Source organism: Priestia taiwanensis (assembly GCF_014638355.1).
GTDB lineage: Bacteria > Bacillota > Bacilli > Bacillales > Bacillaceae_G > Priestia_D > Priestia_D taiwanensis.
Genome location: NZ_BMFK01000001.1, coordinates 1356331 through 1414001, shown reverse-complemented (window position 1 = coordinate 1414001; position 57671 = coordinate 1356331). Strand labels below are relative to the sequence as shown.

Below are 57671 nucleotides of genomic sequence, written 5' to 3'. Positions count from 1 at the left end.
TCCGCGCGGGTGCAATTGACCAGCTTGAAGTATGGGGCGAGCGTGTAGGCGTAGAAGTGATTAAGCAGGGAGAAGGTTCGGATCCTGCGGCGGTTATGTATGATGCTGTACAAGCAGCGAAAGCACGTAAAGTAGACGTATTATTATGTGATACAGCGGGTCGCTTGCAAAATAAAGTTAACTTAATGAATGAACTTGAGAAGGTAAAGCGTGTTATTGAACGTGAAATTCCAGGAGCACCGCATGAAGTATTACAAGTTATCGATGCGACAACAGGACAAAATGGCTTACAGCAAGCGAAGACATTTGGCGAAGTAACGGACGTAACAGGTATTGTGTTAACGAAGTTAGATGGTACTGCTAAAGGTGGTATCGTGATTGCAATTCGTAAAGAACTGAATGTACCAGTGAAGTTCGTTGGACTTGGTGAGAAAATGGATGACTTACAAGAATTCGATGCATCGCAGTTTGTATATGGTTTATTTGGAGACGTGTTAGAAGGAACAGAGGAATAACTAGTGGAAGCTGCTAGACGTAATGTCTAGTAGCTTTTTTGTGTTGCATGCATGTAACAGACAACATCCATGCGGAGTACGGTGCATATGCTCTTTGTTTTTTATGAAGAACCATAAAAGTAAAAAAAAAGTCCCTATCAACTAAAAATACTTGACAGTTCTTTTGAATATTAGTATTCTATATTTTGTAAAGGTAATTAACTTAACAAGGGGTGGAGTAATGAATTTAGACAAGACAATGCGAATGAATTATTTGTATGACTTTTATCAATCGTTATTAACCCCAAAGCAACGCAGCTATATGTCTCTATATTATTTAGAGGATTATTCTCTTGGTGAAATTGCCGAAGAGTTCGATGTAAGTCGTCAAGCTGTGTATGATAACATAAAGCGAACAGAAACGATGCTTGAGCAGTATGAGGAGAAATTACTTTTACTGAAAAAGTTTCAAGAACGCCAACAACTTGTGTTACAATTAAAGTCGATACTTGATGAAACACAAGCAAGTGATGAAATAAAGCAAATAGTTGATACAATCGAGAAATTAGATTAGGAGGCGGTAGCGATGGCATTTGAAGGATTAGCCAGCCGACTTCAGCAAACGATGCAAAAGATTCGCGGAAAAGGTGTTGTAAACGAAGCTGATGTAAAAGAAATGATGCGTGAAGTTCGTCTTGCTCTTTTAGAAGCGGATGTTAACTTCAAAGTCGTGAAAGACTTTGTTAAGCGCGTGAATGAGCGTGCAGTGGGACAAGAAGTATTAAAAAGCTTAACACCAGGTCAACAAGTTATTAAAGTGGTACAGGAAGAACTAACAGCTTTAATGGGTGGAGAACAAAGTAAGATTGCGGTAAGTAATCGCCCTCCGACTGTTATTATGATGGTAGGTCTTCAAGGGGCAGGTAAAACGACAACAACAGGTAAGCTTGCAAATTTACTTCGTAAAAAGTATAATCGTAAGCCATTATTAGTTGCAGCGGATATTTACCGTCCAGCAGCCATCAAACAGCTTGAGACGCTTGGGAAGCAGTTAAATATGCCTGTGTTTTCATTAGGCGATCAAGTAAGCCCTGTTGAAATTGCGAAGCAAGCAATTGCGAAGGCAAAGGAAGAACATCTTGATTATGTATTAATTGATACAGCAGGTCGTTTACATATTGATGAAGCGTTAATGGACGAGCTACAACAAGTCAAAGAAATCGCAAAGCCAGATGAGATTTTCCTTGTGGTAGACGCTATGACCGGTCAAGATGCTGTAAACGTAGCAGATAGTTTCCATCAGCAATTAGGTTTAACTGGAGCTGTATTGACAAAGCTAGATGGTGATACACGTGGTGGAGCTGCGTTATCTATTCGAGCTGTGACAAATACACCAATTAAATTTGTTGGTATGGGTGAAAAGTTAGATGCGCTTGAGCCGTTCCATCCAGAACGTATGGCATCTCGTATTTTAGGTATGGGTGATGTTTTAACGTTAATTGAAAAGGCTCAAATGGCTGTAGATGAAGACAAAGCAAGAGAATTAGAACAAAAAATGCGCTCTATGTCCTTTACGTTCGAAGATTTCTTAGATCAATTAGGACAAGTTCGTAAGTTAGGCCCACTTGATGAAATTCTTGGTATGTTACCAGGAGCAAATAAGATTAAAGGTCTAAAAGACATGAAGGTTGATGAAAAGCAGATCAAACATGTTGAAGCGATTATTCAATCCATGACAAAAGAAGAAAAAATCCACCCTGAAATCATTAGCGCTAGTCGTAAGAAGCGTATTGCTAAAGGTAGTGGACGAAATGTGCAAGAGGTGAATCGTCTTCTCAAGCAATTTGAAGATATGAAGAAGATGATGAAACAAATGTCAGGAATGACAGCAAAAGGTAAGAAAAAAGGTGGGTTTAAATTCCCATTTATGTAAAAAAGATTAAGGAAATAAAGTATTTTTCACCTGTTAAGAAAAAATACTTTACAAACACATTAGATATTGATATTATTATATCCTGTGTGAAACAAATTCGGAGGTGCTTTATAAAATGGCAGTTAAAATTCGTTTAAAAAGAATGGGACAAAAGAAGTCTCCTTTCTATCGTGTAGTAGTAGCAGACGCTCGTTCACCACGTGACGGTCGTTGCATCGAGGAAATTGGATACTACAATCCAGTTGCTCAACCAACAGCTGAAGTGAAAATCGATGAAGAGAAAGCTTTAAAATGGTTACAAACAGGTGCTAAACCATCTGATACAGTTCGTAACTTATTCTCAAAAGCTGGTATCATGGAAAAATTCCACAACGCTAAAAACGCGAAGTAATGGATTCAGCATAATATGAAAAGCTTAATCGAAACGATTGTCAAACCGTTAGTTGATTTTCCAGAAGATGTGACGATTACGGAAACATCAACGAATGCAGAAGTGAAATATCATTTAACTGTACATCCAGATGATGTTGGGAAAGTGATTGGCAAACAAGGTCGCGTTGCGAAAGCAATTCGAACAGTTGTCTACGCTGCAGGACATCAACAAGGTAAACGTATCTACTTAGATATTCAATGATCGATTATGTTTTACAAAAAAAGGGTGGGGGTTTTACCTCCTCCTTTTTTTGTATTATGAGAAACTAATTGGTGTATGTTACTATCGTGAAATAATGATATATATAGATGAGTACAATATAGAGAAGAGAATTATAACTTGAGGTGAGAAACAATGATGAAATGGTTTAACGTAGGTAAAATTGTGAATACACATGGTATTAAGGGAGAAATACGTGTTATTTCAACTACAGATTTCGCAGAAGAGCGCTATGAAATTGGCAACAAGTTACATATCTTTATGCCAAATGACAAAGCACCAATACCAGTTGTTGTAGCGGCGCATCGTGTACATAAAAACTTTGATTTATTGTCATTTGAAGGGTACTTTAATGTGAATGACGTGGAGAAGTTTAAGGGTGGCATGATCAAAGTAACAGGTGATCAGTTAGGTGAGCTAGAGGAAAATGAATATTATTACCATGAAATCATTGGATGCACAGTATATGCAGAAGACGGAGATGAGATTGGTACAATTAAAGAAATTATTAACACAGGTGCAAATGATGTATGGGTTATTGCTCGTAAGGGACAAAAAGATGCACTTATTCCATATATTAAAGATATCGTGCTAGACATTGATGTAGAAGAGAAAAAAGTAATTATTCATATAATGGAAGGATTACTATAATGAAAGTCGATATATTGACACTGTTTCCTGAAATGTTCACAGGTGTGTTCGGTTCTTCTATTTTGAAGAAAGCACAGGAGAAGGATGCAGTCAATCTTAATGTCGTTAATTTCCGTGATTTCTCTTCTAATAAGCATAATACGGTGGATGATTATCCATATGGTGGTGGGGCAGGTATGGTACTTATGCCACAGCCATTCTTTGATGCGGTAGAGATGTTAACGAAAGAGACAGAGAAGAAGCCTCGTATTATTTTAATGTGTCCACAAGGAGAACGTTTTTCGCAGGAGAAGGCAGAGGAACTTGCCAAGGAGGAACATTTAATTTTCTTATGTGGTCATTATGAAGGGTACGATGAGCGTGTTCGTGAGCATCTTGTAACGGATGAAATCTCAATTGGTGATTATGTGTTAACGGGTGGCGAGTTAGGGGCGATGGTTGTAACAGATAGTGTCGTTCGCTTATTACCAGATGTGTTAGGAAAAGCGGAATCGCATATTCAAGACTCGTTTAGTACAGGTCTCCTAGAACACCCTCATTACACGCGTCCTGCGGAGTTTAGAGGGATGAAGGTACCGGACGTCTTACTATCAGGAAATCACGCTAAAATTGAAGAGTGGCGCAAAAAAGAGTCGTTACGCCGCACGTATATGAGGCGTCCTGATCTTCTTGAAGGATATGAGTTAACAAAGAAAGAACAAGCATGGTTAGAGGAATTTAAGGATTAACAATTTTTGTTGCATAAGTAATGTGATTATGCTATGATAATTTTCGTGACTTATGTACAACATAGGTCCTTAAAACTGATGTTCCGCTGTAAGTGGATTCACTGCAAGAGCATCTGTGGAAGGAGAGAAAATATCTATGCAAAAATTAATCGCAGATATTACAAAAGAACAATTAAGAACTGACTTACCAGCTTTCCGTCCTGGTGACACTGTACGTGTACACGTGAAAGTTGTAGAGGGTACTCGTGAGCGTATCCAGCTTTTTGAAGGTGTTGTAATCAAGCGTCGCGGTGGCGGCATCAGCGAAACATTTACAGTACGTAAAGTTTCTTACGGTGTTGGTGTTGAGCGTGCGTTCCCAGTACACACTCCAAAAATTGCTAAGTTAGAAGTAATTCGTCGCGGTAAAGTGCGTCGTGCTAAGTTATACTACTTACGCGAGTTACGCGGTAAAGCTGCACGTATTAAAGAAATTCGATAATAACGAAATGGGAGCTTGTATTTTGCAAGCTCCTTTTTTTTACTAAGGATATTTTTTTCATCATTTTCTATTGGTTGCGTTGTTTGTATACATACTACGAGTGCATAAAGTCGTGTAGAATATATGGAGGAGATGGATTATGTCGAAAATGTGGGAGTGGATAAAGGTGGCTATTATTGCCTTTCTTACCGTTGTCCTTATTCGCACCTTTTTGTGGGCACCTATTTTAGTCGATGGTGTGTCGATGATGCCAACCTTGCATAATGAAAATCGAGTGATTGTGGACAAACTGAGCTATCAATTCGGTGAACCAAATCGGTTTGATATTATTGTTTTTCGAGCAACGGAGAACAAAAATTATATTAAACGAGTAATTGGGTTGCCGGGAGATCATATCGCATATAAGAGTGATACGCTCTATCTCAACGGAGAGCCGTGTGACGAGCCGTATTTAGCTGAATATAAAAAGAAGCAAAGCAATGGATCATTTACATCTGATTTCACGTTAGAACACTTACCTGGAGGATACAAAGTTGTACCGGAAGGGCATTTGTTCGTATTAGGGGATAACCGTCGCTTTAGCAAAGATAGTCGTACAATTGGGGTTATTCCGATGGATGTGGTAATTGGCGGGGTAGATGTTATTTATTGGCCTTTAGATGAAGTAGGTATTGTAAAATAAAGAAAGAAAAAGAAGGTGACAACATGGCAATTCAATGGTTTCCTGGTCATATGGCCAAGGCGAGACGTCAAGTAACGGAAAAATTAAAATTAATCGATGTTGTAATCGAGTTAATTGATGCACGTTTACCTGCATCTTCACGTAACCCGATGATTGATGAGATTATTTCACATAAACCAAGGTTAATGTTGCTGAATAAGGCTGATTTAGCAGATGATAAAGTAACGAAAGAATGGATTGCATACTTTGAGGCACAAGGTCACAAAGTACTAGCAATTGATGCGCAGTCTGGGAAAGGAATGAAAGAAATTATTAACGCTTGTCAAGAGCTTGTGAAAGAAAAGTTTGACAAGATGAGAGCGAAAGGCATTAAGCCTCGTGCTGTTCGTGCGTTAATCGTAGGTATTCCAAACGTAGGGAAATCAACGTTAATCAACAAATTAGCGAAGAAAAATATCGCACAAACAGGAGATCGTCCTGGTGTAACGAAAGCACAGCAATGGATTAAAGTTGGAAAAGAAATCGAATTGTTAGATACGCCGGGTATTTTATGGCCTAAATTTGAGGACGAGCTTGTTGGTTTACGTCTAGCGACAACTGGGGCAATTAAAGATTCAATTATGAATTTACAAGATATCACGGTATATGCACTTCGTTTCTTAGGTGAACGCTATCCGAAGCGCCTAGAAGAACGTTACGGTATTACAGCTATTACAGATGATATTGTAGAAGCATTTGATGCGATTGGAAAGCTTCGTGGTTGCTTAATGGGCGGCGGGGATGTTGATTATGATAAAGTATCGGATTTAGTATTACGAGAGCTTCGTGGTGGTAGATTAGGACGATTAACATTTGAGCGACCAATCGATTTAGAAGTATCAACAGAAGGTGCACCTGAATAAGGTGGACCTTTGTTTTTTGTGGAAATACGCCGGTATTAACAAAGTATAGATATATCCGATAATAAAGATAGAGAAGGAGCGTTTAGGGATGAAGCAATCTATTAAAGAGATACAGCAGTTTTTACAGAGCGAAGATATAACGATAGAAGAAGTAGAAACGTTACGTCAAGACGAACGTAAAGGTGTTCATAAAGCCATTTTACAATGGGAGAAGCGTCAAGAAGAGAAAGAGAAACAGAGACAGCTTTTTATTCATATGTCTTCATATGAGAAGGAGTTACGCGAACAAGGAGTTCAACACATCGCTGGTGTGGATGAAGTTGGACGAGGGCCGTTAGCGGGTCCTGTTGTATGTGCAGCAGTTGTTTTACCAGAAGATTTCTATTTAGCAGGGCTTAATGATTCAAAGAAGCTAAGTGAGAAGAAACGTGATGAATACTACAATTATATTATAGAGCACGCGATTAGTATTGGCGTAGGAGTTATCTCAAGTGATGAAATTGATGCTATTAATATATATGAATCGACAAAGAAGGGCATGCTGATAGCGATTGAGCAGCTTGATGTGAAGCCTGAGCATTTACTAATTGATGCAATGAAGTTAGAGTGTGACATCTCTCAAACATCAATTATTAAAGGGGATGCAAATAGCGTGTCGATTGCAGCTAGTTCAGTTATTGCTAAGGTAACACGTGATCGTATGATGAAAGAACTAGGCAAGAAGCATCCGCAATATGGATTTGAAAAGCATATGGGATATGGGACGAAGGAGCACATTGAGGCTGTAAAGGCGCATGGAGTGTTGCCTGAGCATCGTAAGTCATTTGCACCAATTAAAGATTTCGTGAAGTAATAAGAGGAGGGAGAACTCATGCTTCAGCGCTTATTAAACAGTGTCCAAGCGTCGTCAGCTGTTCAGGCAAAAGAAACGGTGTTACGGCCCGGACAAGTCGTACAAGGCACTATTATGGAGAAGTTACCAGGAGATATGGCTGTTGTACAAATTAATAATACGAAAATGCTTGCCAAAATTGAAGCACCACTTGAAGAAAATGGGCGATACGTTTTACAAGTGAAACAATCTGAAAATGGTCAGTTAGTGCTAAAAGTGATGCAACCGGGAAATACTTTATCAATGGATGAACGAGTCTCACTCCTTCTAAAACAAGTAGGAGTTAGTGGTACCTTAGAGATGAAGCAATTAGCAACTATGTTATTAAACAATAATATTCCCCTTACACAAGCAAAGCTTCAGCAACTTGCGAATGTATTAGCAAAGATGCCTTTAGGTGAAGAAGAGTTGCAAGCCATTCGTTTGCTTATTCAGAAAGATCTTCCGTTAACAGAGACAACAATCAAAAGCGTCACCACATATGAGAAAAATCCTTCTCTTCAACAAGGTATAACGAATGTATTGAGTGCTCTGATGAATGAGGAAGAATTGCCAAAAGCCGCCGGTCAACTGAAAGAATTTCTAACAACGACGTATCAAGGGAAACAGCAAGATGCACTTATCCGTCTATTAACAGAGGGGATAGTAGGGAAAGAAAATCGCGTTGTCGAATCTCTTTTGCAAAAAATGAACATTAGTAATACAAAAGTACCTGTAGAACAAGTGAATGTAAGCAACGGTACGCTACCTATGGCAGAGGTTAGTCGAAATGAACAGGTGAAGAACATGACACCAGAACAGTTCATATCGTTTGTGAAAGAATTACCTAGTAAGCAAGAACAAGTACACCAATTGCTTTCGTATTTTAGCAAAGATACATTACCCTCTACAGCGGTACAACAATTTGCAATGTTATCCGAGAAAATGCCGCAATTAACGAAGCAAGAGCAACAAGTCTTGACAAAGGTTATGAATGATGTTTTCGCAATGCCGGCTGGGAAAGAACTAGCATCTCATATGAAGATGGTTATAGAGTCATTAGGTCTTGAATGGGAGCAATCGCTTACAGGAAGACAACAGAAACAAGAACATATGAATACATTAAAGCCACTTCTATTACAAACATTAGAAGAACCATTAACATCACAAACAAAAAGCCAAATAGAGGTGCTTGTTCATCGGATAACTGGCCAACAATTGTTATCTCAAGAGACAGTAGGCCCTATGTTGCATGTGGTAACGCACATTCCAATGACGATGGCTGGTGTATTAAGAGATGTACAAATAGAGTGGAGTGGAAAAGAAACGAAAGACGGTCAAATTGATACGGATTTTTGTCGTATTTTCTTCTATCTACAATTAGAAGCATTGCAAGATACAGGAATAGATGTACATATTCAAAATCGAATTGTTCAGATTACTGTGTTGAATAATACAGATGGATTAGAGCGTATTATTCCTATGTATCAGGAGTCATTAAGACAGCATTTACAAGGGTTAAATTATGAGTTGTCGGCTATTAAAGTACGACCTTTTGGAGAAGAGAAAGTAGAGAGAATCCAAGGGCAATCTTACTACTCGAAGACGTATAGTGGAGTTGATTTACACGTATGATGGAGAAGCGCAGAGAAGTTGTTGCTCTAAAATATGACCAATTTAAACAAGATGCCCCTTATGTTGTAGCAAAGGGAAGAGGTCTTGTTGCGGATGAAATACTTGCTAAAGCAAAGGAGCATGATATTCCGGTTCAAGAAGATCCTTCGTTACTAGAGGTGCTAAGTAAGCTCGAAATTAATGAATCAATTCCAGAAGAATTGTATCAAGTTGTTGCGGAAGTATTTGCGTTTATTTATAGAGTGGATAAGCATTACAAGGGATAAGGAAGCTATCAAATTTGATAGCTTTTTTTCTTTTTCGATAATTCGACACGTCACCGTTGCCTATTTGTGGACAGATGAGAAATCGTTATATAAAATATAGTAGAAGTATATTTTATTTTCTGAAAACACGAGGAGGATGGGCGATGAATATCCATGAATACCAAGGAAAGGAACTCCTTAGAAGTTATGGAGTTAGCGTACCAAACGGGAAAGTAGCATTCACAGCAGAAGAGGCAGTAGAAGCAGCAAAGGGACTTAACAGCGAAGTGTATGTTGTAAAAGCACAAATTCACGCAGGTGGCCGCGGTAAAGCTGGTGGCGTAAAAATTGCGAAAAATGTAGATGAAGTATATACATATGCAAATGAATTATTAGGTAAAACACTTGTAACGCATCAAACTGGTCCAGAGGGTAAAGAGATTAAGCGCTTACTTATTGAAGAAGGCTGCAACATTGCGAAAGAATACTATATTGGACTTGTGTTAGATCGTGCAACTTCTCAAGTTGTGTTAATGGCTTCAGAAGAAGGCGGAACAGAAATTGAAGAAGTAGCAGAAAAAACTCCTGAGAAGATTTTTAAAGAATTTATCGACCCAGCTGTAGGCTTACAAGGCTTCCAAGCGCGTCGTATTGCATTTAATATTAATATTCCAAAAGCATTAGTAAATAAAGCGGTTAAATTTATGATGGGGTTATACACGGCGTTTATTGAGAAAGATTGCTCAATCGCTGAAATTAACCCATTAGTTGTAACTGGAGAAGGTAATGTAATGGCATTAGACGCGAAGTTAAACTTCGACTCAAATGCGTTATATCGTCACGCTGACGTATTAGCATTACGTGACTTAGACGAAGAAGACGAGAAAGAAATTGAAGCGTCTAAATATGACTTAAACTACATTCCATTAGATGGAAACATCGGTTGTATGGTAAACGGTGCAGGCCTTGCAATGGCAACGATGGATATTATCAAGCATTATGGCGGAGACCCGGCTAACTTCCTTGATGTAGGAGGCGGTGCGACGACAGAAAAGGTAACAGAAGCATTCAAAATCATTCTTTCTGACCAAAGTGTAAAAGGTATTTTCGTTAACATTTTCGGCGGTATTATGAAGTGTGACGTTATTGCAACAGGTGTTGTAGAAGCGACGAAACAAGTAGGTTTACAATTACCACTTGTTGTCCGTCTTGAAGGTACAAATGTAGACTTAGGTAAGAAAATTTTAGAAGAATCAGGCTTAAATATTACAGCGGCAGAGTCAATGGCTGATGGGGCGAAAAAAATCGTGAGCTTAGTAGGTTAATAGAGAGGGAGGCGAGCAGAATGAGCGTATTCATTAACAAAGATACAAAAGTAATTGTACAAGGTATTACAGGTTCTCAAGGTTTGTTCCATACGAAGCAAATGGTTGAGTACGGTACGAAAATTGTTGGAGGTGTAACACCGGGGAAAGGTGGTACAGAAATCGAAGGTATTCCTGTATTTGATACAGTGGCAGATGCAGTAAGAGAAACAGGCGCTAACGCTTCTGTTATCTATGTTCCACCAGCATTTGCAGCAGATGCTATTATGGAAGCAGTTGATGCAGAAATCGACTTAGCAATCTGTATTACAGAAGGTATTCCTGTTCTTGATATGGTGAATGTAAAGCGCTATATGGAAGGGAAGAAAACACGTCTTGTTGGACCGAACTGTCCAGGCGTTATTACACCGGACGAGTGCAAAATTGGAATTATGCCAGGTTACATTCACCGTAAAGGTCATGTAGGTATTGTGTCGCGTTCTGGGACGTTAACGTACGAAGCAGTTCATCAATTAACGCAAGCTGGTATTGGCCAATCTACTGCAGTAGGTATCGGCGGAGACCCTGTGAATGGAACGGATTTCATTGATGTATTAAAAGCGTTCAATGAAGACCCAGAAACATTCGCAGTAATTATGCTTGGAGAAATTGGTGGAACAGCGGAAGAAGAAGCAGCTGAGTGGGTAGCGGCAAACATGACGAAGCCAGTAGTTGGCTTCATCGGTGGTCAAACAGCGCCTCCTGGAAAGCGTATGGGCCATGCAGGAGCAATTATCTCAGGTGGTAAAGGCACTGCAGAAGAAAAAATTAAAACAATGAACGCGTGCGGTATTGAAGTAGCTGAAACTCCAGCTGTAATCGGAGATACGCTAATTCGTGTAATTAAAGAAAAAGGCGTATATGAGAAGTGCGTAACGCACCAAATGTCTTAATAATATGAAGAAACTACTAGTGAAGGTTATAATAACCTTCACTAGTAGTTCTATTAACTATGATTAAATAAGGGTGGTTATTAATGAGTACAATACGAGAACGTTTACTCCATTTGCACTATTTATATGGAGATAACTATGCGATGATACAGAAATTGTTATCTGTCGATCCAACATTAGCGAAAATTTACGACATGTCTTTACTCGAATTAGAACTATACACTCCGTTATCCCCTTCGAAAGCCTCTAAGTTACATCATTATCTGCAAACAACTTCTATTTCAGCACTCCAGTCGCATCTTCACTACCATCACATTACGTATATAACGATTTATGATGAAGAATACCCACCGTTATTGAAAGAAATTCCAGATCCACCACATGTTCTTTATCTCCAAGGAAACTCTTCTCTTTTATGTCATCCACGCACGTTGAGCGTTGTTGGAACAAGAAGCCCTACACAGTATGCATATAACGGTTTGGAAACGCTCATTAAACAGCTCGAACCTGAGAAATGGGTGATTGTAAGTGGATTAGCAGTTGGGGTAGATACATTTGCTCATACGTTAGCAGTCAAACATGGTCATGCAACAATAGCTGTTTTAGGTTCAGGGTTTGAACACATTTACCCGGCAGCGAACCGTTCATTAGCTACATATATCCGTCAACATCATCTTTTAGTAAGTGAATATCCCCCGTATTGTCCCCCGAAGAGGTGGTATTTTCCAAAGCGTAACCGCATTATAAGCGGACTATCACGAGGTACGTTAATTGTAGAAGCCAAAGCGAGAAGTGGTTCGCTTATTACAGCGGATTGTGCCTTGGATCAAGGTAGAGAAGTATTTGCACTACCGGGGCCAATTACATCACCTTATTCATGTGGAACCCACTATTTAATTCAACAAGGTGCAAAATTGGTACATAGTGTAGATGATATTACGAGTGAATTTTCTTTATCATGATGAACTGTTCTATCGGTAAATAGATAATGATGAAAAATGTCAAAATAGCTCGAATTATGGGCTATTTTGTTTTTTTTAAGGTGAGGTGTTGACAAATCCCTAATAGGGTGTGGTATTTTATATTCATTCTTGATTGACAAATAGGATGAGTATATTTAATAATAATGAAGATTTAATAATAAAAATAAACAAAGATTGTATTTACCTCTTAGAAGGAGGAAAGGTAGATGTCCGAGTTTCTAGTAATTGTAGAATCGCCGTCAAAGGCAAAGACGATAGAAAAATATTTAGGAAAAAAATATAAAGTAGTAGCATCCATGGGACATGTTCGTGACTTACCAAAAAGTCAAATGGGCATTGACGTAACGAATAATTATGAACCAAAGTATATAACGATTCGTGGCAAAGGTCCTGTACTAAAAGATTTACGAGCAGCTGCGAAAAAAGCAAAGAAAATCTATCTTGCAGCCGATCCCGACAGAGAAGGGGAAGCAATTGCTTGGCATTTAGCACATATGTTAAACGTTGATATTACTTCTCCGTGTCGTGTTGTATTTAATGAAATAACGAAGGATGCAGTGAAAGAGTCATTTAAGCATCCAAGACCAATCAATATGAATTTAGTAGATGCTCAACAAACACGAAGAATGTTAGACAGATTAGTAGGGTATAATATTAGTCCTTTATTATGGAAGAAAGTGAAAAAAGGATTAAGCGCAGGACGTGTTCAATCCGTTGCAGTTCGTTTAATTATGGAGCGAGAAGCAGAAATTAAATTATTTGTTCCAGAAGAGTTCTGGACAGTGAAAGGTGATTTCGCTAAAGGAACAGAGAACTTTGAGGCAAACCTCCATGCTGTAAATGGAAAAAAAGTAGATTTACGTAACGAAGAACAAGTGAAAGAAATTATAGGGAAACTAACAACGAATGCTTTTACAGTAGATGACGTGACGAAGAAAGAGCGAAAAAGAAATCCAGCTGTTCCATTTACAACTTCCTTGTTACAACAAGAAGCAGCGCGTAAGTTAAATATGAGAGCCAAGAAGACGATGTCCCTTGCACAGCAGTTGTACGAGGGAATTGATTTAGGAAAAGAAGGAACAGTCGGTTTGATTACATACATGCGTACAGACTCGACCCGTATTTCTGAAACAGCCCAGAAAGAAGCGAAAGAGTATATCGAAACGAAGTTTGGGCAAGAGTATGTAGCTGTAGAGAAGAAGAAAGATACAAATAAAGGGAAGACACAAGATGCCCATGAAGCGATTCGTCCAACCGGGACAATGCGTACTCCGGATACGATGAAACAATTCTTATCACGTGACCAATATCGCTTGTACAAACTAATTTGGGAGCGATTTGTAGCAAGTCAAATGGCATCAGCTATTTTAGACACAGTAAAGGTGAGTGTGACGTGTGAAGGTGTTACATTCCGCGCTAATGGGTCGGTTGTGAAGTTCCCGGGCTTTATGAAAGTGTATGTAGAAAGCAATGACGAAGGTGTGGAAGAGAAGGATCGTTTGCTTCCAGAAATGAGTGTTGGTGAAGTGGTTTACTCAAAAGACATTACACCGAAGCAGCATTTCACACAACCACCTCCTCGTTACACAGAGGCGCGTTTAATCAAAACATTAGAAGAGTTGGGAATAGGACGTCCATCAACTTATGTACCAACACTTGAAACAATTCAAAAGCGTGGTTACGTTGCTTTAGATAATAAACGTTTCGTATCAACGGAGCTTGGAGAAATTGTAATTGAACTTATCTTAGAGTTCTTCCCAGATATTATGAATATCCAATTTACAGCGAATATGGAAGGTTCCCTTGATAAGGTAGAAGAGGGAATTGAGAATTGGGTGAAAGTAATTGATAACTTCTATATAGGTTTCGAGAAGCATTTAGAGAAAGCAGAAAAAGAAATGCGCGAGATCGAAATTAAAGATGAGCCAGCCGGAGAAGACTGTGAAGAATGTGGAAATCCAATGGTCTTCAAAATGGGCCGATACGGAAAATTCATGGCATGTTCAAATTTCCCAGATTGCCGAAATACAAAAGCTATCGTGAAAGAAATCGGTGTTGCTTGTCCAAAATGTAAAGAAGGACAAATTATTGAGCGTAAGAGTAAGAAGAAACGTCTGTTCTATGGTTGTGATCACTTCCCTGGATGTGATTTCGTATCATGGGATAAGCCAATTGCTAGAACGTGTCCGAAATGTGATGATATGCTAGTAGAGAAGAAATTGAAAAAGGGCGTTCAAGTTCAATGTGTTTCATGTGATTATCATGAGGAACAACAGATGTGAGCAACTTAGCTCACATCTTTTTCGTGACAACAACATCTTAAGAATAAATAAAAGGAACGGTGAAATGTATGGAGAAAGTAGTAAATGTCATTGGTGCAGGATTGGCAGGAAGTGAAGCTGCATACCAGCTTGCGAAACGTGGTGTGAAAGTTAATTTATATGAAATGCGTCCAGTTAAGCAAACGCCAGCTCACCACACAGATAAGTTTGCAGAGTTAGTATGCAGTAACTCTCTTCGCGGTAATTCTTTAGCAAATGCGGTTGGTGTCTTAAAAGAAGAAATGCGCCGTTTAGATTCTGTTATTATTAAAGCTGCTGACGAATGTGCGGTACCAGCAGGAGGAGCATTGGCGGTAGATCGTCATGAGTTCGCAGCGAAAGTAACGGACTATGTAAAGAACCACCCAAATGTAACGGTATTTACAGAAGAAATGGGAGAAATTCCAGCAGGCCCGACAATTATTGCGACAGGCCCATTAACATCTCCTGCGTTATCAGAGCAATTAAAAGCGTTAACGGGAGAAGATTATTTTTATTTTTATGACGCAGCAGCGCCAATTATTGAAAAAGACAGCATAGATATGAATAAGGTGTATTTGAAATCTCGCTATGACAAAGGAGAAGCAGCTTACTTAAACTGTCCGATGACAGAAGAGGAATTCAATACATTCTATGAAGCTTTAATTTCAGCTGAAGTAGTACCGTTAAAAGAATTCGAAAAAGAAATCTTCTTCGAAGGATGTATGCCAATTGAAGTATTAGCAAAGCGTGGACACAAAACGATGACATTTGGTCCAATGAAGCCAGTAGGATTAGAAGATCCGAAGACAGGAAAGAAACCGTACGCGGTTGTTCAATTACGTCAAGATGATGCAGCAGGAACACTTTATAATATCGTTGGATTCCAAACACATTTAAAATGGGGTGCACAAAAAGAAGTATTCCGTTTAATTCCTGGCTTAGAGAATGCAGAAATCGTTCGTTACGGTGTTATGCACCGCAATACATTCATTAACTCACCGAAGTTATTGAAACCAACATATCAATATCGCGGTCGCGATGACTTGTTCTTTGCAGGACAAATGACAGGTGTAGAAGGATATGTTGAATCAGCAGCATCTGGTTTAATGGCAGGCATTAACGCAGCTCGCTTAGTATTAGGAGAAGAGCTTGTTGTATTACCAGCTGAAACGGCAATCGGTAGCATGGCGCATTATATTACATCAACAAATGCAAAGACATTCCAACCAATGAATGCAAACTTTGGCTTATTCCCACCACTTGAAACACGAGTGAAGAAAAAAGCAGAACGTTATGAAATTTATGCAAATCGCGCATTAGAAACGCTTCAAAACTTTCTAAACATTTAATGAAAAACACATTGCAAGGGCTATTGAATTGTGTTACTATTTAATAGCCCTTGTGAGGTGAAAATACTTTGAATCTAACACAAATGTGTCATTTTTATTTCGAGTACCTACAAATAGAACGGAACTATTCAAGATATACAATTGAAAGTTATCAATTTGTAATTGAACATTTTATGAATTTCATGCAGGAAGAACGTATTAGCTCGTTTAGAGATGTCTCTTACCCAGCTGTGCGTTTGTATTTAACGCAATTGCATAAAGAGCAGCTATCTAGGCGAACAGTAGCTCGTAAGGTTTCAACATTAAGAAGTTTTTTTCGCTTTTTAATGAGAGAAGAGTATGTGAAGGAAAATCCATTTATGCTAGCTTCTCTTCCGAAAAAGGAACTAACAATTCCGAAGTTTTTATATGAAGAAGAATTGGAGAAGTTATTTCACGTATCGGATTTGAATACACCGCTCGGGCAACGGAATCAGGCATTATTAGAGTTGTTATATGCAACGGGAATTCGTGTTAGTGAATGTTGTCGTTTAACGATGAATGACATTGATTTCACAATAGGAACTATTTTAGTACATGGAAAGGGAAAGAAGCAGCGTTATGTACCCTTTGGTAGTTTTGCCCATGATGCTCTAGATACATATATTCAAAATGGTAGGAAGACTTTATTAGGCAAAGCGAATGATGCTTGCAATGTTCTCTTTTTAAATAGTAGAGGTAAAGCTTTAACTACTAGAGGTGTAAGATATATTTTATCTGAAATGATAGAAAAAGCTGCACTCTCCATCCATATTAGTCCCCATAAACTAAGACACTCGTTTGCTACGCATATGCTAGATCAAGGAGCGGATTTACGCGTTGTACAAGAATTACTTGGTCATGAGCATCTCTCTACAACTCAAATATACACCCATGTTTCAAAAGAAAAATTACGATCTGTTTATATGACAAATCATCCACGAGCACATTAGCATTTTAGATGCTTTTTTTCAGTTTTAGTACCTACTGGAAACTCGTTTTTAAAACAAGGAGGTATGAGAATGGGAAATTTTCATGCAACAACAATATTCGCTATTCATCATAATGGTGAGTGTGCTATGTCCGGAGACGGTCAAGTAACATTCGGAAATTCTGTCGTGATGAAGCATACAGCGCGCAAAGTGAGAAGACTATTCAATGGTAAAGTACTGGCCGGTTTTGCTGGGTCAGTTGCAGATGCTTTTACTTTGTTTGAAATGTTCGAGGGAAAGCTCGAAGAATTTAATGGCAACATTCAGCGTGCAGCTGTAGAGCTTGCAAAGCAATGGCGTGGGGATAAAGTGTTGAAACAATTAGAGGCAATGCTAATTGTTATGGACACAAAACACCTATTACTTGTTTCAGGTACAGGTGAAGTAATTGAACCAGACGATGGTATTTTATCAATTGGCTCTGGTGGGAATTATGCGATGTCGGCTGGTCGTGCGTTAAAGAAACATGCTGGAGAGCACCTTTCTGCGAAAGAAATAGCGAAAGCGAGCTTAGAAATAGCAAGTGATATTTGCGTATATACGAATAACAATATCATTTTAGAAGAGTTATAGGGGGAGAGCGAGAATGAAGGCAAATTTAACTCCGCGTCAAATTGTTGAAAGATTAGATCAGTATATCGTTGGTCAAAAAAGCGCAAAGAAAGCGGTGGCTATAGCCTTACGAAATCGTTACCGTCGAAGTTTGTTAAAAGAAACAATTCGTGATGAAATTTCTCCTAAAAACATTTTAATGATAGGGCCGACTGGTGTTGGAAAAACGGAAATCGCAAGAAGGATGGCAAAGATCGTAGGAGCACCGTTCATTAAAGTAGAGGCGACTAAGTTTACAGAAGTAGGGTATGTTGGTCGTGATGTGGAATCGATGATTCGTGATTTAATGGAAACATCAGTACGCTTGGTGAAAGAAGAGAAGATGATTAGTGTTCAAGCGAAAGCTGAAGAGCAAGCAAATTATCGCCTCGTCGAATTATTAGTGCCAAGTACAAAGAAACAATCAACATACAAAAATCCACTTGAAATGTTGTTCGGTGGGGGATCTGAAGAACCGTCTCAAGACGATTTGAAAGAAGATACTGAGCTTTCGCATAAGCGGAAGATAATAGAACAAAAATTAGCGTTAGGCGAATTAGAAAATGAACTAGTGATGGTTGAAATAGAAGAACAACAAATGTCGATGTTTGACATGTTACAAGGTTCAGGAATGGAACAAATGGGCATGAACGTACAAGATGCGCTAGGAAGCTTCTTACCAAAGAAGAAGAAAAAGCGCAAATTACCCGTAAGTGATGCTCGTAAAGTATTAACGAATGAAGAAGCTAGTAAGTTAATCGATATGGATGAAGTAACACAAGATGCTATTTATCGTGCGGAGCAGCTTGGTATTATTTTTATCGATGAAATTGATAAGATTGCTGGAAAAGGGAGTGCATCTGCTGATGTATCTCGTGAAGGTGTACAACGTGATATTCTACCAATTGTGGAAGGATCGACTGTTGTAACAAAGTATGGGGCAATTAAGACGGACCATATCCTCTTCATTGCTGCTGGAGCATTTCATATGTCAAAGCCTTCTGATTTAATTCCAGAACTTCAAGGGAGATTCCCGATTCGTGTTGAATTAACAAAGTTATCGGCTGAAGATTTCGTGAATATTTTAATTGAACCAGATTTCGCTTTAACAAAACAATATATCGCATTATTACAGACGGAAGGTATAGAAATTGAATTTTCTGACGAAGCTATTCGTAAAATAGCAGAAATTGCCTTTGATGTAAATCAACAAACGGATAACATTGGAGCAAGAAGGCTACATACAATCATGGAAAAGCTGTTAGAAGATTTATCATTTGAAGCTTCCGAAATTACATTAGAGAAAATAACGATTACACCACAGTATGTAGAAGAAAAGTTACAAACGATTGCAAAGAACAAGGACGTAAGTCAATTTATTTTGTAAAGCATGTAGGAGGATTTTAATAATGGAATTGTTAGAAAGAACGAGAAAGATTAATAAGTTATTACAACAGTCAGCTGGTAAGCCAGTTAACTTCAAAGAAATGGCTGATACATTAACGGAAGTTATCGAAGCAAACGTATTTATCGTAAGCCGTCGTGGGAAAATTTTAGGTTACGGTATTACGCAAAAAATTGAAAACGAACGTATGAAAGGTATGCTTGAAGAGCGCCGTTTCCCAGAAGAATACACAAATAGCTTATTAAATCTTGCTGAAACATCTTCAAACTTAGATATTAACGATGAGCACACTGCATTCCCAGTAGAAAACAAAGAATTATTCCAAGCTGGTTTAACGACAGTTGTACCAATTATTGGTGGCGGTGAGCGTCTTGGTACACTAGTTCTTGCGCGTGTAGGTGTACCATTCGAGAATGACGATTTAGTATTAGGTGAGTACGGTGCAACAGTAGTAGGAATGGAAATGTTACGTGAAAAAGCTTCTGAGATTGAAGAAGAAGCACGTAGCAAAGCTGTTGTTCAAATGGCAATTAGCTCATTATCATACAGTGAGTTAGAAGCAATCGAGCATATCTTTGAAGAATTAAGTGGACACGAAGGATTACTTGTAGCTAGTAAAATTGCAGATCGTGTTGGAATTACACGTTCAGTAATCGTTAATGCACTACGTAAGTTAGAAAGTGCTGGAGTTATCGAATCGCGTTCTTTAGGTATGAAAGGAACATACATTAAAGTATTAAACGATAAATTCTTACTTGAGCTTGAAAAACTAAAAACTAACTAATTAACGAAAACCCCTCATAACGAAACGATCGTTATGAGGGGTTTTTTATTTATATATAGATATATACAAAAAAAGGGAATTAATCCAACAATTATCGTATCGATAGCGAACAAAAAGCCATTTTTAGTACTAAAGACATGGTATTGTAGGTAAAAAGACCCATTTTTAATTCATGTCGAAAACGTGTAGAAAGACGTGAGAAAAAGTCGAATAATATTGATATAATGTAGAATAGTGACGAATATTAGATTATATTAAGTGGATTTGTATGTATAGCACACATTATGGCATAAAGGGGACGAAAATGGATTTATTTGGTGGAACGATAAGTAAATTAGAAAAAGGTATTTCATATTCAGCAATTAAACAAAAGACAATTTCTCAAAATATCTCAAATGCAGACACTCCGAATTATAAAGCGAGCGATGTATCGTTTAAAGATGAGTTTACGAATGCAATATCTTCTATGAAAGCAAATAAGTCATCTATAAAGCACCTAGATTTTTCAACAAGTAGTGGGAATCCGTATGAACTAACAGAACGAAAAGGTACATATAATCATAACGGAAATAATGTAGATATAGATAAGGAAATGGCAATGCTTGCACAAAACCAGATTTATAATCAGGCATTGGTAGATCGCTTGAATGGAAAGTTCAGATCGTTACAAACTGTTATTAAAGGTGGGAAATAAGCATGTCAATATTTCATAGTTTAAACATCTCTTCATCAGCTTTAACGGCACAACGTTTGAGAATGGATGTTGTTTCATCAAATATGGCAAATGCAGATACAACGAGAGCAGAATTTGTAAATGGTGAGTGGCAACCGTATCGCAGAAAATTAGTGCAAATGGCGCCACAACAATCTTCGTTTTCATCTATCTTTCAGCAAGAATTGAAAGGTAGCAATGCGAAAGTGGGACATGGTGTAAATGTAACACGTATCGCAGAAGACCAAACACCGTTTAAACAAGTGTTTAATCCACAACATCCAGATGCGAATGCGGAAGGTTATGTACAATTACCTAACGTGGATCCTTTAAAAGAAATGGTAGATTTAATGAGTGCAAGTCGCTCATATGAAGCAAATGTAACGGTATTCAATGCATCAAAAGGAATGCTTATGAAAGCGCTAGAAATTGGGAAATAACAGAGTACTATAATTTTGAATGAGGAGGAGAAAAAAGAATGCCGAATTACATAAATGGTATAACAGGTATACAATCAGTAACAACACCTGTCGGTGATGTGAGAGTTGAACAAAAGAATACAACAAGCTTCTCAACTGTATTAAAAGATGCGATTAATCAAGTAAATGAGGCACAACTTGCTTCAGATAAAGCCACGAACCTTTTAATAAAGGGCGGAGATATCGAACTTCATGATGTAATGATTGCAGCAGAAAAATCAAGTGTCATGTTACAAACAACGATAGAAGTACGTAATAAAGTAGTCGAAGCATATCAAGAAGTTATGCGTATGAGTATGTAGTCAATATAAATGGAATGAATGAACAACCGGGGGAATTTCATGAACGAGAAGATAAAAGGTCAGATGGGTCAATATAAAGAGTATTGGTCCAATCGGACGAAGAAGCAGAAAGGTTTTATTATAGGGACTCTCGTTGCGGTATTGTTAGTAGCGGCAGGTTCTGTTTACTTTTTAACAAAGCAGACATTAGTTCCTTTATACAGTAATTTATCTGCAGCAGAAGCTGGTCAGATTAAGGAAGAATTAGATGCGAAAGGCGTTGTATCTCAGATTACGAACAATGGTAATACCATTTTAGTTCCAGATACAGCCGCAGATGCATTGAAAGTAGAATTAGCATCAAAAGGAATACCAAATTCAGGAGTTATTGATTATTCTTTCTTTGGTCAAAAGAGTAGTTTAAGTATGACGGATAATGAGTTTAATGTTGTAAAGCTAGAAGCGATGCAAAATGAACTTGTTAAATTAATGAAAGGCATTGAAGGAATTGAAGATGCAAAGGTCATGATTACATTACCAAAAGAAAGTATATGGGTAAGTGACAAATCTGAAGCTGCATCTGCATCTATCGTATTGCAAACAAAGCCTGGCTATAATCCGGATGAGAAGCAAGTGAAATCATTATATCATCTAGTATCAAAAAGCGTTCCGAATTTACCAGCTGAAAATATTGTTATCATGAATCAAAACTTCGAGTATTATGATTTAGATTCAACAAATTCTACAAGCGGTAACGCAAACTTTGCGATGCAACGCAATATGAAGAAAGAAGTAGAGCGTGATATTCAACGCCAAGTACAGCAATTATTAAGCACAATGATGGGCGCTGATAAAGTAGCAGTTGTTGTGTCAGCAGATTTAGACTTCACACAAGAAAATCGTACAGAAGAGTTAGTAGAGCCTGTAGATAAAGAAAATATGCAAGGTATTGCTATTAGTGCGGAGAAAATTAAAGAAACATATACAGGGAACTCGGAAAATGAAGGTGGTACAGTTGGCACAGGAGAGGACGAGCCAGCTGGCACGGGTTATGCAGCAGGAGCGAATAATAACCAGAATTCTGAATCCAATAAAAACCATGAACGCATTAATTATGAAGTAAATCGTATTAAGAAAGAAATCGTTGAAAGTCCTTATAAAGTGAAAGACTTAGGTATTCAAGTAGCGGTGGAACCACCAACTCCAGGTGAACCAGCATCGTTACCACAACGTACAGTAGATGATATTGAAAAAATGTTATCTTCTATCGTGAAAACATCTATTTCAAAAAATGATGAAACACCATTAACAGATGAAGAAATTACGAATAAAATTTCTGTTACGGTAAGTGATTTGAAAGGAAAAGCAGAAGCTACTACAAATCAAGCAACAGCTATTCCGATGTGGGTTTACATTGTTGGAGGAGTATTACTTCTAGCGATTATCCTTTTAGTTGTTATGCTAGTACGTAAAAAGAGAGCCGATTCTGAAGAAATCGAAGAAGAATTTATGGAACCAATTCGTATTGAAGATATTAATAATGAAATTGAGACAGAAGAAATTATTCGTCGAAAGCAATTAGAGAAGTTGGCGAAAGAGAAACCAGAAGAATTCACAAAAGTTATTCGTACTTGGTTATCGGAAGATTAGGAGGATAAAGAAATGGCTAATCAAAGTATAAAGAAAGCACTAACTGGTAAGCAAAAAGCCGCGATACTCCTTATTTCACTAGGTCCAGATGTTTCGGCATCTGTATATAAAAACTTATCTGAAGAAGAAATTGAAAAATTAACATTAGAAATTTCAGGTATGAAGAAAGTAACTTCTGATGAGAAGGATGGAATTATTGAAGAATTTCATCAAATGGCCCTTGCGCAAGATTATATTGCGCAAGGAGGGATTGGATATGCTAAGTCGGTGCTAGAGAAGGCCTTAGGAGAGGATAGAGCGCTTCAAATTATCAATCGATTAACTTCGTCTTTACAAGTTAAGCCATTTGACTTTGCTAGAAAGGCCGATCCAAATCAAATTTTACACTTTATCCAAAATGAACATCCGCAAACAATTGCACTAGTGTTATCTTACTTAGATCCAAATCAAGCTGGACAAATCTTGTCTGCGCTTGCACCAGAATTACAAGCAGAAGTTGCAAAACGTATTGCGTTAATGGATAGTACGTCACCGGAGATTATTAGCGAAGTAGAACAAATACTAGAACGAAAGCTATCAACAACAGTGACGCAAGATTATACGCAAACTGGTGGCGTTGAAGCTGTTGTGGATGTGCTAAATGGTGTAGATAGAAGCACAGAAAAGACTATTTTAGATGCACTTAGCATGCAAGATCCAGAATTAGCAGAAGAGATTAAGAAGCGCATGTTTGTATTCGAAGATATTGTAACTCTAGATACGAAAGCTATTCAACGTGTAATACGTGAAGTTGAAAATGAAGATTTAATGCTATCACTGAAAATAGCGAGTGATGAAGTGAAAAATGTTCTGTTTGGAAATATGTCTCAACGTATGGTGGAAACATTTAAAGATGAAATGGAATTCATGGGTCCAGTACGTTTGAAAGATGTAGAAGAAGCTCAAACACGTATTGTGAATGTTATCCGTAAGTTAGAGGATGCTGGTGTTATTGTTGTGGCAAGAGGCGGAGGAGATGAAATCGTTGTCTAGAATTATCAAATCCTATCAAGTGTTAGATGAGTCCAACGATCAATATTGTATTCAATTAAATAATATTCGCTTAACTTCTGGTGAGAAGCACGACGTAGATGAAGTAGAGCATCATGAGAAACGTATTCTTTTATTGGAAGAGAAAGAAAGACAAGCAATCCAACAGAAACATGATTTTGAACAATACGTTAGTGAGATGAACATGCAGTTGGCGCAAGAACGCGAGCAGTGGTTACAAGAAAAGGAGATGCTTATCCGACAAGCAAAGGATGAAGGATATGCTGTTGGAATAGAAGAGGGAAGAGAGTATGGACATAGCGAGTACCATGACCTCTTGAAAGAAGCACATAATATTGTGGAACAGTCGCGGGAAGAATACAATCGTCACCTTGACTCTAGCGATAAAACGATTTTAAAAATAGGGCTGAAGGTAGCAGAGCGTATTCTTGATAGTATGTTAACTGATATGCCAGAACAATTTATGCCGTTAGTAAAGAAAGCAGTAAAAGAAGTACAGGAACATCAAGACGTACATATTCGTATTCATCCAGAAAAGTATCCATTGCTCCTTTCGTTTAAAGAAGAGTTATGTGAATTGTTACAGAGAGATGTAGATATGTATATATACCCTGATGAAGAATTACAAGTGAATGATTGTATTATTGATTCTTCGTTTGGGAGAATTGATGCAAGTATTGATACACAATTAGCGGAAATGAAAGAGAAACTCCTCGAACTAATGGAGGGGGAACGAGATGAATAGTGAAGAAATCTTTCAACATATTCATACAGTAGATACATATAAGCGTTATGGGAAGGTTACTAAAGTAGTAGGATTAATGATTGAATCAAAAGGTCCGGAATCTTCCATTGGTGACGTGTGTTATATACATGTTGGTGGAAAAAGTGAAAAGAAAGTATATGCAGAAGTTGTCGGGTTCCGAGGGGAGCATGTCGTATTAATGCCATTTACAAATGTACAGGATATTTCTCCTGGATGTATGGTAGAGGCAACGAGAATGCCACTGCAAGTGAAAGTTGGCCATGCGTTGCTTGGACAAGTCCTTGATCCGCTTGGTAATCCGCTAGATGGTTCTAAGTTGCCTAAAGGATTGCTTCCTGTTACAACAGAGAACGATCCGCCAAATCCAATGAAAAGACCACCTATTCATGAGACAGTAGAAGTTGGCGTCAAAATGATTGATAGTTTATTAACAGTAGGAAAAGGTCAAAGGATTGGTATTTTCGCAGGTAGTGGTGTTGGGAAAAGTACGTTAATGGGTATGATTGCACGGAATACAAATGCGGATATCAACGTTATCGCATTAATTGGAGAGCGTGGTCGTGAAGTACGAGAGTTTATTGAAAAAGACTTAGGACCAGAAGGGTTGAAGAAGTCAATTGTAATTGTAGCGACGTCTGACCAACCTGCTTTAATGAGGTTAAAAGGAGCGTATACTGCAACATCGATAGCAGAGTACTTCCGAGATCAAGGGATGAATGTCATGTTTATGATGGACTCTGTTACGCGTGTTGCGATGGCACAACGAGAGATTGGCTTAGCAGTAGGGGAGCCTCCAACTACAAAAGGATATACGCCATCTGTATTTGCTATTTTACCGAAATTGTTAGAGCGAACAGGTACGAGTGAGCATGGTACTATATCTGCATTTTATACAGTACTTGTGGACGGAGATGACATGAATGAGCCGATAGCAGACACAGTTCGGGGGATTTTAGATGGACATTTAGTATTAGACCGTGCATTAGCGAATAAAGGACAATTCCCTGCTGTTCATGTCTTAAAAAGTGTAAGTCGTGTGATGAATCAAATTGTCACGAAAGAACATAGACAAGCAGCTGAAAAAGTGAGATCGCTACTAGCGACGTATATCAATGCGGAAGATTTAATTAACATCGGAGCATATAAACGGGGTTCTTCTGCTGAAATTGATGAGGCAATTCATTTCTATCCAAAAATCATTGAATTTTTAAAGCAAGATGTACATGAGTCTGTGACACAAGAGGAAAGTTTGAACATGTTGTTCCAGTTAATACATAAAGGTGGCTTATAATAATGTACACATACAAATTCGGAAAGATATTGTCAATTAAGGAAAAAGAGAAAGAAGAAAAACAATCTCAGTATGAACAATCTGTAATGGAATTTGAAAAGTGTGCAGAAAAGCTATATGAACTGTTGAAACAGAAAGAAGACTTAGAGGCAATGAGACAAGCAAAGCTGGAACGAGGATTACCTGTAGGGGACATGTTAGCGCAACAATACTTCATTGATAACCTAGAGAAAGTTATTATGAACCACCAGGTACTTGTGATAGAAGCAAGACAAATGATGCACCAAATGCAAGAAGGGCTCATTCATTCAAATATTGAAGTGAAAAAATATGAGCAAATTAAAAAGAATGATTATGAGAATTATCTTTTTGAACAAAAGAATATGGAATCCATGTTAATGAACGAAATTTCCATTCAACAGTTTATGAATCGTGGGATTTAGGTGAGGTTATGAAAAGTATGCAAAATCATAAGGAAGAGGTAGGAACGAAGAAAAACGGCTTTTTTAAATGGTTACTTTATATGATTGTCACTCCTGCTTTATTTGCTGCTGTATTATTTGCTATCGTGTTCAATGCACTTGGCTATGATGTTATTGGCACTGTGAAGGAAGCGAGTAAGAATATTCCATTTATTTCTTCTAGTGAAGAAGCAAATAAAAAAGAAGCTTCGAATGCTTCTGAAGCAAGTAAGTTAGAGACAAAAAACCAAAAGCAAGAAGAAGAAATTGCGAAGTTAAAGAAGGACCTTGAGCAGAAACAAGCAGATATTCGTAGTTTAGAAGTTAAGTTAAATCGAGCTACAAGTTCAGCGGATGTAGCACAAAACGTAGAAGAAGAAGCGCTTGCGAAAACAAAGGGACTTGTTAAAAAAGTGACGCAAAGTTATGAAGAGATGAAACCGAAGCAAGCAGCCAAAATTGTACAAGAATTACCAACAGAAGAAGCAGTTAAGTTATTAGCTAGATTGAAGCCAGATGTCCTTGCTGCTATTTTGGAAAACATAGATTCCAAGCAAGCAGCAACATATACATCCTTGTTAACAAAAGAACAAACATCGTGAAAGGAGGGAGAGTAGGTGAATACAAGTATCCAATTGGTTCAACCATCTTTTTCACAGAGCATGTCTCAAGCAGGCAAAGGATCTAGTACACAAGGGGTAGATTCCTTATTTACATCTATTATGGGACAATTAGAGTCTAATTTACAGCAGCAAGATAGTGAAGCATCATTACTAGACTTGCCTTCTTTAAAAGGATTAATAGAAGGATTGTTTCAACACGTTTCACCAGAAGAAAAGCAGCTACTAGAACAAACAATGGAAGCATTGAAAGAGAAAATAGGGCAGCATGAGAATATAGAAGAAGCAGCCTATATGTTACTTGCTAGCATTGCGCTTCAACCACAGGAAATCAAAAATATTGTAGCTAAATTGCAACAAGATGGTGTGCTTTCTAAGCAAGTAGCAGATAAATTAGCACCACTACTTGAACAGCCACTTATTCAAAAAGAACTAACTGAAATCAAAAAAGTGGTGGAGAAATGGCAACAGAAAAAAGATGAAGCGAAAATGACGTACTTGCAAGGTGTGCTGGAGCGAGTGTTTCCGAATGAAGGAAAAGAAGCGGGGATAAGTATTTTACCGACACGTACGTTGCCTATTTATCAGCCGATGGAAAGCATTAACCTTCATGTTGCCCCGCCAACGGAAGGAAAAGCAGTTGCTTTATATGTAGCCATGAATGGAAACAAGGTAAATGAGCAACAGTTCATTCGCAATTTCCAACAAATGTTAATGAATGGTAATTTGACTTCTGCAAACGGTATTCAAAAGCTAAGTATTAAGTTATACCCAGAGCATTTAGGAGCTGTTCATGTAGACATTATAAAGCGTGGCGGTGAAATGATTGCAAAAATTGTCGCTTCTTCTGGAACCGCACGAGAAGCGTTGGAAAATCAAGTGCAACAATTAAGAGCGGCATTTGTTAACCAAAATATTTCTGTTGATAAAGTCGAAATAGCAAGTTACTTACAGCAATGGAAACAGCATCAACAAAATAATCAATCTGCACATGAACAGCAACAACAACATAAGCGACAAGTAGCGGACGAGGATGAAGAAAATACACATTCATTCTTAGAAGAGCTAACAAACCTAAAAGCGTAGGTGACAAGATGAATATAGGAAATACGATGGCAAAGCAAGCAACTGCAGCGAAATCAAACAATACTAAACCAACAAATGAGAGGTTGGTAGGGAATTTTGATCCACCTCCAGCTCAGCAGAAAGCACCAAATGATGCACTAGGAAAAGATGCATTCCTAAAAATTCTTGTAACACAATTACAACATCAAGATCCGTTAAATCCAATGCAAGATAAAGATTTTATCGCGCAAATGGCGACATTTAACTCGTTAGAGCAAATGATCAACATGAATAAAATGTTGGAAACACTTGTTATTTCACAAAACGGTTCACAATTACTACAGTTCAGTGAAATGATTGGAAAAAAAGTATCATTTGAAACGGTGACTGATAAGAAAGATGAACAAGGAAACTTCATCACGGAGAAAGGTGAAGGAATTGTGAAATCTGTTCATTACAAAGGAACAGAAGTAATCATCGAATTAATGGATGGCAAGAAAATAAATGCATTCACTATTACTTCTGTTGGAGCAGATATAAAAGAAGAGGAAGCAGAAGTAGAAGAAGAAACTCCGAAAAAGGAATAGATGGAGATAGATTCATAGAAATATTCACACATACAAAAGGAGGAAATAATTATGCTTCGTTCAATGTATTCAGGAATTGGTGGAATGAAAAACTTCCAAACAAAACTAGATGTTATCGGGAATAATATTGCCAACGTTAATACATATGGCTTCAAGAAAAGTCGTGTGACGTTCAAAGATATTGCAAGCCAAACCCTATCAGGTGCAAGTGGGCCAACTGCAAATCTTGGCGGCCAAAATGGAATGCAAGTTGGTCTAGGTGCAACGCTTGCAAGTATTGATACAATCCATACAAGTGCGAGCTTACAAACAACAGGTAGAACACAAGACTTAGGGATTGACGGTGATGGTTATTTCGTAGTAAAGAATGGAAATCAGTCATTCTATACACGCGCTGGAAACTTTGATTTTGACTATGCTGGTAATTTAGTAACACCTGGTGGATACAAAGTACAAGGTTTCCCTGTAGTGAATGGAAAAGTAGATACAACACAAGTTGGAGATATTCAGCTTGATCGTAATGAATTCATGCCACCTACAGCAACAACATTCGCAACATTTGCCGGGAACTTAGATGCAGGAGCAGCGAACGGTTCGACAGCGAATCTTGATTTTAAGGTGCGTGATTCATTAGGAAATGAACACGAAATGACAATGGTTGCTACAAAGAATGGCGATAATGCGTGGTCATACAATATTACGAGAAAAGGCGAGGCTACATCGTTATCAAGTGGTACGTTAAACTTTGATGCGAATGGTAAGCTTGCTCCGACATCAACAGTTGCAGACTTAAGAATACCAGGCTTGAATGGTGCGAATGATATTGTAATCCAAGCTGCTGATTTAAAGTTTGAGAATGTATCACAAGTAGCTGCACCGTCGAAGTTGAACTTAAAGGACAAGGATGGCTTTGCTGAAGGTTACTTAAATGGATTTACGATTTCTCCAACTGGAGAGGTGAATGCGACATTCACAAATGGTCAATTGAAAGTAGTAAGTCAAATTGCACTAGCGAATTTTAGTAACCCATCTGGTCTAATGAAATCAGGTAACAACCTATTCACAGAATCGAATAACTCTGGTTTACCAAATATCACATTAGCTGGTGACGGTGCAGGTGGAATTAAAGCAGGCTCACTTGAGATGAGTAACGTAGATTTATCAGAAGAATTTACAGAGATGATTGTATCGCAACGTGGTTTCCAAGCTAACTCTCGTATTATTACGACCTCAGATCAAATCTTAGAAGAACTTGTAAACTTGAAGCGATAAGGTAGGTGAAATAGCAAGTGTCTACTAAAGAGGCATTTGCGTTCGAATGATTACTTTGACACGATTAAATGGAAAGTCATTCACCTTAAATGCATTATACATCGAACAAGTGCAATCTTTTCCAGATACGACAATTACATTAGTAAGTGGTACGAAAATTGTTGTATGTGAAACAGAAGAGATAGTGAAAGAGCGTGTACATACATTCTATCAATCAATTGGATTGATAGGATGTAGGTTACGTGAGGAGGTGGATGAAGATGAATAAGACAGTGAAAATTATGTTAGGACTTATGGTTTGTATTGTTCTCACAGCCGCTGTTACATTTGTTGTACTTGATAAATTTAGTAAGCCAAAAGGGGATACAGAGCAAACAATTGATGAAGTACTCGAAGTTTCTTATGATGTTCCTGAGGTGACAACAAACTTATTAAGCGGTGAGTTTGTTAAAATTAAATTTAAAATTCAAATGAGCTCTAAAAAAGCAAAAGAAGAGATAGAAAAACGCGATTTTCAAGTAAATAATGTTATTATTCAAGAATTAGTACAAATGACACATGATGATGTAAGGGAAAAAAATAGTATCCCAACGTTAGAAAGTGTGATAAAAAATAAAGTAAATGAACTAATGAAAAGTGGAAGTGTTGTACGAGTCTACACAACTTCTATTATGGTACAATGAGGATAGAATAGTAGCAGGAAAAGGGGGGTGAAACTGTTGGCAGTCGGAGATGTTTTATCACAAAGTGAAATTGATGCTCTGCTTTCCGCGATATCTACTGGACAAATGGATGCAGATGAGCTGAAAAAAGAAGACAATCAACGAAAAGTAAGAGTCTATGATTTTAAACGAGCACTACGTTTCTCGAAAGATCATATGAGGAGCCTATCAAGAATACACGAAAACTTCTCTAGGTTATTAACAACATACTTTTCAGCACAATTACGCACATACGTCAATATATCAGTTATGTCTGTTGACCAGTTACCTTATGAAGAATTTATTAGCTCCATTCCAAAGATGACTATTCTAAATATTTTTGATGTAGCACCTTTAGAAGGACGTATTATGCTAGAAGTAAATCCGAATATTGCTTACACAATGCTAGATCGTGTGTTAGGGGGAAGAGGAGCTAGTTATAATAAAATCGATAGTTTAACTGAAATTGAAACGAAGATTATGAAGCAATTATTCGAACGATGTGTTGATAGTTTGCAAGAGTCATGGAGCTCTGTTATTGACATTGATCCATCTTTCTCAGGGTTTGAAGTAAATCCACAGTTTTTACAAATAGTTTCACCTAATGAAACGGTCGTGGTTATTTCATTAAGTACACAAGTTGGAGATACGACAGGAATGATTAACATATGTATCCCTCACGTTGTACTAGAACCAATCCTTCCAAACTTGTCTGTGAAACATTGGATGCAGACAGTGAAGAAAGAACGAAATGAAGAAGAAGTTCAACTGTTAGCAAATAGAGTGAAGAATACAGAAGTGGTTCTTTCCGCACAATTAGGCGAATCCACTATTTCGATTCAAGATTTCTTACATTTACAAATGGGAGACGTCATTACACTCGAAAAAGATGTAAGTAAACCGTTGACGATATGTGTAGGAGACCAACCGAAGTATGTTGGACAACCAGGGAAAGTAAATAAGAAACTTGCTGTTCAAATTATTGACTCTTTCAGGGGAGGAGAGCGAATTGATGAATGATGGAATGTTATCACAAGATGAAATTGATGCATTATTAAGAGGCAGCGTGGATGATAACGATCTGAAAGAAGAAGAGGTTATGGTACTTCCCATTGAAGATTTTTTATCAAATATAGAGATTGATGCGTTAGGAGAAATAGGGAATATTTCTATCGGTAGCTCGGCAACTGCATTATCTACTCTTTTAAATCAAAAAGTAGATATTACAACGCCGTCTATACATATTGTTGAAACAAATAAATTAAAAGACGAATTTCCAGAACCATACGTTGCTGTGTATGTAAATTATACAGTAGGTTTTGAAGCAACTAACTTGTTTGTCATTAATACAAGGGATGCAGCAGTTATTGCTAATTTAATGTTAGGTGGCGATGGACTCGTTAATTCAGCTGAATTAGATGAGATTCAATTAAGTGCTGTACAAGAGGCAATGAATCAAATGATGGGTTCAGCTGCAACTTCTATGTCACAGATTTTTAGCAAAAAAGTAGATATTTCACCTCCATTTATTGATTTATTGAATTTTAAGCATGGGGTAGGAACAGATAATATCCCATCAGATGATATGTTAGTGAAAGTTTCTTTCCGCTTAAAAGTGGGTGATTTAATTGATTCAAATATTATGCAATTATTATCCGTTCCATTCGCAAAAGAATTGGTAGATGAATTATTACATAAATCAGCGGCAGTAGAGGAAGCAGCAACTGTAGAAGCAGCACCACCGCTACCAGTAGCAAAACCAATGGTTGAACCAGTAAAACAACATTCATCTGCACATTATACAGAGCAGCAGATGCAAGCACCATCATCAAGACCAGCACAGCCGATGAATGTACAACCAGCTGTATTTTCTGATTTCCAATCAACGGAATTCGTCAATGTGGAGGCGCAGAATTTAAATCTATTATATGATATTCCGCTAAAAGTGACGGTTGAATTAGGAAGAACGAAGCGTTCTGTAAAAGATATACTAGATTTAGCAACAGGTTCTATTATTGAGCTTGATAAGTTAGCAGGTGAACCTGTAGATATTCTAGTAAATAACAAGCTAATCGCACAAGGAGAAGTAGTTGTAATTGATGAAAACTTTGGAGTGCGTGTAACAGATATAATTAGTCAATCCGCAAGATTAAATAAATTAGGATAAGGAAATTAGGAGGAATTATAAAATGGGGAAAATTTTGATTGTAGATGATGCAGCATTTATGCGAATGATGATTAAAGACATCTTAGTGAAAAATGGATTTGAAGTTTGTGGCGAAGCAGAAAATGGTCAACAAGCAATTGAAAAATTCAAGGAAACACAACCAGATTTAGTAACGATGGATATTACAATGCCAGAGATGGACGGTATTCAAGCGTTAAAAGAAATCCGTAAAACAAACCCAAATGCAAAAATTATTATGTGTTCTGCAATGGGTCAACAAGCGATGGTAATTGAAGCAATTCAAGCAGGAGCGAAAGACTTCATCGTAAAGCCTTTCCAAGCTGACCGCGTTATTGAAGCTATTACTAAGGCACTTTCGTAATTGTAACGGGGGTACATAGCATTGTTGAAACGAATAATAATGATTTTTGGTTTAACAATGATGTTCTTTTCGCCGCTTTCTCAGCATTCAGCTGAAGCGGCGGAAAAAATGTCGGTCAAAGATTGCATTGGAAATCAAGAGCAGTGTGATCAAGAAGAGTCAACAGAAGTGGAAGCACCAGCGGTACCTGATACAAATGCATCTGCATGGGATGTTGTAAAAATGATTGGTTCATTTGTCTTTGTGTTAGTTCTGCTGTTTCTTCTTCTTCGTTATTTAGGAAAGAAGAATCAAAGTTTCCAAGGAAATAAACTCATTTCAAATATAGGTGGAACACCATTAGGTGGAAATCGCTCCATTCAAGTAGTAAAGATAGGGAATCAACTCTATATTGTTGGTGTGGGGGAGAATGTTCAACTATTAAAAGAAATTGATGATGAAGCTGAGATACAAATGATGATGAACATGTATGAAGAACAGTTGGATAATAAACTCCAACCATCGACATTATTACATAAATGGATTAGTAAGAAAAATCCTTCTGTCAATAATAAATCATTTTCTTTCCAAGAAGTATTTAAAGATCAACTTAGTGAATTAACGAACAAAAGGAAGAAAGCATTAACGGATTTAGAGAAGAAGGGGACATCAAAAGATGGATAACATAACGGATTTTTTAAACTTTAATGACCCCGCGGCAACAACAACCTCTATTAAATTACTTCTTTTATTTACTGTTCTTTCACTTGCTCCAAGTATTTTAATCTTAATGACTTGTTTCACTCGTGTTGTTATTGTGATGTCTTTCGTTCGAACAGCTTTAGGGACGCAACAAATGCCACCGAATCAGTTGTTAATTGGATTGTCATTGTTCATTACGTTCTTTGTGATGTCACCAACATTCTTGCAAATAAATGAACAAGCGTTACAACCTTTATCAAAGGACGAGATAGGATTAGAAGAAGCATATGAGAAAGCGACTTTACCATTGAAGGAATTTATGAGTAAGCATACGCGGCAAAAAGATTTAGCCTTATTTATGAGTTATGCTGGCGAAACAGAAAAACCTACATCCGTTGAAGAAATCCCGTTGAAAGCACTTGTTCCGGCTTTTGCAATTAGTGAGATTAAGACAGCGTTCCAGATGGGCTTTATGATTTTCATACCTTTTTTAATTATTGATATGATTGTAGCCAGTGTTTTAATGTCAATGGGGATGATGATGCTACCACCGGTTATGATTTCATTGCCATTCAAAATATTGCTATTTATTCTTGTTGATGGCTGGTACTTAGTTGTAAAATCGTTACTCTCAAGTTTTTAAGTAGGTGATTTAGTTGACATATGAATTTGTTGTTTCATTAGCAGAGAAAGGGATTTATACATTATTACTCGTTTGCGGTCCGTTATTAGGGATTGCGTTGGCTGTCGGATTAATTATTAGTATTTTTCAAGCAACAACGCAAATTCAAGAGCAAACATTAGCATTTGTTCCGAAGATTGTAGCTGTACTTCTTGGATTAGTATTCTTCGGTCCGTGGATGCTTTCACGTCTTTTAACATTTACAACGGAAATTTTTGCAAACTTGTCACAGTATATAAGGTAATAGCACCATATGGAGTATTTACAACATATTCAAGTTTATTTTCCGCTGTTTTTACTTATTTTTGCTAGAGTATCTGCTTTTCTTATTACAATGCCTATTATCTCTTATCGGACAATACCGAACACACATAAGATAGGATTAGCATTCTTTCTAGCAGTCTCCATGACAACGAACATGGATGCAATACCATTGAATATTGATATGGTTTATTTACTATTAGTCATGAAAGAAGTTGTAATCGGACTGGTCATTGGGCTATTTGCTTATATGATTATTTCGGGCATTCAAATTGCTGGTGGTTTAATTGATTTTCAAATGGGGTTTGCGATGGCCAATGTACTTGATCCTCAAACTGGAGCGCAAGTACCATTAATGGGGCAATATTTGAACTATTTTACATGGTTAATGTTGTTGACAGTAGATGCGCATCATTTGTTATTTGATGGCATTTATTACAGCACAGAGTTTATGCCGATTACACAATTTACGTCTGCGTTTGGGGAAGAAGGATTTATTCTGTTAGTTGTAAAATCATTTAGTGCAATGTTTGTCATTGCATTTCAAATGGCATTACCTATTGTTGGAAGTGTATTACTTGTGGATATCGCGATTGGTATTCTCGGTCGAACTGTTCCACAGCTAAATTTATTTGTTGTCGGATATCCGGTGAAAATCTTTGTTAGTTTTGTATTATTAATTGTGACAATGTCCACGTTCTTTATCGCTGTAGAGAAATTATTTGAGTTGATGATTCTATCAATGAGAGCAATGATGAAGGTTATAGGAGGGGCATAGGATGGCACAATTAAAATTAGACTTACAACTTTTCTCTGGCGAAAAAACAGAGAAAGCTACTCCTAAGAAAAGAGAAGAGTCTCGTGACAAAGGGCAAGTAGCAAAAAGTGCAGATGTGAACACAGCCCTTATTTTATTTGCTAGTTTTTTAGTGTTGTACGCAGGTAAGGGATATTTGTATGATCGATTGCAAAATTTTCTTGTAAAGAGTTTTAGCGTATATATGACAAAAGAAGTAACACCACAAAATATCGCTTCCTTGTCGTATGAAATCTTAATAGATTTTATGATGATGGTTGCACCATTTGTTGGTGCAGCGTTTCTTAGTGCATTAGTAGCAAACTATATTCAAGTAGGCTTTATGTTCTCAACAGAGTCTATTCAAATGAAGGGGAATCGAATAAATCCGCTTTCTGGATTTAAACGCATCTATTCATTACGAGCAATCGTAGAGTTAGTGAAATCAATTTTGAAAGTAATATTAATTGGTTCTATTGCTACATTCATTCTATGGGGACACGCTGGAGAGTTACTAAATTTAGCGCTTATCCCACTTAGTAGCTCGTTAGAAATGATTTTCGATATTATGATTCAGATGGGGCTCTTTGTGTCTGTTGCTTTAGTAGCTTTATCTATTTTTGATTATGCGTATCAGAAATATGATTTTGAAAAGAACATTCGTATGTCAAAACAAGATATTAAAGATGAACATAAAAAGATGGAAGGAGACCCATTCATTAAGTCGAAAATTAAGCAAAAGCAACGAGAAATGTCGATGCGTCGTATGATGCAGGAAATTCCGAATGCAGATGTTATTATTACGAACCCAACTCATTATGCAATTGCATTAAAATACGACGATGAAAAACGCGATGCCCCGTTTATTGTTGCAAAAGGTGTAGACTTTGTCGCACAAAAGATTAAAGACATCGCAAATGACCACGACATTGTCATGGTTGAAAATAAACCATTAGCGAGAGCGCTTTATGCTCAAAGTGAAATTGGAGACGAAATTCCTGAAAGTTTTTTTAAAGTTGTAGCAGAAATATTAGCGTATGTATATCAGGTGAAAAAGAAAGTGTAAGGAGAGAAATTGTTCATGAAGGTAAGAGATATTTCTGTCTTAGTTAGTGTAATTCTTATTGTGGCAATGCTTATCATCCCGTTACCGACATGGCTGTTAAGTTTTTTCATTATCGTTAATATAACGTTAGCGTTATTAGTACTTCTTATTTCAATGAATTTAAGAGAGCCGCTAGACTTCTCGGTATTTCCCTCTTTGATTCTATTGTTAACATTATTCCGATTAGGATTGAACGTGTCGACTACACGAGCAATCTTAGGTGAAGGTCATGCCGGACAAGTAGTCGAGGCATTTGGAACATTTGTTATCGGTGGAGATGTATTAGTAGGGTTTGTTGTTTTCTTAATACTAGTTATCATTCAATTTATCGTTATTACAAAAGGTTCGGAACGTGTATCTGAAGTAGCAGCAAGATTCACGTTAGATGCAATGCCTGGTAAGCAAATGAGTATAGATGCAGACTTGAATGCAGGTATTATTTCTGACGCACAAGCGAAAGAGCGTCGAGATAAAGTAGCTAGAGAAGCAGATTTCTATGGATCGATGGATGGTGCAACGAAGTTCGTAAAGGGAGACGCCATTGCAGGTATTGTTATTCTATTAATTAACATTATTTTCGGTATCATTATCGGAATGGTGCAACAAGATCTTTCTTTAAATGAGGCAAGTGTAAAGTATACGATGTTAACTGTTGGTGACGGTATCGTCAGCCAAATCCCAGCATTATTACTATCTACTGCAACTGGATTAATTGTGACTCGCAGTGCATCAAATGAGAACTTCTCTGCTGATGTTACAGCACAGTTATTTAATTATCCAAAGCTTCTTTACGTGGCAGCTGGAACAATTGCTACACTTGGAATTTTCACACCGATAGGAATTTTCTTAACGTTCCCTGTCGCTGGTTTGTTAATCTTTGCGGCGTATAAGATGACAATCAAACCACAAGTGGATCCAATTGAAGTCGAAGAAATGGAGCAAGAAGTAGAAACGAACGAAATGAAGAGTCCAGAAGCAATTGTAAAATTGTTAGAAGTAGATCCAATCGAGTTCGAATTTGGTTACGGTTTAATACCGTTAGCGGATGTATCACAAGGAGGAGACTTACTTGATCGAATTGTGATGATTCGTAGACAGTTAGCCATGGAGCTTGGAATGGTTATTCCTGTTGTTCGGGTTCGAGATAATGTCCAATTGCAACCGAATGAATATTGCTTAAAGATTAAAGGGAATGAAGTTGCGAGAGGTGAGTTGTTACTCGATCATTATTTAGCGCTGAGCCCAGGGTATGATGAAGAATCTATTGTAGGTATTGATACAGTGGAGCCATCATTTGGTTTACCAGCTAAGTGGATTTCAGAAGAAATGAAAGAACAAGCAGAAATGTTTAATTATACGGTTGTTGATCCACCTTCAGTTGTATCGACACATATGACGGAACTTATTAAGGCGCATGCACATGAATTATTAGGTCGTCAAGAAACGAAGAATTTAATTGATCATGTAAAAGAAACATATCCAATCTTGGTAGAGGAAGTAACACCAAGCCCGTTAAGTGTTGGAGATATACAGAAAGTATTAGCGAAGTTACTAATGGAAAAAGTATCCATACGCAACTTACCAACTATTTTTGAAACATTAGCTGATTATGGTCGATTAACAACAGATACAGATGTATTAACAGAATACGTTAGACAAGCATTAGCAAGACAAATTACAAAGCAATATAGTGGTAATAATGGTGTAATTAAAGTTATTACATTATCCGGAAAAGTAGAAAAAATAATTGCAGATAGTATTCAACAAATGGAACACGGTAATTACCTATCGATTGATCCAATGACATCACAAGCAATTATTCAAGCTGTAGCACAAGAAGCAGAGAAAGTATCGTTAATGGAACAGTCTGCAATTTTATTATGTTCGCCAGCTGTACGTATGCACGTGAAACAGTTGTTAGAACGTTATATGCCAACAGTTCCAGTACTCTCTTATAACGAATTAGAAGCAAATATTGAAGTGCAAAGTGTTGGGATGGTGACAATTGAGTGAAAATAAAAAAATACGTGGCACCGTCGATAGGAGAGGCAACGAAAAAAATCAAAGAAGAATTAGGTAGCGATGCGGTTATTCTTAGTTCGAAAGTTATTTATGTAGGTGGCTTCCTCGGAATGTTCAAAACAAAGAAAATGGAAGTAATAGCGGCAATTGATGAAGAAGTACACGCTACTTCTTTTGTGCCGCGCTCTACTATAAAAAGGGAAGTGGTGGAACCTGTTACACCACCTCTTCCAGTTTCGTCTATAAAAGAAGAGCAGTTGTTAGCTGAAATTACAGATTTAAAAGAATTATTATCAGAAATGAAAGAAACAAAGGAAGTTAATAGAAATACATCATATCCTTTACCCCTTGCCAAATGGGATACTTTCATGCAAGAGCAAGAAATATCTTCATCATTTAGATCTATCTGCATGGAGAAGCTACTAGAAAAGTGGTACGTGCACCAATCAAAAGCAAGTGATGAGATGGTCGAAGGTTGGATGAAAGAAATACTATATAATGAAATTTCTCATTTAGATTACGGGAAAATAAGTAACGAATGTAAGTACATCAATGTAGTGGGTCCAACCGGAGTTGGAAAAACGACAACTTTGGCTAAAATCGCAGCGGAAGCAATGCTGAAATTACAGAAGAGAATTGCGTTTATTACAACTGATACATATCGGATTGGTGCAATTGAACAATTGAAAACATATGCGTCTATTTTGAACGTTCCAATAGAAGTATGTTATACGTTAGAGGATTTTCATCAAGCGATTCAACAATTTGAAGACTATGACTTAGTCTTAATTGATACGGCAGGAAGAAATTTCACTGATAAGACGTATATTGAGGGTCTCAAAGAAATTATTGATTTTTCACAAACAGAGACACTCTTAGTTTTATCGCTTACTTCTAAATATGAGGATATGAGAAAGATTACATCACAGTTTCAAGCGATTGGTATTAATCGACTTGTCTTTACGAAAATGGACGAAACATTAAGTTATGGTGCAATGCTAAATATTATGAATGAATATAATCTTGGTGTTGCTTATATGACGAATGGCCAAAATGTACCGGATGATATTGTAGAAGGAAATCCTACAGCAATTTTACATGTATTAATGGAGCGTTATACGAATGAGAGATCAAGCTGAGGTTCTTAGAAGGAAAATTAACGCTAGTAAAATAGCACGTAAAGCACGAACGATAGCGATTGTTAGTGGCAAAGGAGGAGTTGGTAAATCTAATTTTTCCGTGAATTTCTCCTTACAGCTTGCCAAAAAAGGTAAAAAAGTATTGCTTATTGATATGGATCTTGGGATGGGAAATGTCGAACTAATCCTTGGTGAACCAGCAAAGGGGAATTTTGTCGATATTTTTAAGAATGGTGTCACTATTCATGATATTATAAATACAGGAACGTTTGGATTAGATTATATTGCTGGAGGTACTGGCTTTCATGAAGTGTTTCAATTTAATGAGGAAAAGCTAAATTATTTCTTTGTTCAACTTGAAATGGTAATAGGAAGGTATGATTATATTCTATTTGATATGGGAGCTGGAGTTACAGAAATAAACTTAGCATTTCTTCGTTCTGTGGAAGATATGATGATTATTACGACTCCAGAACCGACCGCAATTACGGATGCATACTCTATGATGAAGTATATGTGTTCGTTTGAGAAGGGTGTCGCTTATTATCTAGTTGTTAATAAGGTTTGGAGTAAAAGAGATGGAGAGCAAGTTTCCATGCGAATTGCAAATGCAGCGAAACATTTCTTACAGCAAGATATTCAAATGTTAGGTAGTATAGTTCATGATGAATTAGTGATGAAGGCTGTTATTGAACAAGTACCATTCACTGTTTATGATCCAAAGAGTGCTGTTAGTCAAGCGATAGTGACGATTGTTAATCAATATCTTGGCTTGAGTAATGATAACGTGTGGACAGAGCAGAAAGAAGGGTTTGTTGATAAGCTGCGCACATTCTTTTTGAAAAGGAAATGAGAAGGATGAAGAAAGTAAAAGTAGTAATTGTAGATGACTCGGCCTTCATGAGGCAAGTGCTTAAAGGATTATTGGAAGAGGATGGGCGTATTGAAGTAATAGGTACACTACGAAATGGGAAAGATGCGTTAGAAAAATTACCGCTCTTACAGCCAGATGTTGTTACCATGGATGTTGAAATGCCGATTATGGATGGCTTGGAAACGCTTCAACAATTAATGAAAGAATATCCACTTCCTGTTGTAATGTGCTCAAGTACAACAAAAGAGGGAGCGGAAAATACAATTATTGCGATGCAGTATGGTGCTGTAGACTTCATTACGAAACCAACGAGTATGATGAAGTTTGATTCAGCAACATTTGGCTATACAGTGATAGATAAAGTTGTTTCAGCAGCTAGTGCAAATATAGGACGAAAAGTACATGATACGTCAATTACGCCAGTTGTCTTACCTTTTTCTCCGTCTAAAGGAAAAAAGAAGAAATTAGTATGTATAGGTGTTTCAACAGGGGGGCCACGAGCACTTCAGGAAGTGCTAGCAAAGTTTCCTGCTGAGATTGATTTTCCAGTATTAATTGTGCAACATATGCCTGCTGGATTCACGAAATCTTTAGCTGTACGATTAAACGCATGTTCTCAAATTACAGTAAAAGAGGCTGAACATGGAGAAAGCCTTCAAAATGGCGTGGCATATATTGCTCCTGGTGATTTTCATATGAAAATAATGAAAAAGGGAATGACAGCAGAGATTGGTTTGACGAAAGAAGCGCCTCGTAGAGGACATCGTCCATCTGTTGACACACTCTTTGAATCATTAGTTGGATGGGATGATTACCATCAAGTTCACGTTGTGATGACTGGGATGGGTTCTGATGGCACAGAAGGGCTTGTTGCCCTGAAAAGAGAACAGAGTGTTATTACAATTGCTCAGTCGAAAGAAACATCGGTAGTTTTTGGGATGCCAAAAAGCGCAATTGCTGCGAGTGTAGTGGACCACATAGTAGATGTTGAAGAAATTGCGAAGAGCATCATGAAATATTCTAGTTTATAGGGGAGTGATGGCAATGGATATGAATCAATATTTAGATATGTTTATAGAAGAGAGTAAAGAGCATTTGCAAGCGATAAATGAGCAATTGCTATTATTAGAAAAAAATCCGACTGATGTTTCTATTGTAAATGAAATTTTCCGTTCAGCGCATACGTTAAAAGGTATGTCTGCAACGATGGGGTATGAAGATTTAGCTCAATTAACACATCAAATGGAGAATGTATTAGATAGTATTCGAAATAATAAATTAGCTGTAACAACAGAAATATTAGATGTTGTATTTCAATCAATTGATGACTTAGAAGCAATGGTAACGAGTATCGCAGAAGGTGGAGATGGAAAACGCGATGTTAGTGAAGTTGTTTCGAAGTTAGAAAGTATTGAGAACGGGACATTTGGTATAGAGGAAGTAGCTGCTACCGTGATGGAAGCTGATTCAGAGGAGAAAGTAGTACAAACATACGATGGATATGAATATGCAGTGCTACAACAATCGAAGGAACAAGGGTTTGAACCGTACGAAATTACAGTTACTTTAAGAGAAGACTGCTTGCTAAGAGGCGTTCGTGTATTTATGGTATTTGAAGCACTCGAGCAGCTTGGTGAAGTAATTCGAACAACACCGTCTGTTGAATTATTAGAAGAAGAAAAGTTTGATTTTGAGTTTTCGATTACATTCGTTTCAAATGTAGCAATGGAAGAAATCCAGAATCGTATTTTAAAAGTTTCAGAAGTTGATCATGTACATATAGAGGCAATTAATGTGGATGAACCTCCAAGAGAACAGGAAGAAACGAAACCAGTACAACAAGAACAAGTTACACAACCAGTTGTACAAGAAGTAGCTGAAGTGACGCCAGTGAAAGACGTAAAACAAGAAACAAATACAAAAAATAAAGCCAATCAAGCTGCTAATAAGACAATTCGTGTGAACATCGAGCGATTAGATATTTTAATGAACTTATTTGAAGAGTTAGTTATTGATCGCGGGAGACTAGAGCAAATTTCGAAAGAATTGAATGATGTAGAACTTCAAGAAACAGTAGAGAGAATGGCACGTATATCAGGCGATTTACAAAGCATTATTTTGAATATGCGAATGGTTCCGGTGGAAACAGTATTTAATCGCTTCCCACGAATGGTACGCCAATTAGCGCGTGACTTAGGGAAGCAAGTAGATCTTGAGATTATTGGAGCAGATACAGAACTAGACCGCACAGTTATTGACGAAATTGGAGATCCTTTAGTTCATTTAATTCGTAATGCGCTAGATCATGGCTTAGAAATGCCGGATGTTCGCAAAGAAAAAGGAAAATCAGAAATAGGTACAATTAAATTAAAAGCGTACCATAGCGGTAATCATGTCTTTATTGAAATTCAAGACGACGGAGCGGGTATTAATCGTGATAAAGTATTACAAAAAGCGATTAGCCGCGGCGTAGTGACAGAGCAACAAGCAGTAACAATGACAGACCGTCAAGTGTTTGAGTTGATCTTGTCATCTGGATTCTCAACAGCAGATAAATTATCTGATATATCTGGTCGTGGTGTTGGTTTAGATGTTGTAAAGAATACAATTGAATCACTTGGTGGTTCTTTAACAATCGATTCGGTAGAAGGAGCAGGTTCTACGTTTGCAATCCAATTACCGTTAACATTATCTATCATTTCAGCACTATTAGTAGAAATTAAGAAAGAAAAGTATGCGATACCGCTTTCGTCTATTATCGAAACGGCTATTGTGCATCAATCAGATATCTTAAGTGCACATGGACAAAAAGTAATTGACTTTAGAGGTAATGTTGTACCGCTAATTTTCTTAAAAGATATTTTTGAAGTACCAGAAGATGGTGTGAAAGAAGAATATCATTCTGTTGTCCTTGTACGAAAAGGAGATAAGACAGCTGGATTAGTTGTGAACTCTTTCATTGGACAACAAGAGATTGTCTTAAAGTCATTAGGTAGCTACTTAGATAGTGTATTTGCAATCTCAGGCGCAACGATTTTAGGAGATGGACAAGTAGCGTTAATTATTGATTGTAATGCATTAATTAAGTGAGGCTAAGTTTATAAAATAGGGGCGGGATGAACGTGGAAACAATTGCTGAGGAAAAAGTAATCGTGTTTGAATTAAATCATGAGGAATACGCTATCCCTGTACAACAAGTGCAGTCAATAGAAAAACTTCAATATATTACACGTGTACCTCAAACAAAAGCCTATATTCGAGGTGTTATTAATTTACGAGGTGTTGTGTTACCAATTGTCGATTTACGTCTTCGATTTGGAATGGATGCAGTTCCACATACAGAAAATACGAGAATTATTATTATCTCGATTCGTGGAACAGAAGTAGGATTAATTGTAGATGCAGCTAACGATGTATTAGATATTCCGGTTGACAGTATTGAAGCAGCGCCAAAAGTAGTTGGTAGCATACATACAGATTATATAAAAGGCATTGCAAAGTTAGAAAGAAGATTGCTTAATTTGTTACACTTAGAAAAAGTGTTACAAATGAAAGAAGAAAATGAAAGTCTTGTACAGTAGGAGAAATATATATGGATAATAATATTTCTCCTGTTCATTTAGATGTGTTAAAAGAAATTGGAAATATTGGTGCTGGGAATGCAGCGACATCCTTATCTCAATTGTTACAAAAAAAAATTGATATGAAAGTACCAAGCGTGCGAATTTTATCATTTAATGAAATGATTGAAAGTGTAGGAGAAGCAGAAAGTGTAGTTGTATCTGTTTTCCTTCGTTTAGAGGGAGATATTACAGGCAATATGTATGTATTACTAACATTAGAGCAAGCAACGCACTTTATTAAGCATTTAACATCGGATAATGAATTTTCATTTGAACAACTGAATGGTTCTGAACTATCAATTTCTGCACTGCAAGAGCTTTCAAATATACTAGCGGGATCATATTTACGAGCACTATCAGATTTTTCACAACTGCGTCTATATCCATCGGTACCTGAACTAAGTATTGATATGTTAGGAGCTAGTTTGAGTCATAGTTTAATCGAACTTTCACAAGAAAGTGACGTTGTTATTATGATTGATACAACAATTAACGAAGATGTAACAGGGGATTCATACAATAGTCATTTTTTACTTATGCCAGATCCAGAAAGCCTTCGATCTATTTTCAGGGCTTTAGGGGTTGAGTAAAGTGAGTACAGATGTAGTAAGAGTTGGGATATCGGAGCTAGGGGTAGTGAAATCTTTGCAAACGATTCGAACAGCGGGATTAGGATCGTGTGTTGGGATTGTGATTTATGATGAAGAACGTAAAATTGGTGGTTTGGCACATATTATGTTGCCAGATTCTAGCCTGACAAAAGGTGTTATTCAAAATAAAGCAAAGTATGCGGATACAGCAATACCAGTTTTACTTGAAAAAATATATGCAGAAGGTGGAAAGAAAGCATCGTTACGTGCGAAAATCGCGGGTGGTGCTCAAATGTTCCAATTTAGTTCCAAAAGTGATTTAACTCGAATAGGTCCTAGAAATGTGGAAGCAGTAAAGGATGTATTAAAAAAGCATCATATTATGATTGTTAGCGAAGATGTCGGAGGGAATAAAGGTCGTACAATTGAATTTTCTCCCTTAACATGTAAGTTAGCAATCCGAACTGTAAATGAAGGAACGAAAGAAATATAACAAATAAGCTGAGGTGGATAAGCATGGTGCAAACATCAAAAAGTGAGGATAAAGTACTCTGGGATAAATGGATAGCAACACGTGATCCTCATGTAGGTGATTCCCTTGTTAGAATGTATTTGCCCCTCGTTTATTATCAAGTACAGCGCATTGGAATGAGCGTACCTAAAAATGTTAGTAGAGATGAATTAAAGAGTTTTGGTCTTATAGGATTATACGATGCCTTGCAAAAGTTTGATACATCGAGGAATCTTAAGTTTGATACATATGCTTCTTTTCGGATAAGAGGTGCTATTATAGATGGATTGCGCAAAGAAGATTGGTTACCGCGTACAGCACGAGATAAAGTAAAAAAAATCGAAGCGACAGTCGAAAAATTAGAGCAAACTTACTCTCGGAATATAACAGCATGTGACATAGCGCAAGAATTAGAAATGTCAGAAGATGACGTACATAGTTCGATAGTGGATATGTTATATGCGAATGTATTATCTATTGATGATATTCAGCGAGACACGAGTATAGCTGAATCAACGAAGTATCATATTAAAGATGATTATGTGTTAATGCCAGAAGAACACTTAATGAAAGAAGAGTTGCTTAATGATTTATCTGTGTCTATTGAAATGTTAAATGAGCAAGAACAAATTGTTATTAGTTTGTTCTATAAAGAAGAGCTTACATTCACAGAAATAGGCCAAATCTTAAGTATTTCGACCTCTCGTGTTTCGCAAATCCATGCGAAGGCAATTTTTAAATTACGAGAGAAGTTAACAAAAATAATAAAATAATGAAGTAGCCGCACACGTATATGTGCGGCTATGCTTATGCAATGGAAGATGGTGGATGAATGTTTTATTTACTTATTATAGGTATCGTGACACAAGTAATCATGCTTTTATGGATTACCGTGTTGCATAAGAGACTTAATCAATTACAAGATGTAAAAAAAGATAACGAAAAGATTCAACGTGAAACAGAAGATATTTTGATGAGCTTTATTGCAGAGATGAAAGAGGAGAATGAAAAGTTCTTAAAAAAAGTGAAAAGTACATCGACTATCGAATATAAAGAACAAAAACAAGAAATACTAACAGAGTATGAACGTTCTATAGATGTAAAGGAAGAACAAGTAGCGTATAAAGAATTTTTGCCACCATTTTCAGAAGAAGACCGATCTTCAAATGAAGAAGTGGTAGAAACAAAAGAAGCACCATTATTATTAGACGACATAGCGGAAAAAGCAGAGAGATTAGCGCAAGAAGGATATAAAATAGAAGAGATTGCAAAACAGTTAAACAAAGGAAAAACTGAAATAGAACTATTAATGAAGTTTCGACAATCTTATACGAAATAATTGTTGCTTGCTGTTCATTATTATGCTATAGTAGTCATTGGTGTTATTACACACGCTTATTGATTCGAGTGTTGGTGCTATAACGAAAGGAGAATCTCTTCTTTCGAGTATAGTTGTGCTTGAAGGTGATGTAAGCGGAGGAAAATCAAAACCACTTAGGAGGAAACAAACTATGTCAGTAATTTCTATGAAGCAATTACTTGAGGCTGGTGTACACTTCGGTCACCAAACTCGTCGTTGGAACCCAAAAATGAAGCGTTACATCTTCACAGAGCGTAACGGAATCTACATCATTGACCTTCAAAAGACTGTTAAGAAAGTTGAAGAAGCGTACAATGTAATGAAATCAATCGCTGCTGAAGGCGGAAACATTCTTTTCGTTGGTACGAAAAAACAAGCACAAGATGCTATTAAAGAAGAAGCTATCCGTTCAGGTATGTTCTTCGTTAACCAACGTTGGTTAGGTGGAACGTTAACAAACTTCCAAACAATCCAAAAACGTGTTAAGCGTTTAAAAGATATCGAAAGAATGTCAGAAGACGGAACTTTCGAAGTACTTCCTAAGAAAGAAGTAGTTCAGCTTAACAAAGAGTTAGAGCGTCTTGAGAAGTTCTTAGGTGGAATTAAAGACATGAAAGGCATTCCAGATGCTTTATTCGTAGTTGATCCACGTAAAGAGCGTATCGCTGTTGCGGAAGCTCGTAAATTAAACATCCCTATCATCGGTATCGTTGATACTAACTGTGATCCAGATGAAATCGATCACGTTATCCCAGCGAACGATGATGCAATTCGCGCTGTTAAACTTCTTACAGCGAAAATGGCAGATGCTATCTTAGAAGCTAAACAAGGCGAAGAAACTACTGCTTAATGAATGCAAAAGGTGATAAGGGGGTATAGCCTTTTATCACCTTTTTTTAAGGTAAAAATATACTACATATTTTAAAGGAGGACAACTATTATGGCAGTTACTGCACAAATGGTAAAAGAGCTTCGTGAAAAAACGGGCGCAGGTATGATGGATTGTAAAAAAGCTTTAACAGAAACAAACGGAGATATGGAAAAAGCGGTTGATTTCTTACGTGAAAAAGGTATCGCGAAAGCTGCTAAAAAGGCTGACCGTATTGCTGCTGAAGGTTTAACTTCTGTAGAAGTAATTGGAAATGATGCTGTATTATTAGAAGTTAACTCTGAGACTGACTTCGTTGCAAAGAACGAGCAGTTCCAAGCTTTAATCAAAACTTTAGCTACGCACTTACTTGCTAAGAAACCAGCTAACGTTGAAGAAGCTATGGCTACAACAATGGAGAACGGTAAAACTGTAGAAGAATTTATTAATGCTGCAATCGCAACGATTGGAGAGAAAATCTCATTACGTCGTTTCGTAATCGCATCTAAAACAGACGCTGATGCATTCGGTGCATACTTACACATGGGCGGACGTATTGGTGTATTAACAGTATTAGAAGGTACAACTGAAGAAGCTACTGCGAAAGACATCGCAATGCACATCGCTGCAGTTAATCCTAAATACATTTCTCGTGATCAAGTTTCTGCTGAAGAAACAGAGCGTGAGCGCGAAGTGTTAACTCAACAAGCATTAAACGAAGGTAAACCAGAAGCAATCGTTGCGAAAATGGTTGAAGGTCGTCTTGGCAAGTTCTTCGAAGAAATTTGCTTATTAGACCAATCATTCGTTAAAAACCCAGATATGAAAGTTCGTCAAGTAGCTGCAGAAAAAGGCGCTACAGTACGTGAATTCGTACGCTATGGAGTGGGCGAAGGTATCGAAAAACGCGAAGACAATTTTGCTGAAGAAGTAATGAACCAAGTACGCGGTAACTAATAAAAATAGGGAACACATTGTGTTCCCTATTTTTCAAATGAAAATATAAATGTATTCGGAGGCAAATATGAGTGACGCAAAATATAGACGTGTAGTCTTGAAACTTAGTGGAGAAGCATTAGCTGGTGAAGAAGGTTTTGGTATTAAGCCAACAATTATTCAGTCTATTGCAAAACAAGTGAAAGAAATTTCTGAATTAGGTGTGGAAGTAGCAGTTGTTGTAGGTGGCGGTAACATTTGGCGCGGTAAGATCGGAAGCGAAATGGGTATGGATCGTGCAAATGCTGATTATATGGGCATGCTTGCTACAGTAATGAATTCGCTTGCACTACAAGATAGCTTAGAGAATTTAGGAATTCCTACTCGTGTTCAAACGTCTATTGAAATGAGACAAGTTGCAGAACCTTATATTAGAAGAAAAGCTATTCGTCATTTAGAAAAAGGTCGTGTAGTAATCTTTGCAGCGGGAACTGGTAACCCATATTTCTCTACTGATACAACGGCTGCACTACGTGCTGCTGAAATTGAGGCAGATGTTATTTTAATGGCAAAGAATAATGTCGATGGCGTATACTCTGCAGATCCACGTGTAGACGCAAACGCAGAGAAGTACGAAACATTAACATATTTAGATGTATTAAAAGAAGGTTTAGCAGTAATGGATTCAACGGCTTCTTCTTTATGTATGGATAATGATATTCCACTTATCGTATTCTCGGTAATGGAAGAAGGTAACATCAAGCGTGTTGTTACTGGTGAAAACATTGGAACAATTGTGAGGGGGAAATAATATGCCGAAACAAGTAATTACAAACGCAGAAACAAAAATGGAAAAAGCGATTGCTGCTTACACACGTGAATTAGCATCAATTCGTGCAGGCCGTGCAAGTGCAAACGTATTAGACCGTATTACAGTTGACTACTACGGAGCACCGACACCAATCAACCAACTAGCAGGTGTTTCAGCACCTGAGGCACGTCTGTTAGTAATTCAACCATACGATAAATCAGTTTTAGGTGAAATTGAAAAGGCGATTTTAAAATCAGACCTTGGATTAAACCCTTCAAATGATGGATCACTTATTCGTTTATCTTTCCCAGCTTTAACAGAAGAGCGTCGTCGCGATCTTGCTAAAGAAGTGAAGAAAATGTCAGAAGATGCAAAAGTAGCGGTACGTAACGTGCGTCGTGATGCAAATGACGACTTAAAGAAATTAGAAAAGAACGGCGAAATTACAGAAGATGATTTACGTGGTTATACAGAAGATGTACAAAAATCAACAGATAAGTACATCGTGAAGGTAGACGAAATCACGAAGAAAAAAGAACAAGAAATCATGGAAGTTTAACAACCACAAAAAGCCCTCTGTATGGCAGAGGGTTTTTTTGAAATAGAAAGTAAGGGAAGGAGGGCTTTAGCATGTCCTCCTAGCTTTATTTTCATCATCTTAATGTACAAATGGCTTGGTGTGGAGGGCTTGTATCATGATTGATAAATTATTATTTTGGAAAAAGAAGAAAGAGATTAGCGGAGATCTTCTAGAAGAAGTGCAAAAACATCCTGTCCCAAGGCATATTGCAATCATTATGGATGGAAACGGAAGATGGGCGAAGAAACGAGCAATGCCTCGAATTGCAGGCCACCATGAAGGTACAAAAGTTGTTCAGCGTATTACACGCATTGCAGATAAGCTAGGTGTGGAAGTGTTAACACTATATGCTTTTTCAACGGAAAATTGGAAGCGACCACAAGGTGAAGTAGATTATTTAATGAAATTACCTGAGCAAATGTTTAGTACATTTCTTCCGGAGTTAATTGAAAAGAATGTTCGTGTACAAACGATTGGAAACTTTGATAAGTTACCAAGTCATACACAGAGGGCTGTTCAAAAAGCGATGGATGACACAAAACATAATACAGGTCTCATTTTGAACTTTGCTTTGAATTACGGAAGTAGAGACGAAATGGTACAAGCAGTTCGCAAAATTGCAGAAGAATGCAAAGAAAATCAATTAGATGCAAATGATATAAATGAAGAAACAATAGCATCTCATTTGATGACAAATAAAATAGAGGACCCAGATTTATTAATTCGAACAAGTGGTGAGATTCGCATTAGTAACTTTATGTTATGGCAAATCGCTTATTCGGAACTTTGGTTTACAAATGTGTTGTGGCCTGATTTCACAGAAGAACATTTAGTGCAGGCTATTTATGACTTTCAGCACCGTGGGCGTAGATTTGGGGGCATCTAGAAAGTGGTGATTAGCAAATGAAGACACGTATTATAACAGGAATAATTGCAATGGGGCTCTTTATTCCAATTGTCGTATACGGAGGACTTCCTCTTTCAATCTTGCTATATGTGGCAGGAACGATTGGACTATATGAATTGTTACGTATGAAAAATATTCATATGTATTCTATTCCATCTATTTTAAGTATCTTACTGCTATGGATTACGTTAATTCCAGGGGCGTATGTACATATTTTAGATACAATTGGATTTTCAAAGACGGAATTGACTTTCATCATTATCTTGCTACTATTAACGTATACAGTCATATCAAAAAATAAATTTACATTTGATGATTCTGCGTTTCTATTGTTAGCAACAATGTATGTTGGGATGGGATTCTATTATTTCCTTGAAACACGTGAAGAAGGACTAATGTATATTTTCTTTACATTGCTAGTTATTTGGTCAACTGATTCAGGAGCGTATTTCATTGGAAAGTCTATTGGTAAGAAGAAGCTTTGGCCAGAAATTAGTCCGAATAAAACGGTAGAAGGGTTCCTTGGTGGAATAGCTTCAGCAATTGTAGCAGGAGTAATCTTCCAAGTATTCGACCTGTTACCAGTATCGTTTGGTGTTATTATCGTTACAGCGATGGCAGTTTCGATTTTTGGTCAATTAGGAGACTTAGTAGAGTCTGCATTTAAGCGTCATTATGATGTGAAAGACTCTGGAAAAATCCTTCCTGGGCACGGGGGCGTCCTTGATCGATTCGATAGTTTACTGTTTGCGTTGCCAATTTTACATTTTCTACATTTAATGTTTTAAGGAATGAGGAGCTAGGTTCATGAGAAAAATTAGTTTATTAGGTGCAACAGGATCTATTGGTACACAAACATTAGATGTGATCCGTATGCATAAGGACAAGTTTCAACTAGTTTCGATGTCGGTAGGGAGAAATATCGAATTGGCAAAGCAAATGATCCAAGAGTTTTCTCCGACAATTGTATCTGTTATGCATAAAGAAGATGCGGAAGGACTACAAATGGAAGTACCGGGGAATGTCCGAGTCTACTGGGGAGAAGAAGGTTTAATTCAAGTTGCTTTGCATCCTGATGCGGATGTTGTTGTCACGGCGGTGGTAGGCAGTGTTGGGTTAATTCCTACATTAGAAGCAATTCGTGCAAAGAAGACGATAGCGATTGCAAATAAAGAAACACTTGTGACTGCTGGACATATCGTGATGGAGGAAGCAAGGAAACATGGTGTTTCTCTCTTGCCGGTAGATAGTGAACATTCTGCAATTTTCCAATGCTTAAATGGTGAAGAGAATCGTTCTATTTCTCGCTTAATCGTCACGGCATCGGGTGGTAGTTTCCGTGATAAGAAACGAGAAGAGTTGCGACACGTAACAGTGGAAGATGCACTGAATCATCCTAATTGGTCGATGGGAGCGAAGATTACGATTGATTCGGCAACAATGATGAACAAAGGATTAGAAGTAATTGAAGCACATTGGTTATTTGGGCTACCATATGAGCGAATCGACGTGTTATTACATAAAGAAAGTATCATTCATTCTATGGTGGAGTTCGAAGATTCAAGTGTTATCGCACAGCTAGGAACACCTGATATGCGTGTACCAATTCAATATGCACTGACTTACCCAAAGCGTCTTGAGTTTCTTGATGAAAAACGTTTGAATTTATGGGAATTAGGAACATTGCACTTTGATAAAATGGACTTTGAACGATATCGTTGCTTAGCATTTGCTTATGAAGCTGGGAAAGTTGGCGGAACATTGCCTACAGTTTTAAATGCAGCAAATGAAGTTGCTGTAGAGGCATTTCTACAGAGAAGAGTTGGTTTCTTGCAAATTGAAGATCTCATTGAAGAGGCGATGGAAGCACATGTTGTTAGCAAGAATCCGACTCTAGAAGAGATTCAATTAGTAGATGGACAAACTCGAAAAGAGGTCTTAACATTCATTAAGCAAAGGGGGTTATAAATGTGAATACAGTATTATCCTTCATCTTAATATTTGGTGCACTTGTGTTCTTCCATGAACTAGGTCACCTTTATTTTGCGAAAAGAGCAGGCATTCTATGTCGTGAATTTGCAATTGGATTTGGGCCAAAAATCTTTTGGTTTACGCACAATGAAACGTTATATACGATTCGTTTATTACCTCTAGGTGGATTTGTACGCATGGCTGGAGAAGATCCAGAAACGGTAGAAATTAAGCCGGGTTCGCGCATTGGATTAGTAATGAACGAACAAGGAAAAGTCGTGAAGTTAATTGGAAACCGTTTTGAGAAATACGTAAATATCCGTCTTGTAGAAGTAGAAGAAATTGATTTAGAACATAAGTTATATATTAAAGGATACGAAGAAGACGGCGAGACAATACAAACATTCTCTATAGACGAAAAAGCAATGATTGTTCAAGACGAACAAGAAACGCAAATTGCACCGTATAACCGCCAGTTCGGTTCGAAAACATTATGGCAACGTTCACTTGCTATTTTAGCAGGACCGCTAATGAATTTCTTATTAGCAATTGTTATTTTAGTAGGAATTGGGCTTGTACAAGGTGTTGTAACGGATAAAGCAGAAATAGGAAAAGTTGTAGAAGGTAGCGTTGCACAGAAAGCTGGCTTACAAGAGGGAGATAAAGTTATTTCAATTGATGGAAAGCCGATGAATACGTGGCAAGACATTCGTACTTTCGTTGAAGCGAAACCAAATACACAAATTACGATGAACATAGAACGTGCTGGTGAAAAGAAGCAAGTTGATATTATACCAGCAGGAAATGAAATGCCAGATGGCAAAACAGTTGGGAAAATCGGTATGCATACACCAATGGAAAAATCACTTCTAGGTGCTTTGCAATCTGGAGTGACACAGGCGTATGGTTATGGTAAGGCGATATTTGTTGGATTAGGGCAGTTGATCACTGGCCAAGTTTCATTTGATAGTTTATCAGGGCCGGTCGGTATTTACAACTACACAGATCAAGCTGCGAGTTCTGGCATTTACGTTTTATTACACTGGGCAGCATTCCTAAGCGTGAACCTAGGGGTGATGAACTTATTACCTCTTCCTGCTTTAGATGGCGGTAGGTTATTATTCTTTGTGATTGAAGGGTTACGTGGTAAGCCAATTGATCGTCATAAAGAAAGTATGGTTCATTTCATCGGTTTTGCTTTATTATTCTTATTAATGATTGTCGTAACATGGAACGACATTCGTAAATTTTTCTTATAGAAGAAACGCTTACTATATGTGAAAATAGGATAGGTACCTCTATGTAGAGGTACCTTTCTGACATGAAGGACTATTTTAAATAAAGAAAGGGTGGAGAGGTGTTATGATTTCATTAACAAATGAACAAAAAGATCGCTTTCAAATCCTGCTCCAGCAAGCAAATATACCAGAAGATTTAGCGAATCAATATTTACAAAATAGTGGTATCGTCAAATTATTCGTGGACAAGCAAACAAAACAATGGTGCTTTCATTTAGTAATACCTGCTGTTTTACCAATTCATGTATATGAATTAGTACAGGTTCAACTAACGAAAGCTTTTGCTCACATTGCAAATGTATCGTTACACCTTCAAACAATTGATGGGGGATATAACGAAGAACTAGTGAGAAGTTATTGGCCGTATGCAGTTGATCAAATGGAGATGATTCCACCATTATTTGAAAATATGAGGCAATGGAGTCCGTCACTTCAAGGAGCGAAAGTGATGATGACGGTTCGTAATGACTTAGAGGCGAAAACGTTAGAAAAACGTTGTATACCAACGTTGAAAAGTGCATATGAAGCATTTGGTTTTCCGCGTTTGCAATTTGAGGCAACAGTATCGAATAATGAAGCAGAGATGCAGAAGTTCCAAGAAATGAAGCAAGAAGAAGATAGGGCACGTGTTATCCAAGCAATGGATGAAATGGCGAAGAAAGAACAAGAAAGAGAAGAAGATTCTGCTGTACCAGCTGGACCACTTGTTCTTGGATATTTAATTAAAGATGATGACATCGTCCAACTTCAGTCAATTATTGATGAAGAAAAACGTAAAACAGTACAAGGATATATCTTTGATGTTGAGACACGAGAGCTTCGTAGTGGTCGAACATTACTAACCTTTAAAATCACAGACTATACAAGTTCAATCATGGTGAAGATGTTCTCGCGTGATAAAGAAGATATTCCTCTTATTCAATCCGTTAAAAAAGGTATGTGGGTGAAAGTTCGCGGTTCGATTCAAAATGATACATTCGTACGTGATTTAGTTATGATTGCAAACGATATTAATGAAATTAAACCAGCTGGAAGGGAAGACCATGCACCAGAAGGAGAAAAGCGTGTTGAGTTACACCTTCATACACCAATGAGCCAAATGGATGCAGTTACATCGACATCCGCATTAGTAGCACAAGCAGCAAAATGGGGACACGAGGCTATCGCTATTACAGACCATGCTGTAGCACAATCATTCCCAGAAGCATACGGTGCTGGAAAGAAAAATGGCATCAAAATTTTGTATGGCGTTGAAATAAACTTAGTAAATGATGGTGTACCAATTGCGTATAATGAAGTTCATCGAGCATTAGAGGACGAAACATATGTCGTATTCGACGTTGAGACAACCGGTTTATCAGCAGCATATGATACTATTATTGAGTTAGCAGCTGTTAAGATTAAAGAAGGCGAGATTATCGAACGATTCGAACGTTTTGCAAATCCCAATCATCCACTATCAGCAACGACAATTGAATTAACTGGTATTACGGACGATATGGTGAAGGATGCTCCGCAAGTTGATGTTGTATTACGAGAGTTTAAAGAGTGGATGGAAGATTATACACTTGTTGCTCATAATGCTTCGTTCGACATGGGCTTTATTCAAGTAGGATTTAAAAAATATGGTATCGACAAAGCAATGAATCCAGTTATTGATACGCTAGAATTAGCGAGATTTTTGCATCCAGAGATGAAGAATCATCGTTTAAATACATTATGTAAAAAATTCGATATCGAATTGACACAACATCACCGTGCTATTTACGATACAGAAGCAACAGCATATTTATTAGTGAAATTATTAAAGGGTGCACTTGAACAAGGAATTCATTATCACGATGAATTAAACAACAATATGGGACAAGGTGACTCATATAAGCGTGCTAGGCCATCGCATGCAACATTACTTGCGGTGAACGAAGTTGGTTTAAAGAATTTATTTAAATTAGTTTCTATTTCTCACTTACAATATTTCTTCCGTATTCCTCGTATTCCGAAATCGGTGTTACGAAAGCATCGTGAAGGACTATTAGTTGGAACGGCATGTGACAAAGGGGAAGTATTCGAAACGATGATGCAAAAGACGAAAGAAGAGGCGAAGGAGCTTGCTGAGTTTTATGACTACTTAGAAGTTATGCCTCCTGAGACATTAGGTCATCTTATCGAACGTGAGCTTGTTCATAATGAAAAAACGCTTCGAGAGATCATTGCAAATATTGTTTCTTTAGGTGAAGAGTTAGAAAAGCCAGTTGTGGCAACGGGTAATGTTCATTACTTGAATCCGCATGATAAAATATATCGCAAAATTTTAATTGGTTCGCAAGGTGGTGCAAATCCGCTTAATCGTCATCAACTTCCAGATGTGCATTTCCGTACAACGACGGAAATGCTTGAGTGCTTCTCGTTCTTAGGTGAGGAAAAAGCGAAGGAAGTTGTTGTAACGAATACACAACATATTGCATCGTTAGTCGGAGATGTAAAACCAATTAAAGATGATCTGTATACACCGAAAATTGAAGGTGCAGATGAAGAGATGCGTCAGATGAGCTATGATATGGCGAGAAGTATTTACGGAGGGGAACTACCTGAAATTGTAGAGGCTCGTCTAGAGAAGGAATTAAAGAGTATTATCGGTCATGGATTCGCCGTTATCTATTTAATCTCACATAAACTCGTGAAGAAGTCATTAGATGATGGATATCTAGTAGGTTCACGTGGATCGGTAGGTTCATCGCTAGTTGCGACAATGACGGAAATTACAGAAGTAAACCCATTACCACCGCATTATGTATGTCCAAGTTGTAAGCATTCTGAGTTCTTTAACGATGGTTCTGTCGGCTCTGGATTTGACTTACCAGATAAAGATTGTGTGCAATGTGGCACTGCTTATAAGAAAGACGGACATGATATTCCGTTCGAAACATTCCTTGGATTCAAAGGAGATAAGGTACCCGATATCGATTTAAACTTCTCCGGTGAATACCAACCACGGGCGCATAACTACACGAAAATACTGTTCGGTGAAGATTATGTATATCGTGCAGGTACAATAGGAACAGTTGCAGAGAAAACGGCTTACGGCTATGTAAAAGGATATGCAAATGATAATAACTTGACGATTCGAAGCGCAGAAGTAGATCGCCTTGTACAAGGATGCACAGGGGTGAAGAGAACAACAGGTCAGCATCCAGGCGGGATTATCGTAGTACCTGA

63 protein-coding genes (2 of these 63 only partly in view) are annotated in these 57671 nt (G+C 37.5%); all 63 read left to right on the top strand.

Going from position 1 to position 57671, the window contains the following annotated elements:
• Window positions 1–515 carry the 3' portion of a signal recognition particle-docking protein FtsY gene (ftsY, locus tag IEV41_RS07335; RefSeq protein WP_188387741.1) on the top strand. 475 nt of this gene lie to the left of the window's left edge, so the window shows 515 of its 990 coding nt (coding positions 476–990); the start codon falls outside the window, past its left edge; it ends in the stop codon at window positions 513–515.
• Window positions 516–735: 220 nt separating this feature from the next.
• Entirely contained in the window at window positions 736–1068 is a 333-nt protein-coding gene (locus tag IEV41_RS07330) for a putative DNA-binding protein (protein ID WP_188387740.1), read from the top strand.
• A 12-nt stretch (window positions 1069–1080) separates the two neighbouring features.
• Window positions 1081–2427 carry a signal recognition particle protein gene (gene ffh / locus IEV41_RS07325; protein WP_188387739.1) on the top strand — a complete coding sequence of 449 codons (1347 nt, stop codon included), beginning with the start codon at window positions 1081–1083 and terminating at the stop codon, window positions 2425–2427.
• 115 nt (window positions 2428–2542) lie between these two features.
• Window positions 2543–2818 (top strand): 30S ribosomal protein S16, encoded by a 276-nt coding sequence (gene rpsP / locus IEV41_RS07320; protein ID WP_188387738.1) that lies wholly within the window; start codon window positions 2543–2545, stop codon window positions 2816–2818.
• Between the two features lie 15 nt (window positions 2819–2833).
• Window positions 2834–3061, top strand: coding sequence for a KH domain-containing protein (locus IEV41_RS07315; protein ID WP_188387737.1), 228 nt, complete (start codon window positions 2834–2836; stop codon window positions 3059–3061).
• Between the two features lie 153 nt (window positions 3062–3214).
• Window positions 3215–3730 carry a ribosome maturation factor RimM gene (gene rimM, locus IEV41_RS07310; RefSeq protein ID WP_188387736.1) on the top strand — a complete coding sequence of 172 codons (516 nt, stop codon included), beginning with the start codon at window positions 3215–3217 and terminating at the stop codon, window positions 3728–3730.
• The gene (gene trmD, locus IEV41_RS07305; RefSeq protein ID WP_188387735.1) at window positions 3730–4458 is read left to right on the top strand and encodes a tRNA (guanosine(37)-N1)-methyltransferase TrmD; all 729 of its coding nucleotides are present in this window, start codon (window positions 3730–3732) and stop codon (window positions 4456–4458) included. The genes rimM and trmD overlap by 1 nt, the downstream gene beginning before the upstream one ends.
• A 136-nt stretch (window positions 4459–4594) precedes the next feature.
• Entirely contained in the window at window positions 4595–4939 is a 345-nt protein-coding gene (gene rplS, locus IEV41_RS07300) for a 50S ribosomal protein L19 (RefSeq protein ID WP_188387734.1), read from the top strand.
• Window positions 4940–5078: 139 nt separating this feature from the next.
• Window positions 5079–5621: a signal peptidase I gene (gene lepB, locus IEV41_RS07295; RefSeq protein ID WP_188387733.1), complete on the top strand. Its 543-nt coding sequence runs from the start codon at window positions 5079–5081 to the stop codon at window positions 5619–5621.
• 23 nt (window positions 5622–5644) lie between these two features.
• Window positions 5645–6523: a ribosome biogenesis GTPase YlqF gene (ylqF, locus tag IEV41_RS07290; RefSeq protein ID WP_188387732.1), complete on the top strand. Its 879-nt coding sequence runs from the start codon at window positions 5645–5647 to the stop codon at window positions 6521–6523.
• An 88-nt stretch (window positions 6524–6611) separates the two neighbouring features.
• On the top strand, window positions 6612–7376 hold the full coding sequence (rnhB, locus tag IEV41_RS07285) for a ribonuclease HII (RefSeq protein ID WP_188387731.1): 765 nt from the start codon (window positions 6612–6614) through the stop codon (window positions 7374–7376).
• An 18-nt stretch (window positions 7377–7394) separates the two neighbouring features.
• Window positions 7395–9029 carry a TP0910 N-terminal domain-containing protein gene (locus tag IEV41_RS07280; protein WP_188387730.1) on the top strand — a complete coding sequence of 545 codons (1635 nt, stop codon included), beginning with the start codon at window positions 7395–7397 and terminating at the stop codon, window positions 9027–9029.
• Window positions 9026–9295 (top strand): EscU/YscU/HrcU family type III secretion system export apparatus switch protein, encoded by a 270-nt coding sequence (locus IEV41_RS07275; protein WP_188387729.1) that lies wholly within the window; start codon window positions 9026–9028, stop codon window positions 9293–9295. The genes IEV41_RS07280 and IEV41_RS07275 overlap by 4 nt, the downstream gene beginning before the upstream one ends.
• Window positions 9296–9438: 143 nt before the next feature.
• Window positions 9439–10599: an ADP-forming succinate--CoA ligase subunit beta gene (sucC, locus tag IEV41_RS07270; RefSeq protein ID WP_188387728.1), complete on the top strand. Its 1161-nt coding sequence runs from the start codon at window positions 9439–9441 to the stop codon at window positions 10597–10599.
• A 20-nt stretch (window positions 10600–10619) separates the two neighbouring features.
• Window positions 10620–11531 (top strand): succinate--CoA ligase subunit alpha, encoded by a 912-nt coding sequence (gene sucD, locus IEV41_RS07265; RefSeq protein WP_188387727.1) that lies wholly within the window; start codon window positions 10620–10622, stop codon window positions 11529–11531.
• A gap of 83 nt (window positions 11532–11614) precedes the next feature.
• On the top strand, window positions 11615–12493 hold the full coding sequence (gene dprA, locus IEV41_RS07260; RefSeq protein ID WP_188387726.1) for a DNA-processing protein DprA: 879 nt from the start codon (window positions 11615–11617) through the stop codon (window positions 12491–12493).
• A gap of 227 nt (window positions 12494–12720) precedes the next feature.
• Entirely contained in the window at window positions 12721–14796 is a 2076-nt protein-coding gene (gene topA, locus IEV41_RS07255; RefSeq protein ID WP_188387725.1) for a type I DNA topoisomerase, read from the top strand.
• A gap of 68 nt (window positions 14797–14864) precedes the next feature.
• Entirely contained in the window at window positions 14865–16166 is a 1302-nt protein-coding gene (gene trmFO / locus IEV41_RS07250; protein ID WP_188387724.1) for an FADH(2)-oxidizing methylenetetrahydrofolate--tRNA-(uracil(54)-C(5))-methyltransferase TrmFO, read from the top strand.
• An 83-nt stretch (window positions 16167–16249) separates the two neighbouring features.
• Entirely contained in the window at window positions 16250–17137 is an 888-nt protein-coding gene (gene xerC, locus IEV41_RS07245; protein ID WP_373284203.1) for a tyrosine recombinase XerC, read from the top strand.
• Between the two features lie 69 nt (window positions 17138–17206).
• Window positions 17207–17749 (top strand): ATP-dependent protease subunit HslV, encoded by a 543-nt coding sequence (hslV, locus tag IEV41_RS07240; protein WP_188387722.1) that lies wholly within the window; start codon window positions 17207–17209, stop codon window positions 17747–17749.
• 13 nt (window positions 17750–17762) lie between these two features.
• The gene (hslU, locus tag IEV41_RS07235) at window positions 17763–19154 is read left to right on the top strand and encodes an ATP-dependent protease ATPase subunit HslU (RefSeq protein WP_188387721.1); all 1392 of its coding nucleotides are present in this window, start codon (window positions 17763–17765) and stop codon (window positions 19152–19154) included.
• A gap of 22 nt (window positions 19155–19176) precedes the next feature.
• Window positions 19177–19956, top strand: coding sequence for a GTP-sensing pleiotropic transcriptional regulator CodY (gene codY / locus IEV41_RS07230; protein ID WP_188387720.1), 780 nt, complete (start codon window positions 19177–19179; stop codon window positions 19954–19956).
• 304 nt (window positions 19957–20260) lie between these two features.
• Window positions 20261–20650: a flagellar basal body rod protein FlgB gene (flgB, locus tag IEV41_RS07225; RefSeq protein ID WP_188387719.1), complete on the top strand. Its 390-nt coding sequence runs from the start codon at window positions 20261–20263 to the stop codon at window positions 20648–20650.
• 2 nt (window positions 20651–20652) lie between these two features.
• Window positions 20653–21108: a flagellar basal body rod protein FlgC gene (gene flgC, locus IEV41_RS07220; protein ID WP_188387718.1), complete on the top strand. Its 456-nt coding sequence runs from the start codon at window positions 20653–20655 to the stop codon at window positions 21106–21108.
• A gap of 38 nt (window positions 21109–21146) precedes the next feature.
• Complete coding sequence (gene fliE / locus IEV41_RS07215; RefSeq protein ID WP_188387717.1) at window positions 21147–21449, top strand: flagellar hook-basal body complex protein FliE; 303 nt, start codon at window positions 21147–21149, stop codon at window positions 21447–21449.
• A gap of 39 nt (window positions 21450–21488) precedes the next feature.
• The gene (fliF, locus tag IEV41_RS07210; protein WP_188387716.1) at window positions 21489–23078 is read left to right on the top strand and encodes a flagellar basal-body MS-ring/collar protein FliF; all 1590 of its coding nucleotides are present in this window, start codon (window positions 21489–21491) and stop codon (window positions 23076–23078) included.
• Window positions 23079–23090: 12 nt separating this feature from the next.
• Window positions 23091–24110 (top strand): flagellar motor switch protein FliG, encoded by a 1020-nt coding sequence (gene fliG, locus IEV41_RS07205; protein ID WP_188387715.1) that lies wholly within the window; start codon window positions 23091–23093, stop codon window positions 24108–24110.
• Window positions 24103–24873 (top strand): flagellar assembly protein FliH, encoded by a 771-nt coding sequence (gene fliH, locus IEV41_RS07200; protein ID WP_188387714.1) that lies wholly within the window; start codon window positions 24103–24105, stop codon window positions 24871–24873. Before fliG ends, fliH begins: the two co-directional genes overlap by 8 nt.
• Complete coding sequence (gene fliI / locus IEV41_RS07195) at window positions 24866–26185, top strand: flagellar protein export ATPase FliI (RefSeq protein ID WP_188387713.1); 1320 nt, start codon at window positions 24866–24868, stop codon at window positions 26183–26185. The genes fliH and fliI overlap by 8 nt, the downstream gene beginning before the upstream one ends.
• A 2-nt stretch (window positions 26186–26187) precedes the next feature.
• Window positions 26188–26628: a flagellar export protein FliJ gene (fliJ, locus tag IEV41_RS07190; protein WP_229722170.1), complete on the top strand. Its 441-nt coding sequence runs from the start codon at window positions 26188–26190 to the stop codon at window positions 26626–26628.
• Window positions 26629–26636: 8 nt separating this feature from the next.
• The gene (locus IEV41_RS07185) at window positions 26637–27248 is read left to right on the top strand and encodes a MotE family protein (RefSeq protein ID WP_188387712.1); all 612 of its coding nucleotides are present in this window, start codon (window positions 26637–26639) and stop codon (window positions 27246–27248) included.
• Window positions 27249–27263: 15 nt separating this feature from the next.
• Window positions 27264–28352 carry a flagellar hook-length control protein FliK gene (locus IEV41_RS07180; RefSeq protein WP_188387711.1) on the top strand — a complete coding sequence of 363 codons (1089 nt, stop codon included), beginning with the start codon at window positions 27264–27266 and terminating at the stop codon, window positions 28350–28352.
• 8 nt (window positions 28353–28360) lie between these two features.
• Window positions 28361–28918, top strand: a complete 558-nt coding sequence (gene flgD / locus IEV41_RS07175) for a flagellar hook assembly protein FlgD (protein ID WP_229722169.1) — start codon at window positions 28361–28363, stop codon at window positions 28916–28918.
• Between the two features lie 51 nt (window positions 28919–28969).
• Window positions 28970–30190, top strand: a complete 1221-nt coding sequence (locus IEV41_RS07170; RefSeq protein WP_188387710.1) for a flagellar hook protein FlgE — start codon at window positions 28970–28972, stop codon at window positions 30188–30190.
• Between the two features lie 46 nt (window positions 30191–30236).
• A complete protein-coding gene (locus IEV41_RS07165; RefSeq protein ID WP_188387709.1) occupies window positions 30237–30458 on the top strand; it encodes a flagellar FlbD family protein in 222 nt (73 codons plus the stop codon).
• Window positions 30451–30873, top strand: coding sequence for a flagellar basal body-associated protein FliL (gene fliL / locus IEV41_RS07160; protein ID WP_229722168.1), 423 nt, complete (start codon window positions 30451–30453; stop codon window positions 30871–30873). Before IEV41_RS07165 ends, fliL begins: the two co-directional genes overlap by 8 nt.
• Before the next feature lie 36 nt (window positions 30874–30909).
• A complete protein-coding gene (gene fliM / locus IEV41_RS07155; RefSeq protein ID WP_188387707.1) occupies window positions 30910–31911 on the top strand; it encodes a flagellar motor switch protein FliM in 1002 nt (333 codons plus the stop codon).
• Window positions 31904–33058 carry a flagellar motor switch phosphatase FliY gene (gene fliY, locus IEV41_RS07150; RefSeq protein WP_188387706.1) on the top strand — a complete coding sequence of 385 codons (1155 nt, stop codon included), beginning with the start codon at window positions 31904–31906 and terminating at the stop codon, window positions 33056–33058. The genes fliM and fliY overlap by 8 nt, the downstream gene beginning before the upstream one ends.
• A 22-nt stretch (window positions 33059–33080) precedes the next feature.
• Window positions 33081–33440 carry a response regulator gene (locus IEV41_RS07145; protein ID WP_188387705.1) on the top strand — a complete coding sequence of 120 codons (360 nt, stop codon included), beginning with the start codon at window positions 33081–33083 and terminating at the stop codon, window positions 33438–33440.
• 21 nt (window positions 33441–33461) lie between these two features.
• A complete protein-coding gene (locus IEV41_RS07140; protein ID WP_188387704.1) occupies window positions 33462–34103 on the top strand; it encodes a flagellar biosynthetic protein FliO in 642 nt (213 codons plus the stop codon).
• Window positions 34096–34764: a flagellar type III secretion system pore protein FliP gene (fliP, locus tag IEV41_RS07135; RefSeq protein ID WP_188387703.1), complete on the top strand. Its 669-nt coding sequence runs from the start codon at window positions 34096–34098 to the stop codon at window positions 34762–34764. The genes IEV41_RS07140 and fliP overlap by 8 nt, the downstream gene beginning before the upstream one ends.
• Window positions 34765–34777: 13 nt before the next feature.
• On the top strand, window positions 34778–35047 hold the full coding sequence (fliQ, locus tag IEV41_RS07130; RefSeq protein WP_188387702.1) for a flagellar biosynthesis protein FliQ: 270 nt from the start codon (window positions 34778–34780) through the stop codon (window positions 35045–35047).
• 9 nt (window positions 35048–35056) lie between these two features.
• The gene (gene fliR, locus IEV41_RS07125) at window positions 35057–35842 is read left to right on the top strand and encodes a flagellar biosynthetic protein FliR (RefSeq protein WP_188387701.1); all 786 of its coding nucleotides are present in this window, start codon (window positions 35057–35059) and stop codon (window positions 35840–35842) included.
• 1 nt (window position 35843) lies between these two features.
• The gene (gene flhB / locus IEV41_RS07120) at window positions 35844–36926 is read left to right on the top strand and encodes a flagellar biosynthesis protein FlhB (protein WP_188387700.1); all 1083 of its coding nucleotides are present in this window, start codon (window positions 35844–35846) and stop codon (window positions 36924–36926) included.
• 15 nt (window positions 36927–36941) lie between these two features.
• Window positions 36942–38978 carry a flagellar biosynthesis protein FlhA gene (flhA, locus tag IEV41_RS07115; protein WP_188387699.1) on the top strand — a complete coding sequence of 679 codons (2037 nt, stop codon included), beginning with the start codon at window positions 36942–36944 and terminating at the stop codon, window positions 38976–38978.
• Window positions 38975–40126: a flagellar biosynthesis GTPase FlhF gene (flhF, locus tag IEV41_RS07110; RefSeq protein ID WP_188387698.1), complete on the top strand. Its 1152-nt coding sequence runs from the start codon at window positions 38975–38977 to the stop codon at window positions 40124–40126. The genes flhA and flhF overlap by 4 nt, the downstream gene beginning before the upstream one ends.
• Window positions 40110–40979 carry a MinD/ParA family protein gene (locus IEV41_RS07105; protein ID WP_188387697.1) on the top strand — a complete coding sequence of 290 codons (870 nt, stop codon included), beginning with the start codon at window positions 40110–40112 and terminating at the stop codon, window positions 40977–40979. Before flhF ends, IEV41_RS07105 begins: the two co-directional genes overlap by 17 nt.
• A 5-nt stretch (window positions 40980–40984) precedes the next feature.
• Window positions 40985–42031, top strand: coding sequence for a protein-glutamate methylesterase/protein-glutamine glutaminase (locus IEV41_RS07100; protein ID WP_188387696.1), 1047 nt, complete (start codon window positions 40985–40987; stop codon window positions 42029–42031).
• A 13-nt stretch (window positions 42032–42044) separates the two neighbouring features.
• Window positions 42045–44090 carry a chemotaxis protein CheA gene (locus IEV41_RS07095; protein ID WP_188387695.1) on the top strand — a complete coding sequence of 682 codons (2046 nt, stop codon included), beginning with the start codon at window positions 42045–42047 and terminating at the stop codon, window positions 44088–44090.
• A gap of 26 nt (window positions 44091–44116) precedes the next feature.
• Entirely contained in the window at window positions 44117–44581 is a 465-nt protein-coding gene (locus IEV41_RS07090) for a chemotaxis protein CheW (protein ID WP_188387694.1), read from the top strand.
• A gap of 11 nt (window positions 44582–44592) precedes the next feature.
• Window positions 44593–45213: a chemotaxis protein CheC gene (locus tag IEV41_RS07085; RefSeq protein WP_188387693.1), complete on the top strand. Its 621-nt coding sequence runs from the start codon at window positions 44593–44595 to the stop codon at window positions 45211–45213.
• 1 nt (window position 45214) lies between these two features.
• Complete coding sequence (locus IEV41_RS07080; RefSeq protein ID WP_188387692.1) at window positions 45215–45706, top strand: chemotaxis protein CheD; 492 nt, start codon at window positions 45215–45217, stop codon at window positions 45704–45706.
• Between the two features lie 26 nt (window positions 45707–45732).
• Window positions 45733–46497, top strand: a complete 765-nt coding sequence (locus IEV41_RS07075) for a FliA/WhiG family RNA polymerase sigma factor (protein WP_188388717.1) — start codon at window positions 45733–45735, stop codon at window positions 46495–46497.
• A gap of 59 nt (window positions 46498–46556) precedes the next feature.
• Window positions 46557–47063, top strand: a complete 507-nt coding sequence (locus IEV41_RS07070; RefSeq protein WP_188387691.1) for a hypothetical protein — start codon at window positions 46557–46559, stop codon at window positions 47061–47063.
• Between the two features lie 172 nt (window positions 47064–47235).
• Window positions 47236–47934 carry a 30S ribosomal protein S2 gene (gene rpsB / locus IEV41_RS07065; RefSeq protein ID WP_188387690.1) on the top strand — a complete coding sequence of 233 codons (699 nt, stop codon included), beginning with the start codon at window positions 47236–47238 and terminating at the stop codon, window positions 47932–47934.
• Between the two features lie 90 nt (window positions 47935–48024).
• Window positions 48025–48909 (top strand): translation elongation factor Ts, encoded by an 885-nt coding sequence (gene tsf / locus IEV41_RS07060; RefSeq protein ID WP_188387689.1) that lies wholly within the window; start codon window positions 48025–48027, stop codon window positions 48907–48909.
• Between the two features lie 67 nt (window positions 48910–48976).
• Window positions 48977–49699, top strand: a complete 723-nt coding sequence (gene pyrH, locus IEV41_RS07055; protein ID WP_188387688.1) for a UMP kinase — start codon at window positions 48977–48979, stop codon at window positions 49697–49699.
• A gap of 1 nt (window position 49700) precedes the next feature.
• Window positions 49701–50258, top strand: a complete 558-nt coding sequence (gene frr / locus IEV41_RS07050) for a ribosome recycling factor (protein WP_188387687.1) — start codon at window positions 49701–49703, stop codon at window positions 50256–50258.
• Between the two features lie 133 nt (window positions 50259–50391).
• Window positions 50392–51165, top strand: coding sequence for an undecaprenyl pyrophosphate synthase (gene uppS / locus IEV41_RS07045; protein WP_188388716.1), 774 nt, complete (start codon window positions 50392–50394; stop codon window positions 51163–51165).
• A gap of 17 nt (window positions 51166–51182) precedes the next feature.
• A complete protein-coding gene (locus IEV41_RS07040) occupies window positions 51183–51974 on the top strand; it encodes a phosphatidate cytidylyltransferase (RefSeq protein WP_188387686.1) in 792 nt (263 codons plus the stop codon).
• A 19-nt stretch (window positions 51975–51993) separates the two neighbouring features.
• Entirely contained in the window at window positions 51994–53154 is a 1161-nt protein-coding gene (locus tag IEV41_RS07035; RefSeq protein ID WP_188387685.1) for a 1-deoxy-D-xylulose-5-phosphate reductoisomerase, read from the top strand.
• A gap of 2 nt (window positions 53155–53156) precedes the next feature.
• Window positions 53157–54416 carry an RIP metalloprotease RseP gene (gene rseP, locus IEV41_RS07030; RefSeq protein WP_188387684.1) on the top strand — a complete coding sequence of 420 codons (1260 nt, stop codon included), beginning with the start codon at window positions 53157–53159 and terminating at the stop codon, window positions 54414–54416.
• A gap of 103 nt (window positions 54417–54519) precedes the next feature.
• Window positions 54520–57671, top strand: the 5' portion of a protein-coding gene (locus tag IEV41_RS07025; protein ID WP_188387683.1) for a PolC-type DNA polymerase III. The gene runs 1159 nt beyond the window's last position; only the first 3152 of its 4311 coding nucleotides appear in the window; its start codon is at window positions 54520–54522; its stop codon lies off the right edge, out of view.

Coding starts and splice junctions, on each gene's coding strand:
- IEV41_RS07100 (WP_188387696.1), top strand. CDS start 40,985: ATGAAGAAAGTAAAAGTAGTAATTGTAGATGACTCGGCCTTCATGAGG.
- IEV41_RS07315 (WP_188387737.1), top strand. CDS start 2,834: ATGAAAAGCTTAATCGAAACGATTGTCAAACCGTTAGTTGATTTTCCA.
- IEV41_RS07145 (WP_188387705.1), top strand. CDS start 33,081: ATGGGGAAAATTTTGATTGTAGATGATGCAGCATTTATGCGAATGATG.
- fliF (WP_188387716.1), top strand. CDS start 21,489: ATGAACGAGAAGATAAAAGGTCAGATGGGTCAATATAAAGAGTATTGG.
- fliL (WP_229722168.1), top strand. CDS start 30,451: ATGAATAAGACAGTGAAAATTATGTTAGGACTTATGGTTTGTATTGTT.
- sucD (WP_188387727.1), top strand. CDS start 10,620: ATGAGCGTATTCATTAACAAAGATACAAAAGTAATTGTACAAGGTATT.
- IEV41_RS07165 (WP_188387709.1), top strand. CDS start 30,237: ATGATTACTTTGACACGATTAAATGGAAAGTCATTCACCTTAAATGCA.
- rpsB (WP_188387690.1), top strand. CDS start 47,236: ATGTCAGTAATTTCTATGAAGCAATTACTTGAGGCTGGTGTACACTTC.
- xerC (WP_373284203.1), top strand. CDS start 16,250: ATGTGTCATTTTTATTTCGAGTACCTACAAATAGAACGGAACTATTCA.
- fliG (WP_188387715.1), top strand. CDS start 23,091: ATGGCTAATCAAAGTATAAAGAAAGCACTAACTGGTAAGCAAAAAGCC.
- fliI (WP_188387713.1), top strand. CDS start 24,866: ATGAATAGTGAAGAAATCTTTCAACATATTCATACAGTAGATACATAT.
- frr (WP_188387687.1), top strand. CDS start 49,701: ATGCCGAAACAAGTAATTACAAACGCAGAAACAAAAATGGAAAAAGCG.
- ylqF (WP_188387732.1), top strand. CDS start 5,645: ATGGCAATTCAATGGTTTCCTGGTCATATGGCCAAGGCGAGACGTCAA.
- IEV41_RS07090 (WP_188387694.1), top strand. CDS start 44,117: ATGAACGTGGAAACAATTGCTGAGGAAAAAGTAATCGTGTTTGAATTA.
- hslU (WP_188387721.1), top strand. CDS start 17,763: ATGAAGGCAAATTTAACTCCGCGTCAAATTGTTGAAAGATTAGATCAG.
- trmD (WP_188387735.1), top strand. CDS start 3,730: ATGAAAGTCGATATATTGACACTGTTTCCTGAAATGTTCACAGGTGTG.
- rplS (WP_188387734.1), top strand. CDS start 4,595: ATGCAAAAATTAATCGCAGATATTACAAAAGAACAATTAAGAACTGAC.
- dprA (WP_188387726.1), top strand. CDS start 11,615: ATGAGTACAATACGAGAACGTTTACTCCATTTGCACTATTTATATGGA.
- trmFO (WP_188387724.1), top strand. CDS start 14,865: ATGGAGAAAGTAGTAAATGTCATTGGTGCAGGATTGGCAGGAAGTGAA.
- fliP (WP_188387703.1), top strand. CDS start 34,096: ATGGATAACATAACGGATTTTTTAAACTTTAATGACCCCGCGGCAACA.
- flgD (WP_229722169.1), top strand. CDS start 28,361: ATGAATATAGGAAATACGATGGCAAAGCAAGCAACTGCAGCGAAATCA.
- IEV41_RS07185 (WP_188387712.1), top strand. CDS start 26,637: ATGAAAAGTATGCAAAATCATAAGGAAGAGGTAGGAACGAAGAAAAAC.
- hslV (WP_188387722.1), top strand. CDS start 17,207: ATGGGAAATTTTCATGCAACAACAATATTCGCTATTCATCATAATGGT.
- flgC (WP_188387718.1), top strand. CDS start 20,653: ATGTCAATATTTCATAGTTTAAACATCTCTTCATCAGCTTTAACGGCA.
- IEV41_RS07330 (WP_188387740.1), top strand. CDS start 736: ATGAATTTAGACAAGACAATGCGAATGAATTATTTGTATGACTTTTAT.
- fliE (WP_188387717.1), top strand. CDS start 21,147: ATGCCGAATTACATAAATGGTATAACAGGTATACAATCAGTAACAACA.
- IEV41_RS07170 (WP_188387710.1), top strand. CDS start 28,970: ATGCTTCGTTCAATGTATTCAGGAATTGGTGGAATGAAAAACTTCCAA.
- sucC (WP_188387728.1), top strand. CDS start 9,439: ATGAATATCCATGAATACCAAGGAAAGGAACTCCTTAGAAGTTATGGA.
- IEV41_RS07105 (WP_188387697.1), top strand. CDS start 40,110: ATGAGAGATCAAGCTGAGGTTCTTAGAAGGAAAATTAACGCTAGTAAA.
- IEV41_RS07040 (WP_188387686.1), top strand. CDS start 51,183: ATGAAGACACGTATTATAACAGGAATAATTGCAATGGGGCTCTTTATT.
- flhB (WP_188387700.1), top strand. CDS start 35,844: ATGGCACAATTAAAATTAGACTTACAACTTTTCTCTGGCGAAAAAACA.
- tsf (WP_188387689.1), top strand. CDS start 48,025: ATGGCAGTTACTGCACAAATGGTAAAAGAGCTTCGTGAAAAAACGGGC.
- lepB (WP_188387733.1), top strand. CDS start 5,079: ATGTCGAAAATGTGGGAGTGGATAAAGGTGGCTATTATTGCCTTTCTT.
- IEV41_RS07280 (WP_188387730.1), top strand. CDS start 7,395: ATGCTTCAGCGCTTATTAAACAGTGTCCAAGCGTCGTCAGCTGTTCAG.
- IEV41_RS07035 (WP_188387685.1), top strand. CDS start 51,994: ATGAGAAAAATTAGTTTATTAGGTGCAACAGGATCTATTGGTACACAA.
- fliJ (WP_229722170.1), top strand. CDS start 26,188: ATGTACACATACAAATTCGGAAAGATATTGTCAATTAAGGAAAAAGAG.
- fliR (WP_188387701.1), top strand. CDS start 35,057: ATGGAGTATTTACAACATATTCAAGTTTATTTTCCGCTGTTTTTACTT.
- IEV41_RS07070 (WP_188387691.1), top strand. CDS start 46,557: ATGTTTTATTTACTTATTATAGGTATCGTGACACAAGTAATCATGCTT.
- ffh (WP_188387739.1), top strand. CDS start 1,081: ATGGCATTTGAAGGATTAGCCAGCCGACTTCAGCAAACGATGCAAAAG.
- topA (WP_188387725.1), top strand. CDS start 12,721: ATGTCCGAGTTTCTAGTAATTGTAGAATCGCCGTCAAAGGCAAAGACG.
- rpsP (WP_188387738.1), top strand. CDS start 2,543: ATGGCAGTTAAAATTCGTTTAAAAAGAATGGGACAAAAGAAGTCTCCT.
- IEV41_RS07275 (WP_188387729.1), top strand. CDS start 9,026: ATGATGGAGAAGCGCAGAGAAGTTGTTGCTCTAAAATATGACCAATTT.
- rnhB (WP_188387731.1), top strand. CDS start 6,612: ATGAAGCAATCTATTAAAGAGATACAGCAGTTTTTACAGAGCGAAGAT.
- codY (WP_188387720.1), top strand. CDS start 19,177: ATGGAATTGTTAGAAAGAACGAGAAAGATTAATAAGTTATTACAACAG.
- pyrH (WP_188387688.1), top strand. CDS start 48,977: ATGAGTGACGCAAAATATAGACGTGTAGTCTTGAAACTTAGTGGAGAA.
- flgB (WP_188387719.1), top strand. CDS start 20,261: ATGGATTTATTTGGTGGAACGATAAGTAAATTAGAAAAAGGTATTTCA.
- fliY (WP_188387706.1), top strand. CDS start 31,904: ATGAATGATGGAATGTTATCACAAGATGAAATTGATGCATTATTAAGA.
- IEV41_RS07085 (WP_188387693.1), top strand. CDS start 44,593: ATGGATAATAATATTTCTCCTGTTCATTTAGATGTGTTAAAAGAAATT.
- flhA (WP_188387699.1), top strand. CDS start 36,942: ATGAAGGTAAGAGATATTTCTGTCTTAGTTAGTGTAATTCTTATTGTG.
- rimM (WP_188387736.1), top strand. CDS start 3,215: ATGATGAAATGGTTTAACGTAGGTAAAATTGTGAATACACATGGTATT.
- IEV41_RS07095 (WP_188387695.1), top strand. CDS start 42,045: ATGGATATGAATCAATATTTAGATATGTTTATAGAAGAGAGTAAAGAG.